This window comes from Streptomyces hawaiiensis (assembly GCF_004803895.1).
Classification (GTDB): domain Bacteria; phylum Actinomycetota; class Actinomycetes; order Streptomycetales; family Streptomycetaceae; genus Streptomyces; species Streptomyces hawaiiensis.
Genome location: NZ_CP021978.1, coordinates 8595163 through 8652504, shown reverse-complemented (window position 1 = coordinate 8652504; position 57342 = coordinate 8595163). Strand labels below are relative to the sequence as shown.

At 70.6% G+C, this 57342-nt stretch carries 47 protein-coding genes and 6 pseudogenes (2 of these 53 cut by a window edge); 25 read left to right on the top strand and 28 right to left on the bottom strand.

Annotated elements, in window-relative coordinates; genetic code table 11:
- From eno to CEB94_RS39195, 6 genes are all read left to right on the top strand, one after another.
- On the top strand, positions 1-942 hold the 3' portion of the coding sequence (gene eno, locus CEB94_RS39220) for a phosphopyruvate hydratase (RefSeq protein ID WP_175436671.1). The gene continues 369 nt to the left of window position 1, outside the view; 942 of the gene's 1311 nt are visible here — the last part of the coding sequence; the start codon falls outside the window, past its left edge; its stop codon occupies positions 940-942.
- Positions 943-1000: 58 nt separating this feature from the next.
- Entirely contained in the window at positions 1001-2005 is a 1005-nt protein-coding gene (locus CEB94_RS39215; RefSeq protein WP_175436670.1) for a VOC family protein, read from the top strand.
- 33 nt (positions 2006-2038) lie between these two features.
- Complete coding sequence (locus tag CEB94_RS39210; protein WP_175436669.1) at positions 2039-2590, top strand: carboxymuconolactone decarboxylase family protein; 552 nt, start codon at positions 2039-2041, stop codon at positions 2588-2590.
- Between the two features lie 48 nt (positions 2591-2638).
- Positions 2639-3739 (top strand): alcohol dehydrogenase catalytic domain-containing protein, encoded by a 1101-nt coding sequence (locus CEB94_RS39205; RefSeq protein WP_246112063.1) that lies wholly within the window; start codon positions 2639-2641, stop codon positions 3737-3739.
- Between the two features lie 96 nt (positions 3740-3835).
- Positions 3836-4738, top strand: coding sequence for a LysR substrate-binding domain-containing protein (locus CEB94_RS39200; RefSeq protein WP_175436667.1), 903 nt, complete (start codon positions 3836-3838; stop codon positions 4736-4738).
- 221 nt (positions 4739-4959) lie between these two features.
- Complete coding sequence (locus CEB94_RS39195; protein ID WP_175436666.1) at positions 4960-5826, top strand: 3-hydroxybutyryl-CoA dehydrogenase; 867 nt, start codon at positions 4960-4962, stop codon at positions 5824-5826.
- Positions 5827-5887: 61 nt separating this feature from the next.
- Here CEB94_RS39195 and CEB94_RS39190 read toward each other — a convergent pair whose 3' ends face one another.
- Entirely contained in the window at positions 5888-6838 is a 951-nt protein-coding gene (locus CEB94_RS39190) for an AraC-like ligand-binding domain-containing protein (protein WP_175436665.1), read from the bottom strand.
- A gap of 315 nt (positions 6839-7153) precedes the next feature.
- Here CEB94_RS39190 and CEB94_RS39185 point away from each other — a divergent pair, with 315 nt between their 5' ends.
- Positions 7154-8335 (top strand): acyl-CoA dehydrogenase family protein, encoded by a 1182-nt coding sequence (locus CEB94_RS39185; RefSeq protein WP_175436664.1) that lies wholly within the window; start codon positions 7154-7156, stop codon positions 8333-8335.
- Positions 8332-8826 (top strand): flavin reductase family protein, encoded by a 495-nt coding sequence (locus CEB94_RS39180; protein ID WP_175436663.1) that lies wholly within the window; start codon positions 8332-8334, stop codon positions 8824-8826. The genes CEB94_RS39185 and CEB94_RS39180 overlap by 4 nt, the downstream gene beginning before the upstream one ends.
- A gap of 112 nt (positions 8827-8938) precedes the next feature.
- Here CEB94_RS39180 and CEB94_RS39175 read toward each other — a convergent pair whose 3' ends face one another.
- From CEB94_RS39175 to CEB94_RS39150, 6 genes and pseudogenes are all read right to left on the bottom strand, one after another.
- Positions 8939-9904: an electron transfer flavoprotein subunit alpha/FixB family protein gene (locus CEB94_RS39175; RefSeq protein ID WP_175436662.1), complete on the bottom strand. Its 966-nt coding sequence runs from the start codon at positions 9902-9904 to the stop codon at positions 8939-8941.
- 28 nt (positions 9905-9932) lie between these two features.
- The gene (locus CEB94_RS39170; protein WP_175436661.1) at positions 9933-10715 is read right to left on the bottom strand and encodes an electron transfer flavoprotein subunit beta/FixA family protein; all 783 of its coding nucleotides are present in this window, start codon (positions 10713-10715) and stop codon (positions 9933-9935) included.
- Positions 10716-10741: 26 nt separating this feature from the next.
- Positions 10742-11917 (bottom strand): acyl-CoA dehydrogenase family protein, encoded by a 1176-nt coding sequence (locus CEB94_RS39165; protein WP_175436660.1) that lies wholly within the window; start codon positions 11915-11917, stop codon positions 10742-10744.
- A 31-nt stretch (positions 11918-11948) separates the two neighbouring features.
- Positions 11949-13139: a CaiB/BaiF CoA transferase family protein gene (locus CEB94_RS39160; protein ID WP_175436659.1), complete on the bottom strand. Its 1191-nt coding sequence runs from the start codon at positions 13137-13139 to the stop codon at positions 11949-11951.
- 35 nt (positions 13140-13174) lie between these two features.
- Entirely contained in the window at positions 13175-13609 is a 435-nt protein-coding gene (locus CEB94_RS39155; RefSeq protein ID WP_175436658.1) for a PhlB family protein, read from the bottom strand.
- Between the two features lie 167 nt (positions 13610-13776).
- Positions 13777-13962, bottom strand: a pseudogene (locus tag CEB94_RS39150) (TetR/AcrR family transcriptional regulator); the annotation flags it as partial.
- Between CEB94_RS39150 and CEB94_RS39145 the strand changes: the two are divergent.
- From CEB94_RS39145 to CEB94_RS39125, 5 genes and pseudogenes are all read left to right on the top strand, one after another.
- Positions 13962-14387, top strand: a pseudogene (locus CEB94_RS39145) (MMPL family transporter); the annotation flags it as partial. The pseudogenes CEB94_RS39150 and CEB94_RS39145 overlap by 1 nt on opposite strands.
- A 206-nt stretch (positions 14388-14593) precedes the next feature.
- The gene (locus CEB94_RS39140) at positions 14594-17305 is read left to right on the top strand and encodes a winged helix-turn-helix domain-containing protein (protein ID WP_175436657.1); all 2712 of its coding nucleotides are present in this window, start codon (positions 14594-14596) and stop codon (positions 17303-17305) included.
- A gap of 124 nt (positions 17306-17429) precedes the next feature.
- Positions 17430-18059: pseudogene (locus CEB94_RS39135) on the top strand (MFS transporter); the annotation flags it as partial.
- A gap of 17 nt (positions 18060-18076) precedes the next feature.
- Positions 18077-18607 carry a hypothetical protein gene (locus CEB94_RS39130; RefSeq protein WP_175436656.1) on the top strand — a complete coding sequence of 177 codons (531 nt, stop codon included), beginning with the start codon at positions 18077-18079 and terminating at the stop codon, positions 18605-18607.
- 121 nt (positions 18608-18728) lie between these two features.
- Complete coding sequence (locus tag CEB94_RS39125; protein ID WP_175437358.1) at positions 18729-18926, top strand: hypothetical protein; 198 nt, start codon at positions 18729-18731, stop codon at positions 18924-18926.
- Positions 18927-19503: 577 nt separating this feature from the next.
- Here CEB94_RS39125 and CEB94_RS39120 read toward each other — a convergent pair.
- On the bottom strand, positions 19504-20193 hold the full coding sequence (locus tag CEB94_RS39120) for an ANTAR domain-containing protein (RefSeq protein WP_175437357.1): 690 nt from the start codon (positions 20191-20193) through the stop codon (positions 19504-19506).
- A gap of 384 nt (positions 20194-20577) precedes the next feature.
- Between CEB94_RS39120 and CEB94_RS39115 the strand changes: the two genes are divergently transcribed.
- Together CEB94_RS39115 and CEB94_RS39110 are read left to right on the top strand one after the other, a co-directional pair.
- On the top strand, positions 20578-20766 hold the full coding sequence (locus CEB94_RS39115) for a hypothetical protein (RefSeq protein ID WP_175436655.1): 189 nt from the start codon (positions 20578-20580) through the stop codon (positions 20764-20766).
- 241 nt (positions 20767-21007) lie between these two features.
- Positions 21008-22251: pseudogene (locus CEB94_RS39110) on the top strand (PP2C family protein-serine/threonine phosphatase).
- A gap of 32 nt (positions 22252-22283) precedes the next feature.
- On the opposite strand, the gene CEB94_RS39105 reads toward CEB94_RS39110, so the two are convergent.
- The 6 genes from CEB94_RS39105 to CEB94_RS39080 form a co-directional block, all read right to left on the bottom strand.
- Positions 22284-22775 carry a hypothetical protein gene (locus CEB94_RS39105; protein WP_175436654.1) on the bottom strand — a complete coding sequence of 164 codons (492 nt, stop codon included), beginning with the start codon at positions 22773-22775 and terminating at the stop codon, positions 22284-22286.
- Positions 22772-25261: a molybdopterin oxidoreductase family protein gene (locus CEB94_RS39100; RefSeq protein WP_175436653.1), complete on the bottom strand. Its 2490-nt coding sequence runs from the start codon at positions 25259-25261 to the stop codon at positions 22772-22774. The genes CEB94_RS39105 and CEB94_RS39100 overlap by 4 nt, the downstream gene beginning before the upstream one ends.
- A 401-nt stretch (positions 25262-25662) precedes the next feature.
- The gene (locus CEB94_RS39095) at positions 25663-27192 is read right to left on the bottom strand and encodes a flotillin family protein (RefSeq protein ID WP_175436652.1); all 1530 of its coding nucleotides are present in this window, start codon (positions 27190-27192) and stop codon (positions 25663-25665) included.
- A 113-nt stretch (positions 27193-27305) separates the two neighbouring features.
- Positions 27306-27821: a hypothetical protein gene (locus CEB94_RS39090; protein WP_175436651.1), complete on the bottom strand. Its 516-nt coding sequence runs from the start codon at positions 27819-27821 to the stop codon at positions 27306-27308.
- 447 nt (positions 27822-28268) lie between these two features.
- Complete coding sequence (locus CEB94_RS39085) at positions 28269-29498, bottom strand: cytochrome P450 (protein ID WP_175436650.1); 1230 nt, start codon at positions 29496-29498, stop codon at positions 28269-28271.
- A 69-nt stretch (positions 29499-29567) separates the two neighbouring features.
- Positions 29568-30380 carry an SDR family NAD(P)-dependent oxidoreductase gene (locus tag CEB94_RS39080; protein ID WP_175436649.1) on the bottom strand — a complete coding sequence of 271 codons (813 nt, stop codon included), beginning with the start codon at positions 30378-30380 and terminating at the stop codon, positions 29568-29570.
- A gap of 246 nt (positions 30381-30626) precedes the next feature.
- Between CEB94_RS39080 and CEB94_RS39075 the strand changes: the two genes are divergently transcribed.
- Complete coding sequence (locus CEB94_RS39075; RefSeq protein WP_175436648.1) at positions 30627-32549, top strand: P-loop ATPase, Sll1717 family; 1923 nt, start codon at positions 30627-30629, stop codon at positions 32547-32549.
- A gap of 250 nt (positions 32550-32799) precedes the next feature.
- On the opposite strand, the gene CEB94_RS39070 is transcribed toward CEB94_RS39075, so the two are convergent.
- Positions 32800-36567, bottom strand: a complete 3768-nt coding sequence (locus CEB94_RS39070; RefSeq protein WP_175436647.1) for a WD40 repeat domain-containing serine/threonine protein kinase — start codon at positions 36565-36567, stop codon at positions 32800-32802.
- Positions 36568-36602: 35 nt separating this feature from the next.
- Positions 36603-36755: pseudogene (locus tag CEB94_RS41455) on the bottom strand (SDR family NAD(P)-dependent oxidoreductase); the annotation flags it as partial.
- 155 nt (positions 36756-36910) lie between these two features.
- Between CEB94_RS41455 and CEB94_RS39065 the strand changes: the two are divergent.
- Positions 36911-37672 (top strand): class I SAM-dependent methyltransferase, encoded by a 762-nt coding sequence (locus CEB94_RS39065; RefSeq protein WP_175436646.1) that lies wholly within the window; start codon positions 36911-36913, stop codon positions 37670-37672.
- Between the two features lie 28 nt (positions 37673-37700).
- Entirely contained in the window at positions 37701-37859 is a 159-nt protein-coding gene (locus CEB94_RS39060; protein ID WP_175436645.1) for a hypothetical protein, read from the top strand.
- Between the two features lie 206 nt (positions 37860-38065).
- Here CEB94_RS39060 and CEB94_RS39055 read toward each other — a convergent pair whose 3' ends face one another.
- The 3 genes from CEB94_RS39055 to CEB94_RS39045 form a co-directional block, all read right to left on the bottom strand.
- Positions 38066-39499: a serine/threonine protein kinase gene (locus CEB94_RS39055; RefSeq protein ID WP_246112061.1), complete on the bottom strand. Its 1434-nt coding sequence runs from the start codon at positions 39497-39499 to the stop codon at positions 38066-38068.
- A gap of 149 nt (positions 39500-39648) precedes the next feature.
- The gene (locus CEB94_RS39050; protein WP_175436644.1) at positions 39649-39852 is read right to left on the bottom strand and encodes a hypothetical protein; all 204 of its coding nucleotides are present in this window, start codon (positions 39850-39852) and stop codon (positions 39649-39651) included.
- 305 nt (positions 39853-40157) lie between these two features.
- Entirely contained in the window at positions 40158-40442 is a 285-nt protein-coding gene (locus tag CEB94_RS39045; RefSeq protein WP_175436643.1) for a hypothetical protein, read from the bottom strand.
- A 263-nt stretch (positions 40443-40705) separates the two neighbouring features.
- Here CEB94_RS39045 and CEB94_RS39040 point away from each other — a divergent pair, with 263 nt between their 5' ends.
- The 3 genes from CEB94_RS39040 (at position 40706) to CEB94_RS39030 (ending at position 42622) form a co-directional block, all read left to right on the top strand.
- Positions 40706-41512 carry a helix-turn-helix domain-containing protein gene (locus CEB94_RS39040; RefSeq protein ID WP_175436642.1) on the top strand — a complete coding sequence of 269 codons (807 nt, stop codon included), beginning with the start codon at positions 40706-40708 and terminating at the stop codon, positions 41510-41512.
- A 229-nt stretch (positions 41513-41741) separates the two neighbouring features.
- Positions 41742-42134: a metalloregulator ArsR/SmtB family transcription factor gene (locus tag CEB94_RS39035; protein WP_218945957.1), complete on the top strand. Its 393-nt coding sequence runs from the start codon at positions 41742-41744 to the stop codon at positions 42132-42134.
- The gene (locus tag CEB94_RS39030) at positions 42131-42622 is read left to right on the top strand and encodes an SRPBCC family protein (RefSeq protein ID WP_175436640.1); all 492 of its coding nucleotides are present in this window, start codon (positions 42131-42133) and stop codon (positions 42620-42622) included. Before CEB94_RS39035 ends, CEB94_RS39030 begins: the two co-directional genes overlap by 4 nt.
- 67 nt (positions 42623-42689) lie before the next feature.
- On the opposite strand, the gene CEB94_RS39025 is transcribed toward CEB94_RS39030, so the two are convergent.
- The 7 genes from CEB94_RS39025 to CEB94_RS38995 form a co-directional block, all read right to left on the bottom strand.
- Positions 42690-44222 (bottom strand): fused MFS/spermidine synthase, encoded by a 1533-nt coding sequence (locus tag CEB94_RS39025; protein ID WP_381106069.1) that lies wholly within the window; start codon positions 44220-44222, stop codon positions 42690-42692.
- 132 nt (positions 44223-44354) lie between these two features.
- Complete coding sequence (locus CEB94_RS39020; protein WP_175436638.1) at positions 44355-45230, bottom strand: geranyl diphosphate 2-C-methyltransferase; 876 nt, start codon at positions 45228-45230, stop codon at positions 44355-44357.
- A 16-nt stretch (positions 45231-45246) separates the two neighbouring features.
- Positions 45247-46575, bottom strand: coding sequence for a family 2 encapsulin nanocompartment cargo protein terpene cyclase (locus tag CEB94_RS39015; protein WP_175436637.1), 1329 nt, complete (start codon positions 46573-46575; stop codon positions 45247-45249).
- An 83-nt stretch (positions 46576-46658) separates the two neighbouring features.
- A complete protein-coding gene (locus CEB94_RS39010; RefSeq protein ID WP_175436636.1) occupies positions 46659-48074 on the bottom strand; it encodes a family 2B encapsulin nanocompartment shell protein in 1416 nt (471 codons plus the stop codon).
- 352 nt (positions 48075-48426) lie between these two features.
- Complete coding sequence (locus tag CEB94_RS39005) at positions 48427-49047, bottom strand: hypothetical protein (RefSeq protein ID WP_175436635.1); 621 nt, start codon at positions 49045-49047, stop codon at positions 48427-48429.
- A 110-nt stretch (positions 49048-49157) separates the two neighbouring features.
- Positions 49158-49556, bottom strand: a complete 399-nt coding sequence (locus CEB94_RS39000) for a hypothetical protein (RefSeq protein ID WP_175436634.1) — start codon at positions 49554-49556, stop codon at positions 49158-49160.
- 34 nt (positions 49557-49590) lie between these two features.
- Positions 49591-50241: an HAD family hydrolase gene (locus tag CEB94_RS38995; RefSeq protein ID WP_175436633.1), complete on the bottom strand. Its 651-nt coding sequence runs from the start codon at positions 50239-50241 to the stop codon at positions 49591-49593.
- A gap of 102 nt (positions 50242-50343) precedes the next feature.
- Between CEB94_RS38995 and CEB94_RS38990 the strand changes: the two genes are divergently transcribed.
- Positions 50344-50724 (top strand): hypothetical protein, encoded by a 381-nt coding sequence (locus tag CEB94_RS38990; RefSeq protein WP_175436632.1) that lies wholly within the window; start codon positions 50344-50346, stop codon positions 50722-50724.
- Positions 50725-50842: 118 nt separating this feature from the next.
- On the opposite strand, the gene tpg is transcribed toward CEB94_RS38990, so the two are convergent.
- Positions 50843-51400 carry a telomere-protecting terminal protein Tpg gene (tpg, locus tag CEB94_RS38985; RefSeq protein ID WP_175436631.1) on the bottom strand — a complete coding sequence of 186 codons (558 nt, stop codon included), beginning with the start codon at positions 51398-51400 and terminating at the stop codon, positions 50843-50845.
- Between the two features lie 10 nt (positions 51401-51410).
- Positions 51411-53639, bottom strand: coding sequence for a telomere-associated protein Tap (tap, locus tag CEB94_RS38980; protein WP_175436630.1), 2229 nt, complete (start codon positions 53637-53639; stop codon positions 51411-51413).
- Positions 53640-54112: 473 nt separating this feature from the next.
- On the opposite strand from tap, the gene CEB94_RS38975 reads away from it, so the two are divergent.
- From CEB94_RS38975 to CEB94_RS38965, 3 genes and pseudogenes are all read left to right on the top strand, one after another.
- On the top strand, positions 54113-54397 hold the full coding sequence (locus CEB94_RS38975) for a hypothetical protein (RefSeq protein WP_175436629.1): 285 nt from the start codon (positions 54113-54115) through the stop codon (positions 54395-54397).
- A 158-nt stretch (positions 54398-54555) separates the two neighbouring features.
- Positions 54556-55730: pseudogene (locus tag CEB94_RS38970) on the top strand (spore photoproduct lyase family protein).
- Between the two features lie 568 nt (positions 55731-56298).
- Positions 56299-57342: the 5' portion of a HEAT repeat domain-containing protein gene (locus CEB94_RS38965; protein ID WP_175436628.1), read on the top strand. It continues 219 nt past the right edge of the window; only the first 1044 of its 1263 coding nucleotides appear in the window; the start codon lies at positions 56299-56301; its stop codon lies off the right edge, out of view.

Here is a 57342-nt window from a genome sequence, read left to right as displayed (position 1 = left end):
GCGAAGTCGGCCGGCGTACCGCTGTGGCAGCACCTGTCGGGTGGGCGGCCGGTCCGTATCCCGCTACCGGAGATCCAGATCTTCGGCGGCGGCGCCCACGCGGACCGCCGTGTGGACGTGCAGGACTTCATGGTGGTCTGCCCCGCGGCCGGCAGTTTCTCGGAGGCCCTGGACTGGACAGCCGAGATCTACCTGGCCGCCGGCAGCCTCATGCGCCGGGCCGGCAAAGCGCAGGGCGTGGCCGACGAGGGCGGCTTCTGGCCGGCGTTCGACTCCAACGAGGAGGCCCTGGAGACGCTGACCCGGGCGATCGAGACCGCGGGATTCGCGCCCGCGGCCCAGGTCGGCATCTCGCTGGACGTCGCGGCCTCGCAGTTCGGCAGCGGCGGACGGTACACGCTGGCGCTGGACGACCGCACGCTGGACACGGCGGCGCTGGTCGACATGCTGGGCGGCTGGATCGAGCAGTACCCGATCCTGTCCGTCGAGGACCCGGTGGGTGAGGACGACCACGAGGGCATGGTGGAGTTCACCAGCCGCTACGGCCACCGCTGCCAGGTCATCGGCGACGACTACCTGGTCACCAACGCCAAGCGGGTGGAGGCGGCGGCCACCGACGGCGCGGCCAACGCCGTCCTCGTCAAGCCGAACCAGGCGGGCACGGTCACGGAGGCCTTCCAGGCCCTGCGCGCCGGAAAGGAAGCCGGCTTCGGCACCATCGTCTCGGCCCGGTCCGGCGAGAGCGAGGATGTCACCATCGCGCATCTGAGCGTCGGCTGGGACGCCGGCCAACTGAAGGTCGGCTCGTTCACACGCTCCGAGCGCATGGCCAAGTGGAACGAGGTCCTGCGCATCGAGGAGTCGCTCGGCGATTCCGCGGAATTCAGCGGCTGGTCCGCCTTCACATTCCCCGGATCCGGGCCGTCCGCGACATCTCGGTAAAAGGCATTCCCAGGATTAAAGTCATCGAAATAGAGCCGATCCGAGCACGGAGACCAGCATGCTGCCACCCGTCAATCTGCGCCCGAGTTTCAACATCACCCGCTCCAGTCATGTCCGGCTCACCGTGGCCGACCTCGCCGCGAGCCGCGACTTCTACGTGCGCGCGCTGGGACTCGTCGTCAGCGACGAGGACGACCGCACCTGCCATCTGCGCGGCCTGGCCGAGGCCTGCCACCACAGCCTCGTCCTGGAGCTGGACGAAGAGGGCGCGGGCGCATGCCGGAGGATCGGATTCCGCGTGTTCTTCGACGAGGACCTCGACCTCGCCTACGCCTGGTTCCGCGAGCGGGGGCTGCCCGCCGAATGGGTCGACGTCCCCCACCAGGGCCGTACGCTGCACGTCAGCGATCCCATCGGTACGCCGCTCGAACTGTGCGCGCACATGGAGACCCGGCCGCGGCTGCACATCGACTTCGAGCAGTACAGGGGCGCCCACGCGCAGCGACTGGACCATTTCCAGATCTTCGCCCCCGACACCTACGAGCTGTGCGCGTTCTACAGCGAACTCGGCTTCCGCAACTCGGAATACCTCGAGCACGGCGACAAGCTGCTGGGCGCGTTCATGTACCGCAAGGGCACCTGCCTGGACCTCGCGATCGTCGAGAACGCCGGCCCCGCCCTGCACCACTTCGCCTACACCGTCTCCGAGAGCCACGACATCTTCAGCGCCTGCGACTGGGCGGGGATCCTCGGCTACGGCGACGGTGTGGAGCGCGGTCCGGGACGGCACGGTCCGGGCGGGATGCTCTTCGCCTACCTCCGTGACCCCGACGGCCACCGGGTGGAGGTCTTCAACAGCCACTACCAGACCATCGACACCGAGATCGAGCCGGTGCGCTGGGACGCGGCCTCGCTGAGCACCAACGCCCGCTGGGGCCTGCCTGCCCTGAAGAAGTGGTACTTCGAGGCGTCGCCCTTCGTCGGCGTGCCGCAGATCCCCCCGGCTGAGCCGCCGAATCCGATGTCACTGGAGCGGTTCCTGCTCGAACAGCCCCTCCCCTGACCTTCCCCTCCACTCCGTCTTCAAGGAGACGTCATGGCACGAGTTCCCTACCTGCGCCGCGAAGACGCGGACGAGTCGCTGAAGCCGCTGTACGACCGGCTGGAGACCGAACGCAAGGTACCGACCGCGAACATCTTCCTCGCCCTCGCGGGCGCGCCCACCCAGCTGGACGCCTTCCTGACCTACGCCAACTCACTGCGGGCAGCGGACCTCAGTCCCCGCTTGCGGGAGCTCGCGATTCTGACCGTGGGTCACGCGACCCGGTCCGCCTACGAGGTCGCACACCACCAGTCCCACGGCCTCAAGGCCGGGCTCACCGAGAAACAGCTCGCCTCGGTCGCCGACTTCGAGTCGTCCGACCTGTTCGACGAAACGGAGAAGGCGGTCATGCGCCTCGCCCAGGAGTCCACGCTCCGGGTCGACGTCTCGGAGGAGACGTGGCGTGCCGCCGCCCAGCACCTGACGGATCAGCAGATGGTCGAACTGTCGTTGTCCATCGCCTGGTACAACTCCGGTGTCCGCATCATGGGACTTCTCGGCATCGACCTTGAGGACAATTACCAGACTCCTTTCCCGAATTCGTAGATCTCGGCACCGTACGGCCCACAATTCAGGAGTTTTTCAATGGCGAAAATGCTCGCTGCACGACTGCACGCGCTCGGTGAGCCGATGTCGGTGGACACGATCGACGTGCCCACGCCACGTCCGACCGACGTGCTGGTGCGAGTCAAGGCATGCGGAATCGTGCCGAACATGGCCAACGTGATCAACAACTGGCCAACCTGGTACCCGCACCAGCCCTTGCCCAAGCTGCCGGCGATCTTCGGCCTGGATCCCGCGGGCGTGGTCGAGGCGGTCGGCGAGGCGGTGCTCAACACCAAGCCGGGCGACCGCGTCTATGTCAGCCCCCTGCGGTCCTGCGGCAGCTGCCAGGTCTGCCGCGGCGGTGAGCTCAGCCGGTGCCGCTACTTCACCCTGAACGGCTACTTCAGCACCTCTCGCGACGGCCAGCGCATCTTCGACCTCTATCCCTACGGCGGCTTCTGCGAGTTCATGACCGCTCCGCAGTACTCGATCGTCAACATCCCCGACACCATGACGTTCGAGCAGGCCGGCAAACTCGGCTACATCGGCACCTCCTACGGTGCCCTCAAGCACGCCGCCGCCGGCCCCGGCCAGGTCGCGCTGATCGACGGGGTCACGGGCACGCTCGGCGTCGCCTCCACCCTCCTCGCCCTGGCCTCGGGTGTCTCCAAGGTGCTCGGGACCGGCCGCAACGAGGAACTCCTCAAGCGGGTCAAGGAGCTGGCGCCGGACCGGATCGAAGTCATGCGGCTGGGCGAGGGCTCCACCGGCGAGTGGGCCAAGTCCCGCACCGGCGGTGAGGGAGCGGACTTCGTCATCAGCGCACTCGGTGCCAAGGCCCCGGTGGAGACCATGCTCGACTCCATGCAGGGCGTCCGGCGGGGCGGCAAAGTCGTCAACGTCGGCGGCGTGGCCGACCGGCTGCCCGTGGACGTGAAGTGGCTCATGGACGAGCAGGTCCAGCTCATCGGCTCCAACTGGTTCACCACCGCGCAGGGCCAGGAGGTCGCCGACATGGTGGCGACCGGAGCCCTCGACCTGTCGTACCTGATCACCAAGCCGTTCCCGCTGGCGAAGGTCAACGAGGCGATCTCGGGGCGCGCGTCCGACCACGACGGCGGATTCGGCAACTACGTCGTGATCCCCTGAACCGCGGATCCCCATACTCACCCCGCGGCGGTCCTGTTCTGCCCTGACAGCGCCGCGGGGTGTCCATCCCAAAGGTCCGGCAGGACGGAGAAGCCGATGGAACTACGCTGGCTGGAGTCGTTCGTCATCGTCGCGGAGGAACTGCACTTCGCGCGGGCGGCGGATCGTCTGCACCTGGCCCCGTCTGCGCTCAGCGCCCAGGTCAGGGCCCTGGAGTCGCACCTGGGCGTGCGGCTCATCGACCGCGGACGGCGCACCCGTCCGGCCCTGACCAGCGCCGGACGGCTCTTCCTCGAAGAGGCACGGCTGACCCTCGCGCAAGCCGCCCGGGCCGAGGCGGTGGGCCGGCGTGCCGGACGCGGGGAGCTGGGGCATGCGCTGATCGCGTACGTCGCCTCGGCCGCGTTCTCCGGAGTGCTGACCGACGCCCTCACCCGCTGCGCGGCCCCCGGCACCGAACTGACGGTCCAGGTGCGCGAGTTGGAGACGCCCGCCCAGTTGGAGGCGTTGGCCTGCGGGGACATCGACGTCGGCTTCCTGCGCTGGCGGCCGGAGTACCCGCCCGAAGTGACGGCCACCTGCCTGCTCACCGAGGAAGTCGTCCTGGCACTGCCGGCCACCGCGCCGCTGGCGGCGTACGAGGCGATACCGGTCGCGAAGCTGCGCGACGAGAACTTCGTCGCGCCGCACTTCGACGAGGAGTACGGCTGCCGCGACCAGATCCTCGAAGTGGCGGACCGAGGGGGGTTCAGTCCGCGGTGCGCTCCCCCCGTGCGGGACTTCATCGCGGCTCTGACGCTGGTGGGCGGCGGTCTCGCGGTGGCCCTGGTCCCCGCTTCGCTGCGCCGGGTGCAGATTCCGGGCGTGGCGTACCGTCCGCTGGCCGACGTGGCGCTGACCACCCGGCTGGTCGGTGCCTACCGCAAGGGAGAGACCTCGCCCGCGGTGCGCGGCGTGATCCGTCGACTGCGGGAGGCCGCCGCCACGGCCACCGTCTGAAACACCGATCCGCGGCAGGCGTCCGGCATGAGCCCGACGCCTCGTCGCCATGGGGTCCGTCCAGGCTTCGACGACCATCGGACAGACGCACCTTTGTACGTGGATGACGCACTGTCCGAGCAGGTCAGAAGGGGTATGACCGGCCTACGCTCAACACGGCAGCACACACCGTGGCGGCGTCGGTCGACCGCCGCCCGACGGAGGAACAGGCGGAGCAGCACATGACAGCGATCAGGTACGTGGGTGTCGTCGGCGCTGGCCAGATGGGCCGGGGCATCACGGAGGTGTGCGCCCGGGCCGGACTGCACGTGACGTTGTGCGACGTGACCGAGGACCGGGCCCGGGCGGGACTGGCGGGCGTGGCGGACTCTCTGCTGAAAGCGGAGAAGCGCGGTGCCATCACAGCCGATGAACGTGCACATGCCCTGGCCGGCATCTCCGTCACGGACGACCTCTCCCGCCTGTCCGGGGCGGACCTGGTCATCGAGGCCGCCGTGGAGGACGAGCGGGCCAAGACGGCGCTGTTCCGGCAGTTGGCCGAGGTCGTGACCGACCCGGCGGCCGTACTGGCCAGCAACACCTCATCGATCCCCATCGCCCGGCTCGCCGCCGCGGCCGGACGTCCGGACACGGTGGTCGGCCTGCACTTCTTCAACCCGGTCCCGGTCATGCCGCTGGTCGAGATCATCCCCTCACTGCACACCTCGAAGACAACAGAGCTGCGCGTGCGGGCCTTCGCCGGTGAGATCCTGGGCAAGAAGACCATCGTCGCGCAGGACCGCGCCGGCTTCGTGGTGAACTCCCTGCTGATCCCCTACCTGTTGGCGGCCGTGCGCATGGTCGGCTCCGGCACGGCGACGGCGGAGGACATCGACACCGGGATGACCGCCGGGTGCGCGCACCCCATGGGGCCGCTGACCCTGGCCGACCTCATCGGACTGGACACGGTGGCGGCGATAGGCGAGGCGCTGTACGAGGAGTTTCGGGAACCGCTGTACGCCCCTCCCCCGCTGCTGCGCCGCATGGTCGAATCGGGCCTGCTGGGCCGCAAGTCGGGAGAGGGGTTCTTCCGCTACCGGTCCGCATGACGGCACGTCAGGAGCCGTCCCGCACTGGTTGCTTCACCACTGAAGCGCACACCGGCCGACGTCATCGGCGCGCCGTGCGCGCCTCCCGGGGACTCGTGCCGTACGCCGCCTTGAAGGCGTGGCTGAAGTGGGCCGGGTCGGCAAAGCCCCAGCGCCCGCCGACGGCACCGACCGGAAGGTGGTCCAGGGCCGGATCGGTGAGGTCGCGTCGGCAGCGGGCCAGACGCTGTTCCCGGATCCAACCCGAGACTGTGTACCCCCGCGCCGCCAGCAACTTGTACAGGTAGCGGCGGGAGATGTGGTGGGCGGCCGCGATACCCTCAGGGCTCAGTCCGGGGTCGGCGAGCCGCTGCTCCATGTAGAGCAGGACGCGCTCGGTGAGCAGGCCCGGGCCGGCCCCTTCGGTGGTCCGGTCCGCGTCGGCGTGCTCCGCGAGGAGGGTGCCGATCAGGTCGACCACGTTGTCGGCGAGCCGGGGCGTGCCGCTCAACTCCAGGTGCTCCATCTGCCGCGCCAGCCCGTGCAGGAGAGGCAGTACCACCTGACCGAGCCCGTCGTGACAGGGCACCGGAGTCGCCGTCACGCGCGCCAGATCGCGGTCCGCCAACGGCAGCATGGCCCGCGGGAACATCAGCACGAGACCGGTGTGGGACTGGTGGAGGTCGTAGGTGAAGGGGCGGCGAGTGTCGTAGATGACCAGTTCGCCCGGCTCCACCCGGGCCTGGCGGCCCTTCTGGGTCAGCACGCCCTGCCCGGTGAGCTGCACGGTGAGCTGGAAGAGGTCGGGTGCGTCGGAGGCGATGTGCCGGCGGGTGCGCGCGATGCTGTGCGGTGCGGCGGAGATGACCGACATCTGCACCTGGCCGACCTGTACCGCGTGCAGTGACGCGCTGAAATCGGCGCTGTCGCGCGGCAGGACCTCCAGGGGTACAAGGTTCCGGCTGACGGCGTCCCGCCAGCATTCCAGTCTGTCGGTGGCCGTGCCGTCGTTCGGCGTCGTGATCCGGGGCATGCGGCTCTCCTCCCGGCGCGTCCGGCCCTGAGGGACGGGCTCGGACGGCACTCCTGGCGAGGAATGGTAAGTCTCGCCGGTCGATCTGCGACCGGCTCCGGGCATGTGTTCTCAGCCACGCAACTTACCGGTGCTCCCGGACACAAGCAGGACCTGCGCCCGGCCCCCCATCATGCGAGCAGTGACCGGGCGCCTCGGGTCGACGATCCGTCGTCCTCGGGCGGGAAGAGCCGTTCTCCGTAAGCCGTTCAGGCGCCCGCATCAGCCCCACGCGGTTCTGATACGCCAGGACGCACGCATTCACAAGGATCGATCATGACGACATTGCTCGAGTCCACCTCATCCCACGGCCAAGAGACCGACCAGGGCGTGCTCGGCCGCGTCCGGGCCCACCTGCCAAAGATCGCGGCCTGTTCAGCCGAGGCCGAGGCCGCCCGGGCCGTTCCGGCGGAGATCATCACCGCTCTGCGCGAGGCCGGTGTCTTCCGGATGAGCCTGCCCAAGGCATGGGGCGGCCATCAGCTCGACCTGGTGGAGAGCGCTCGGGTGGTCCGGGAGCTCTCGCGGGCCGACGGCTCGACCGGCTGGACCGTTCAGGCGGCCTCGATGGCCTGGTTCTTCGTACGGTCCCTGCCCCGGGAGACGCTCGAGAAGGAGGTGTTCGGCGACGGCGCCGACCTGTTGCTCCGTGGGGCGATAGCCCCGAAGGGCAAGGCGACCGCGGTGCGGGGCGGCTACCGCGTCAGTGGGCGCTGGCCGCTGGCCAGTGGCTCGTTCACCCCGGACTGGATGCTCGCGGGCTTCGTGGTCGAGGGCGCACCCACCCTTCCGGATGGTCGCCCGGAGATGTGGGTCGCGCTGGTCCGCCCGGAGCAGGCCACGTTCCTCGACACCTGGGACGCGGTGGGCCTGCGTGCCACGCAGAGTACGAACTTCACGATGGACGACGTCTTCGTGCCCGAGCGCTTCACGGGGCCGCTGGTGGGCGACAACAACATCCCCGCTCCCTTCTACGGCCTGCCGTACACCGCCACCGGTGCCTCGCACGACGCCGTCATCATCGGCTGCCTGGAGGGTGCGCTCGGCGACCTCGCGGAACTCGCCGCCACCAAGCGGCCGGCGTTCAACCCCGGGGCGGTCATCGGCGCGGACCCGGTGTTCCAGGAGAAGTTCGCCGAGCTGCACCTGCGCACGGGGGCACTGAACGCCCTGGTGGAGCAGACCGGCCGCGTCGTCATGGACCGGGCACTCGCGGGTGAGGAGCCCACCCCGACGGAGTGGTTCGGCTACACCGGTGGCCACCAGCACATCCACCACGAGGGCACCCGCATCCTCAACGAGATCATGACGCTGTCGGGCAGCTCGGGACTCTACAGCTCCAACCCGATGCAGCGCCGCTGGCGCGACGTCCGCTGCGTCTCCCAGCACGTGGCGGGCAACAACGGCTCGCTGCGGCGGCTGGGCGCCGTGCTTTCCGGTCAGGAGGACGTCCGATGAGCCCGCTCGTCGCGACACCGACGGATCCCGCCGTGCTGCGCCAGGCGTTCGGCTGCTTCCCGTCCGGGGTGACAGCCCTGTGCGCACTTCGTTCGGGTACGCCGGTGGGCATGGCCGCAAGCACGTTCACCCCGGTCTCTCTTGAACCGCCTCTGGTGTCGGTCTGTGTCCAGGACACTTCGTCGACCTGGCCCAAGCTGCGCGGGCAGGGCCGCCTGGGCCTGAGCGTCCTGACCGAGGGACAGGACCTGGTCTGTCGTTCGCTGGCAGCCAAGAGCGGCGACCGGTTCGCGGACGTCGACTGGCAAGCCGGCGAGGACGACAGCGTGTACATCCATGGTGCCAACCTCTGGCTGGACTGCTCGATCCACTCCGAGCTCCCGGGCGGCGACCACACCATCGTGCTGCTGGAGATCCACGGTCTGAAGGCCGAACCCGACCGGGCGCCGCTGGTGTTCCACGGCAGCCGGTTCCGGCGCCTGGCCGGGTGATGAGCAGGTAGCGGCTGCGGAGGGTCCCCGCTCAGCGGGGTCGCCGTCGCCTTACGCCCCGCCGCGTCGGCCGCGAGCGTGCCGGGGGTCGACGTAGGGCCGAGAAGCCGGGTCAGCTGCCCAGGCGGCGGGCGGTCACTTCCTCGGCCAGCTGGGGAGCCACGGCGAACAGGTCGCCCACCACGCCGTAGTCGGCAAGGGCGAGGATCGGCGCCTCGGGGTCCTTGTTGACCGCGACGATCGTCTTGGAGGTCTGCATCCCGGCCAGGTGCTGGATGGCCCCGGAGATGCCCAGAGCGATGTACAACTGGGGAGAGACTGACGCGCCGGTCTGTCCCACCTGGAATCGGTGCGGGTAGTAGCCGGCGTCCACCGCGGCGCGTGAGGCGCCCACCGCACCGCCCAGGGCGTCGGCCAGTTCCTCGACCACCTTGAAGCCGTCCGCTCCTGCGACACCGCGTCCGCCGGACACGACGACGCTCGCCTCGGTGAGCTCGGGACGGTCACCCGCGAGCGCGAGGCGACGGGCCGTGATGCGGGCGGATGCCGCAGGGTCGACCGGCGGCAGGGCGAGTTCCCGCTCCGCCGCTTCCACAGGATGCTCCTCCGGCTCGACGGAGCCCGGCCGCACGGCGATCACCGGGAAGCCGTGTGTGACCTGTGAGCGCACGGTGCAGGAGCCGCCGAAGACGATCTGGGTGACCTCTCCGGAGGAGTCGAGGTCGACCGCGTCGATCAGCAGCCCGGCGTCCAGCCGCGCGGCGAGACGCCCGGCCACCTCCTTGCCGTCCGTCGTCGCGGAGACCAGGACGGCGGCAGGGGACGCTTCCCGGACCGCCAGCTCCAGGGCGTCGACGGCCGGTGTGACGAGGAACTCGTCCGCTTCGGCGGATTCGGCCGAGTAGACGCAGGTGGCGCCGTGGCGGGCGAGGGGGTCCTTGAGGCGAGCCGCCGTGCCGGGGCTCCCCACCACGACGGCGGCCGGATCACCCAACCATCGTGCGACAGCGAGGAGTTCGTAGGTGGACTTGTGGACGTGTTCCCCGTCGTGGTCGACGAGAACGAGGACGTCGGGCATGGGTGCCTGCTTCTTTGGTCGGGGCGGTTCAGAGAAGCCTTTGGGCGATCAGGTAGTCGACGAGCTGGCGTCCGGCCGAGCCGTCGTCCGTGACGCGGATTCCGGCTGCCCGCGCCGGACGCGGCACGGCCTCCACGACGCGGGTGCGGGTCACGAGGAAATCGGCGTCGTCCGCGTCCGGGAACAGGTCGTCGAGGTCGACCGTCTCGACCGGCTTCTTCTTGGCGGCCATGATCCCCTTGAAGGAGGGATAGCGCGGTTCGTTGATCTTCTCGGTGACGCTGACCAGCGCGGGCAGCGGCGCGTCGAGCGTCACCTCGCCGTTCTCGGTCTCGCGCTCCGCGCGCACCCGCCCCGCGTCCACGGTCAGCTCCCGAATGTGCGTCAGTTGCGGCACGCCGAGCAGGTCCGCGACGACGGCGGGGACCACGCCGGCCTGTCCGTCGGTCGTCGCGTTGCCTGCGAGGACCAGGTCGACGTCCGCTACCGTCCGCACGGCGGCTGCCAGCACCCTCGCGGTGGTCACGGCGTCGGAGCCCTGGAGCCTGTCGTCGCAGATGTGGATGCCGCGGTCGGCACCCATCGCCAGGACCTTGCGGATGGCGTCGAGCGCGGAGTCGGGCCCCATGGACACGACGGAGATCTCGGCACCCAGCGTCGCCTTGAGGACCAGGGCCTCCTCCGCGGCGCGCTCGTTGATCTCGTCAAGGACGAGATCGGCGCCCTCGCGGTCAAGGGTGTGATCGGCCTCGGACAGGGTGCGTTCGGCAGCGGTGTCCGGGACCTGCTTGACGAGTACGACGATGTTCACGGTCGTCTTCCTTCAGCCTTGGGTGGTCAGCGAAACGCCGGGTAGCCGGTGATCGCCTGACCGACGACCAGCGTGTGCATCTCGCCGGTGCCCTCGTAAGTGAGCACCGATTCCAGGTTGTTGGCGTGTCGCAGCGGTGAGTACTCCAGGGAGATGCCATTGGCCCCGAGGATGGTGCGGCACTCCCGCGCGATCGCGATCGCCTCCCGGACGTTGTTCAGCTTGCCGACACTGATCTGCTCGGGCCGGATGCGGTGCTGGTCCTTCAGCCGGCCCAGGTGCAGGGCGAGCAGCGCGGCACCGCCCAGGGACACGGTCATGTCGGCGAGCTTCTTCTGCGTGAGCTGGAAGGCACTGATCGGCTTGCCGAACTGCACCCGCGAGTCGGCGTAGCCGAGGGCCGCCTGCAGGCTGTCGCGGGCCGCGCCGACGGCGCCGAACAGGATGCCGAAGCGGGCCTCGTTCAGGCAGGACAGCGGTCCGCGCAGGCCCTGCGCGTGCGGCAGCCGTGCCGAGTCGGGCAGCCGTACGTCGTCGAAGTACAGCTCCGAGGTGATGGACGCGCGCAGCGACATCTTCTGCTTGATGTCCTGAGTGGTGAAGCCGGGGGTGCCGCGCGGCACGAGGAAGCCGCGGATGCCGTCCTCGGCCTGCGCCCACACGGTGGCCACATCGGCGATGCCGCCGTTGGTGATCCACATCTTGGAGCCGTTCAGGATCCAGTCGCCGCCGTCGCGCACGGCCCGGGTGCGCATTCCGGCGGGGTCGCTGCCGAAGTCGGGCTCGGTCAGGCCGAAGCAGCCGATCGCCTCACCGGCGGCGAGCCGGGGCAGCCACTCCTGCTTCTGCTCCTCCGAGCCCCACTTCCAGATGGAGAACATCGACAGCGAGCCCTGCACGGAGACGAAGCTGCGGAAGCCGGAGTCCGCCGCCTCCAGCTCCAGGCAGGCCAGCCCATAGGACACGGCATTGGTGCCGGCGCAGCCGTAGCCTTCGAGGTGCATGCCGAGTACGCCCAACTTGCCGAGTTCCGGGGCGAGTTCGCGAGCGAAGTGGGCGTTCTCGAACCACTCGCCGACGTGCGGGCGCACTCGGTCGTCGAGGAACTTGGCGACGGTGGCCTGGATCTCGCGTTCCTCGTCAGTGAGGACGGAAGCGATGTCGAGCAGGTCGAGGGGGTCCTTCAGCGGCTTGCCGCTCATGTCGGGCTCCTTGTTCGTCGGGGTCGGGAAATCAGGTGGTTGGTTCGGTCCCGGCCGGGGGGAGGATCTGCGTGCTGTGCCGGCCCAGGCCGGGCGGGGGCAGGCGGTACTGCGCGGGTGTGCGGCTCAGCGCGATCGGGTGCGCGACCTGGCGGGAGGGCCGGCCTTCCTCCCCGTCGGCGGGTGCGGCGGGGATGTCGACGATGCCGGGAAGGCCGAGCTTCTGCGCGTAGGCGAATGCCTCGTCGAGGGTGTTGACCGGTCCGGCGGGCACACCGGCGGCCAGCAGGACCGTCGACCAGTGGTCGGCGCCTTCGGCACTGAGCCGTTCGGTCAGGAGGTCCCGCAGTTCGGCACGGTGGGCGACCCGGTCGGCGTTGGTACGGAAGCGGTCGTCAAGCGCGAGCGCGGGATCACCCACGGCCTCGGCGAGCGCCGCGAACTGCCGGTCGTTGCCCACGGCGAGGGCGAGCGGACGGTCGGCGGTGGGGAGAGTCTCGTACGGGGCGATGCTCGGATGCGCGTTGCCCATGCGGCCCGGCACCACCCCCGCCACGGCGAACGCCGACGCCTGGTTGACCATCGCGGACAGCAGCGAGCCAAGCAGGTTCACCTCCACCCGCTGGCCCTCTCCGGTGGCATCGCGGTGCCGCAGGGCGGCGAGGATGCCGAGCGAGGCATGCAGGCCGGTGATCACATCCACCAGGGCCACGCCCGCCTTCACCGGCTCCCCGTCAGCGGTCCCGGTCACGCTCATCAGACCGCCGACGGCCTGCACCAGCAGGTCGTATCCGGGGATCGCAGCTCCCGCGCCGCTACCGAACCCGCTGATCGAGCAGTAGATCAACTCCGGGTGCCGGGCACGGAGTTGCTCGTGTCCCAGGCCCAGCCGCGCCATCGTGCCGGGGCGGAAGTTCTCCACCACCACGTCGCACTCGGCGACCAGTGCGCGGGCCTGCTCGCGGCCGGCTTCCGTGGTCAGGTCCAGGACGACCGACCTCTTGTTCCGGTTGACGCTCAGGAAGTAGGTCGACGTGCCGTCGTGATCCGCGGGAGGGTGCCAGGCCCGGGTCTCGTCCCCGATGCCCGGCCGCTCGACCTTGACGACGTCGGCGCCGAGATCGCCGAGGAGCATGGTGGCGTAGGGCCCGGCGAGGACGCGGGAGAAGTCGGCGATGCGCAGGCCGTCCAGCGCGCCTCGCCCTTTGTGTGGGGTGCTCACGCACCCTCCTCTCTGATCGTCCCGCCCGGATCCCGTCACCACCAGCGCTCCAACGCCGTTGCCAGGTAGGTGAGTTCGACGACGGGAAGGCCCTCGCCGAGGGGGTCGACCCCTCGTACGAGGGTCACCCGGGCACCCACCGCCACCACGACCGGCGCCGTCCCTGTGATCTGGCAGAGCAGGTTGAAGCCCTCGTCCATCGCGACGAACCACGTGTTGTGCTGAGCGTGGCCGTTGCGGCGTACGACGACTCCGGCACCCGCGCCGCGTTCCCGGCTGAAGGCCCTGGACCCGCAGGCACGGCAGCACGAGCGCCGGTAGGCCGGAGTGCCGCACCAGAGACAGCGCTGGAAGAAGAGTTCACGGCAGACCGCCGGCAGGCTCGGCGTGCCCGTCGGTGTCACGCCGGCGAGCACCGCTTCGGGGTCTTCCCCGAGCTCGGTGCGTTGGCAGGTTTCTGTCTGGAGCATCGCGGCCTCCTGCACGCAGCTCGGTGACCGGAAACAGGTGATCGGAATCCGATGTCCCCCTCACCTTGGCTCTGCCGCAGACCGCCGGTCAACGACCAGCTGACGCATCTTTGTGCGCGGAAAACGCTCCGTCCGCCGAGGTCGGAGCAGGTGCCCCGGCGCTACGCTCAGGGCGCGGCCGGTGTCTCCGTGGGCTGCGCGGGGATCCGGCGATGAATGTCCTCGAACAGGTCCCGCATCGCCATGTGGAAAATCTCGGCCTGGTGTTCGCCGACAAAGGAGGTGTGCCCGAAGGCTTCCAGGACGACCAGGCCGTGCAAGTGCCCCCACGCTCCGAGGAGGAGAGCGGTCGCTCTTCCTCTTCACCGGCAGTGTCGTGCAGCCGCTGCGCGCGCTGGCCCTCAACTGATCAGCCTGGCAGCCACCCTCGGCGTCATGACCTGGATCTTCACGGACGGCAACCTCTCCCTCCTCCTTCCTCGGCTTCACCGCGCAGCCGATGGAGATGACCATGGCCGTGCTGATGTTCTGCATCGCCTTCGAAGCTGAGCTTGGCGGTGCCGGGCGAAGAAGCTCACCGCGAGCAGGACGGCAGCCGCGCTGACGATGCGCTCGGTTGCAGATGTTCGGCCTCGGCAGCGGACTGGCCATCCTCATCGACGCCATCGCGGTAGGCGGCGTCCTCGTCCCCGCCGCGATGCGCCTGCTCGGTCGCTCGGCCTGGTACGCGCCCGGCTTCCTGCGTCGTGGCCGGCAAGGTCGTCCCCTCGGTGGCTGAATACCTGCAGATCCGTCGGCTCACCTTGGGCGACTACGCGCTGAGCCTGGTCCGGCTCGGCGCCTCACTCGAACTGCCCGAATTCGACCTGCCCCCCGAGTGCAGGTCAACGGGCGCGGGCTCGGTCTGCCGTGCACCTGCGCAGGAAGGCTGGGATGCTGGGCGTGGAAGCGCTGCCCGTGACGTGGCCCTGACCGACAGGGGTGATGAGCGCCGTGGCGGAAATCGATGAGGATGGTCATGGATCGGCGGTCCCCGTCGTTGCGGCACTGCCGCACACCGATCCGCTGGGCGATCCGTTTCTGCGCGCCCGGTTCGCCCTCCCCGCCAGGCCCCGCACCTACCTGCGGAGGCAGCGGCTCATCGACCACCTCGACCAGGCCCTCACGACACCGCTGACACTGCTCAACGGCCCGGCCGGAGCCGGCAAAACCCTGCTGGCCGCCGAGTGGGCCTGCGGGCTGAGCCCGCCGGTCGCCTGGCTCTCCTTCAACAGCGGAGACCGCCGCCCCGGCGTGTTCTGGGCCTACGTCCTGCAGGCCCTGCGCGCCTGTGGTGCCCCGGCATCCGAAGCCGTCGGGACACCTGCCAACGCCTCCCGGGTGGGCCGCAGGCTCCTGTCCACACTCGCCGCCGAGCTGAACGACCGCGACCGGCCGGTGGTCCTCGTACTCGACGAGTACGACCGAGTGACGGATACGAAAGTCGCGGAGCAGCTGGAGTTCGTCCTGCACCACGCCGGCCATGGACTGCACCTCGTCCTGGTCACCCGCACCGAACCACTGCTCCCGTTGCACCGCTACCGGGCAGTCGGCGAACTGACGGAGATCCGCTCAGCCGAACTGGCCTTCACCCCCGAAGAGGCCGCCGCACTGCTGGAACTGCACGGCGTGAACGTTCCCCTCCAGGCGGCGCGGAATCTGGTCGACCGCACCCGGGGCTGGGCCGCAGGTCTGGGCCTGTCCGCCCTGGCCGCCAGGGAGAGTTCCGACCCCGAGCTGTATCTGAAGGAGTTCGAAGCGGACCGCAGCACGGTCGCGGACTTCCTGCTGGCCGAGGTCCTCAAGGGGCAGACGCGGGAGACACAGGACCTCCTGCTGCGCGTGAGCGTCCTGGAGCGCTTCTGTCCCGATCTGGCCAATGCGCTGACCCACCGCATCGACGCCGAACCCATCCTCGCCGGCCTGCACCGCGAGAACGCGTTCGTCGAACGCCTCGGGCACTCGTGGTACCAGCTCCACCCGCTGTTCAGGGAGATACTGCGGGCACATCTGCGCGTTCGCCTGCCCGGGCTGGAGCCGGAACTGCACAGACGGGCCGCGCAGTGGCTGCGTCCTCACGGCTATCTGCCGGAGACACTCGCCCACAGCGCCGCCGCGGACGACTGGGATCTCGCCGCCGGTGCCCTCGTGGACGACCTCGCGATCGGACGGCTCTTCACCGGCCCCGACGCGCACGACCTGGCGCGGTTGTTCTCCCGCATGGCACCCGAAGCGACAAGCCCGGCAACCGACCTCGTGCGCGCCGCCCACGACCTGTCCCGCCACGACCTCGACCATGGCCTGGCAAGCCTGCGCCACGCCGAGGAGCAGCTTGCCGACGACGCCCGCGACCTGGCGGCCGCCCGGCTGAGCTGTGCGCTGCTGGAGGCCCTGGCCGCCCGGCTGGCCGGGTCTCCCCCACAGGTGGAGAGGGCAGCCGCATCGGCCGCCGAACTACGGCGGGACGTACCGGCTCACCTCCTGGACAAGCATCCCGAACTCACCGCCCTCCTGCTGACCCATGTGGGCTCGACACTCCTTTGGGCCGGGCGTTTCGAGGACGCGCGTGCCGTCCTGAGCACCGTGGCCGGCGCTCCCGGCGGGGCGTCCACCGAGGTGCCCCGGGAGGAGGCGATGGGACACCTGGCCCTGCTCGACTACCTCAACGGCTGGCCCGGCCGGGCGGAGCGTAAGGCGCTGGCGTCGGTGTCCGAGGCGGATCGGCCCGGCGATCGGGCCGAGCGCCCGCCCCAGCCGTCCGGCTCCGGAATCGGACGGCTGGTCCTGGCCGCCGTTGCGGTCGACCGCAACGAACTGGACCGGGCCCAGGCCCTCATCGACGAAACGGCCGATCTCCCCTTCAGAACGCGTGATCCGGTGATGGCGGCGGGGCGGGCCTTCGCCGCGGCTCGCCTCCTGATGGCCAGGGGGAAGATGCGAGCCGCAGTCGAGGCGGCGGATCCGGCCGTCCTCGCCGCCGTGGCCTCCCCGTGGGCGACAAGCCAGGAAGCGCTCGTCACCTCGGCCGCGCACCTGGCCCAGGGACGGCCGGACAGAGCAGCCGAGGTACTCCAGGCGGTCTCCGGCGACCAGCCCGTGTGCGCCGTGGAGGCCGCGTCGATCCAGCTCGCCGCACGACGTCCCGCGGCGGCCTTCGAGCTGCTCGACAGCATCCACGCCGGGGAACGGACCGGCCCTGCGGTGACAGTGCGGGCAGCCCTGGTGAGGGCTCGGGCCGCCGACGCGGCGGGAGACACGGCAACCGCCCGCAAGCTCTTGGCGCAGGCGCTCCTCGACGCCCGGCGTGAGCGGCTGCGGCGTCCGTTCCTGGACGCCGGAGCGTGGATCCGGCCCCTCATGGCCACGGCTGCGCTGCACGATCTGGCGGCAGGCTGGCTCACGTACGCTGTGCCGCTCCAGGGCGAGCGGCCCGCACCACAGTCGCCGCCCGCGCCGCTCGTCGCGGTGGATCTGAGCGTACGTGAGCACGACATCCTGGAGCGCGTGGCCCGGATGATGTCGACGGAGGAGATCGCCGCCGATCTCTGCCTGTCGGTGAACACGGTGAAGACGCACCTCAAAAGCGTCTACCGGAAGCTGGCAGTGAACCGGCGAGGCGAAGCGGTGCGCCGCGCACGCGGTCTTCGGATGCTGTGACCACGCGCCGGTGCGAGCGGCCGGCGCGCGCCCTGACCGCCGTGGGCGGGACATCACCGGGCACGGCCCACTCCCCGTGGCCTCGAGGGCGCCGCTCCTCCCCCGTCGTGGGTGAGGCGCGCGGCGCGAGGCGGGGCCGCGCCGGATGGTCCCCGGCTGGCCCTGACAACGCTGGTGGCGGCCACCGTATGGCTACTGGCCACCATCGACCCGGTCATCGACGACGCGCAGTTCGCCGGGGCCATGGCCCTGCTGGGCGTGGGGATCGGCCTGCTCGCCTCACAGCTGGGCAATGTCGTGCAGTCCGGCGTCGGCGAGGCGGAACGCAGTGAGGCGGGAGGCCTTCAGTTCACGGCCCAGAATCTGGGCTCCGCGCTGGGCACCGCGCTCATCGGATCTGCTCATCGGCGCGCTGGCCCACGCCTTCACCACACGAGTGGAGGACAACCCGCAGCTGTCCGAAGCGACCCGCGAGCAGGTCGGTATCGCCCTCCAGGCCGGTCTCACCTTCATCCCGACCGATGAGGTGCGCTCGGCGACCCAGCGCGCCGGGCTGCCGCCGTCCGAGGTGGACGCCGTCACGGACTCCTACGCCTCCGCGCAGCTGCAAGGCCTCAAGGCGGCGATCCTGGCCACCGGAGGCATCGCTCTGGCCGGTTTCCTGGTCACACCGCACCTGCCGACCGCCCGGCAGAGCCGGCCGCGGGAGCAGGGCACCGATGCTCCGGCCGGAGCGACCGGATCGACACGCTGAGTCGGCAGGGGGCATCCATGTCCAGTCGCAGGGCCACACCCGCCCCGGCCACCCGCGGCAAACGCCGGGCCGAGTGCCGGGGCAGCGCGGACTACACGGGCGGCGTCTACGGTTCCATGCTCGCGGCCTCCGTGGTGATCGGCGCCGGCTCCCTCGGTTCGTTCCCCCGGACCGAGCTGGTTGTGCTGCTGCTCCTCACCGGAGTGGTGTTCTGGATCGCACACGTGCACGCCCAGCTGTTCGGGGCACGCCTGGCACAACAAGCTCCGGACCGGCACCTCGTCATGCGCGTGTGCCGTGGCGAGTGGCCTGTCGTCAAGGCCGCCGTCCCACCGGCCGCCGCGGTGGCGGTCAGCCCGCTCCTGGGGCTGGACGCCCGAGGGGCCGGTTGGCTGGCTCTCTGTGTCGCCGTGGCCGGCCAGGTCGGCTGGTCCGTGGCTGCGGCCCGGCGCGCCGGTGCATCACCGCGGCTCATGGCCGTCACCGCGTCGGTCAACCTGTTGCTCGGCCTGCTCATCATCGCCTTCAAGATCGTGCTGAAGCACTGATGCCGGCGGCCGTCACCTGGCGGGTCACCTGCTCCGGGTGAGGTGCGAACCGGTACGGAGGCGGAGCATGACGGAAAGGGCGCCGTCCGCCTGTCCCGGGAAGCCGTGGGAGGACAAGTTCGTGCGCTACGAGATCCGCGTCGAGGGACACCTGTCGGAGACACTGGCCAAGGCGTTTCCGGAGCTGGGCCATGTGGTGATGGCCGGCCAGACGGTCCTGTTCGGCCCCGTCGTGGACGAAGCGCACCTGTACGGGCTGCTGGCACGCTGCCAGTCACTGGGACTGCGCGTCGTGGAGATGCGGCCGGTACCGGAGTGACGCGACCCCGGCCCGCACGACTAACGGCATTGGCCCAGCAGCGTCGACGAACTCGCCAGGCTGTCGGACATCCGTGACCGGGGCGCCATGCTCGTCAGCAACAACCCCTACGGACGGGCCGTCGACGCTGCTCACCCCGGGCGCAGGTGGCGGCTGGACTCGGGGCTCCTCGGCGTGGTGTGCGTGCGAGTGGACAACGCCGCTCAGGCGGCACGCATCGTGCGCGGTCCGCGCTCAGGTGGGCTGATCAGGCTGAGCGCCGCGGCCGTCGTCGTCGAAGCCGACACGGACGCCCTCCCGGTCGGTATCGACGGAGAGCACGTCGTTCTGCCGTCACCCGTGGTGTGTCGCAGCGCGCCCGGCGCACTCCGGGTCCGCGTGCCGCGCCGTCGCCCCCACCCGTCGCGGGTCTCCGGCGGGGCGGCCGGCTGGCCGGGCGTGGTGCGACTGGCGCTGGGCCTTGGACAGGCGAAGAGTCCTCGGCGTGCAGAGGGGGTCCAGCTCTACGCGGCCGGAGTCTCGGCCTGTTGGGCCTCGACAGCGATCGACCACGTTGGTGAGTGCGTTGGCGACCGTGTCATTGGCGGGGTCCCCAAGCAGGGGTGGTGGGGGGCCGGCCGGTGAGGTTGGTGATCAGTTCGGTGCACAGGTCGCGCAGTTTGATGTTGCGGTGCTGGGAGGCGGAGCGCAGGATGCCGAAGGCCTCGTCGGCGGTGCAGCCACGCTGTCCCATGACCACCCCGAGAGCCTGGTCGATGACGCCGCGCGACTGCATCGCCGTCTGCATCTGCTCGGCGAACGCCTGCGCGTCGGCGATGCGCTGAGCCAGAGCGATGGCGCCGGTGGCCTGCGCGGCCAGCGAGCGCAGGGCGCTGCGATCGGCGGCCTCGAACGCCTGGGGTGGGCCCGCGTAGAGGTTCAGGGCACCGGTGGTGTGGGTGCGGGCGGCGATCGGCAGGGAGAGGGAGGAGCGGATCCCGCAAGCCACCGCGTAGGCCGGGTAGTCGCCCCAGCGGGTCTCCCTGAGCATGTCCTCGACGGCGACCTCTTCACCGGTGCGGGCGGCCTGCAGACACGGACCGTCGTCCTGGCCGTACTGCTTCTCGTCCAGCTTCAGCGCCGCCGGGCCCGAGCTGGCCACGGTCAGAGGCCGCCGCTCTCGTTCGATCGTCACGCCGGCACCCTCGGCTTCGGTCAGAGCCAGCGCCGCGTCGGCCAGAGACTGCAAGAAATCCTCCAGCGACTGAGTTTCCAGCAGCCACTGCATGACCGAAGCACCGTCGTAGGCCTGTTCGGAAGTCACCGCGTCGTTCCTTCATGAGGCCGGTCGGCCCCGTCGTGGGCGTCGTACCGTGCCACCGGGGCGTCGGAGCCCATCCTCCGAAGTAAATCTCCAGCGCGGCCACCACCTCGACACCGGCACCTCAGTCGGCGTGGCATGGCCTCTGTCATCCACATTACAGACAGCGCACTGTGTGAGCCGAACACATGCACCTCTGTCAGAGCGCGTGCTGCGACCACCGGCCCGAACGGGCCCCGACGACCGCGACGCGTCGCGGCACTCCTGGAACACGACGATCCCATGCTTCGGGTGGGCCCTCACGGGAACTCGTCGACGCGAACGGCCTCTGACACGAGCGAGGTACCCGACATGTCCAACCCCCAGGAACCAGAACAGCGACGTAGCCAAAAGGGCGGCGGCACGCCACAGCAAAGCGGTGAGATCAAGGCCCGGGAGACCGAGGCGAAAGGCCGCGGTGACCACGGCACGGACAAGGGCGGCAAAGGTGGAGGGGAAGGCGGAGGGGTGCCGCCGGACCAGCAGCCCGAGCACCCGTGATCCGTTCTGACGGCCCCGTCGCTGCGTGAGCTCGTGATCCGAAGTCGGCATCCCGGAGGCAGGGAGAACGCCCTGGGCCGCTGACGCGAGGGAACGCAGCCAAGACCAACATCATCCCGGCGGTCTCCGGGTCCGGCGGTACATCCGCCATCGGCCCGGAGCCGTCACATGAGCACTGCGGGCCCGTACGCCGACCGTGGGGAGGTGTCTCGTGACACAGCGGGACAGCGCGGTCCGGCGCATGCTGACGGGGCTGCTGGGTGAGAGCCATCTGATGTCGTTCGAGCGCCTGCCGTCGCGGGTGGCCGAGTACGCCGCGGCGGTGGGCTTCTCCGACGCGCTCATCTACCTCGGAGATCTGCAACGCGACGCTCTGCGGCTGCTCACCGGCCGGGGGCTGGACGCCGCCGAGGGCGCCCCGGAAGGCAGGGCGCAGCTGTCGGTCGAGGGGACGGTCGCCGGTCGTGCCTACCAGTACGGGCTCATCGTGCCCGTCGCCGACGCGGAGGACGGGCTGCGGGGATGGTGGGTCCCACTCCTGGACGGCACCGAGCGCCTCGGGGTGATGTACCTGGCCTCCCCGACGAGGACGGGGAGGACGTCCGCCAGGACATGATGGCGCTCTCCTCCCTGGTGGCGATGCTGGTGGTCGGAAGCCGGGACACCAGTGACTCCTACGCCCGCCTGACCCGCCTGCAGCCCATGAACGTCGCCGCGGAGATGCAGTGGACGCTGATGCCGCCCCGTACCTACGCCGACCACCGGGTGATCATCGGCGCGGTGATGGAGCCCGCGTACGAGGTCAGCGGGGACGCGTACGACTACGCCACCGCCGCTGACGTGGTCCATCTGTCGATCTTCGACGCCATGGGGCACGACACCTCGGCCGGCCTCACCGCCAACCTCGCCATGGGCGCCTGCCGCAACCACCGCAGGCAGGGAACGGGCCTCGGCGATCTCGGCGACGCCATCGAGCGGGTGGTGCTCGAACAGTTCGGCCCGACCCGCTACGTCACCGGCATCCTCGCCGACCTCGACACCTCCACCGGCGTGCTGACCTGGGTCAACCGCGGCCACCATCCCCCCGTCGTGATCCGTGACGGCCGCTGGACCACCCTCCTGCACTGTCGGCCCGCACACCCCATGGGCACCGACCTGCATCTGCCCACAACGCTCTGCCGCGAGCAACTCCAGCCCGGTGACCGCCTGGTCCTCTACACCGACGGCATCACCGAAGCCCGTACCCCCGAAGGTGAGGAGTTCGGACTCACCCGCTTCATCGACTTCCTGGTCCGCCACCACAGCGACGGCCTCACCGTGCCCGAGACCCTCCGCCGCCTCATCCGCGCCCATCTCCGCCACCACGACAACCGGCTGCAGGACGACGCCACCATCCTGCTGTGCGAATGGCTCGGGCCCCGGGCCGGTCCGACCACGGGCGTGGCATCCCTCGCCGGAGTACCGCACCCCGCGGTCACCGGCTGACACGGCGCCCCGTGGTCAGTGGAGGCTCCGCGTCACAGGCTCGACAGGACCTGGGGCGAAAGGTTCTTGATCATGGTGTTGGTCCAGCGCATCTGCCGCAGCGTCTGCGGATGGCACGCGGAGACCAGAGCCAGGAGGTCGTCGTCCCTGGTGGCCTGCGCGGCTTGCGCGAGCATCTCCCAGTACAGGGAGTTCTGCGCGGCTGCCAGATGGAGATCCCGCAGATCGCGCAGGAGGAGCAGGGCGGGTTCCGGTCGGTGTCCCAGCGCCTGCGCTGCCTTCTCCCTCATCGCCGACAGCAGGCCCGGGGAGTGGTCCGTGGGTGGATTGCCGAGGTGCGGACCCCGGTCCTGGCCGGTGTCGGCCAGGCGCTGGGCGTGTTCGCGGGACCAGTGGGCGAGGTCGGTGGCGACGTGGTGGACCTCGTGGTCGGTGCGGTGACGTTCGGCCACCGTCGTCAGCTCCTTGGCCAGGTGCTGCTCGCCGTGGTGCAGGGCGCGGAGGACGAGGTCGACGCCGTTCACGCGGTGCCCTCCTTGCGGTGGTCCCGGCCGGCGTCGGCCGACTGCGCGGCGAGGGCGGACGGGCCGCCGGTCGTGGCGGGTACGGCATCGGTGCGGTTCGGAGCGGAGGCGGTGGTGGTGGGGGCCGGGGCGGTGTTGCCGTCGGCGTGCTCCACGCGGCGCAGCGCGGCCGCGGCGGTCTTGAACAGTGGTTGCTTGGAGACGGGATCCCAGTCGGTGACGGTCGTCTCGTTCGCGGCGCGGGCGGGCGTGTCGCCGTCCGGGGCGTGTCCGGCCTTGGTGTCCCAGTAGCCGTAGTGGAAGGGGACGAACAGCAGGCCCGGGCGGATGTCGGTGACGCGCAGCCGTCCTCGTACGGCACCGCGCGGCGTGGTCACCTCCACCAGGTCTCCCTCCTTCAGCCCGAGCCCGGCCGCGTCGGAACCGGCCGCCTCCACCCATACGTCGGGGGCCGCCGCGTTCAGTTGCGGCGCACGTCCGGTTTTCGTCCGGGTGTGGAAGTGGTAGAGGGTGCGGCCCGTGGTCAGCTGGAACGGGTACTCGTCGTCGGGTGCCTCGTGGGGCGGCAGGTACCCGGCCGCCTTGATCATGGCCTTGCCGTCGGGGTTGAGGGAGCGGTACTCGACGACCTCTTGTGTGGCGCCCGTGACCAGGTCCTTGCCGTAGCTCTCGCAGACGTCCGGGTGGGCCCGGTCGATGCCGTCGGTGTAGAGGCGTCCCGTGCCGTCCGGGGCCTCGGCGTTGCACGGCCACTGGATCCCGGTCCCACCGCGCAGCCTGTCGTAGGTGAGGCCGGTGTAGTCGCACGGCCGGCCGGCGCTGCACCGTTTCCACGCCTCGAACGCGGACTGGGGGTCGCGCCAGGTGATCAGCGGGCCGCCGTCCTTGTCGCGGAAGTCCATGCGGGCGGCGTAGTCGAGGAAGATGTCCAGGTCCGGCCTGGCCTCGCCGGGCGGGTCGACGGCCTTGTCGGACAGGTGGACCGTGCGGTCGGCGTTGGTGAACGTGCCTGTCTTCTCCCCCCACGTGGCGGCGGGCAGGACCACGTCGGCGAGCTGCGCGGTCTCGGTGAGGAACAGGTCCTGCACCACGACGAAGAGCCGCTCCTGGGAGAGGATCGAGCGGATGCGGGACAGCTCCGGCAGCGACACCGCGGGGTTGGTTCCGCTGATCCACAGCATGCGGATCGAGCCCTGTTCGGCGTAGCGGAACATCTGCATGGCGTGGGTGGGCGGGGCGTAGTGCGGGATCGTCTCGGGTTCGACGTTCCACACCTTGGCCAGGTCGGCGACGTGGCTGTCGTTCTGCCAGTTGCGGAACCCGGGCAGGTCGCCGTTGGCGCCGCATTCGCGGGTGTTCTGGGCGGTGGGCTGACCGTTCATCTGCAGGATGCCGGCGCCCGGCCGCCCGAGCATGCCGCGGATCAGGTGCAGGTTGTTGATCTGTACGGCGGCGGCGGTGGCCTGGTGGGACTGGTAGACCCCTTGCAGCACCGTGGACAGCAGCCGGTCGGCCGTGCCGAGGATCTCGGCGGCCTCGCCGATCCGGGCGGCCGGCACGTCGCAGATGCCGGCCGCCCAGTCGGGGGTGCAGTCCTTCACCCGGGACGCCAGTTCGTCGAAGCCGACCGTGTGGGCCTCGATGTAGTGATGGTCGACGCGATCGGTGCGGATGATCTCGTGGAGGAGCGCGTTGAGCAGGGCGACGTTCGTACCCACGCGCGGAGCCAGGTGCACGGCCGCCCTGCGGGCCACCTGGGTGGGACGCGGGTCGACGCACACCAGGCGGGGCGGGTCGGCGCCCTCCAGCCGGTCGAGGATCCGCATCCACTGCACGGGCTGGGTCTCGGCGATGTTGTGCCCGAACAGCGCGATCACGTCGGCGTGGTCGATGTCGTCGTAACTGCCCGGCTGACCGTCACAGCCGAAGGACTCCTTCAGCGCCTCGGCGGCGGTGGACGTGCACAGCCGAGTGTTGCCGTCCAGGTGGTTGGTGCCGATGCCCGCCCGGGCCAGCACCGCGAGCGTGTAGTACTCCTCCAGATACAGCTGCCCGGTGGTGTAGAAGCCGATCGATCCCGGACCGCGTTCATCCAGCAGCTCCCTCGAACGGCCGGTGATCCGCTCCATCGCGGTGTCCCAGTCGCACTCCACCAGCCGACCGTCCCGCCGGACCAGCGGCCTGGTCAACCGGTCCGCCGAGGCGTTCGCCTGCCAGCCGAAGAGATCCTTGGGCCCGAGCCGGCCATGGTTGACCCGGTCCAGCGCACGGCCCCGGACACCCACCATGCGCCCGTCCATCACCGCGATGTCCATCGCGTCCCCGTCCGAGTGCAGGATCGACGCGGCCTGCACCCATCGCTGCACGGCACGCTGATCGACGCCCTCCTCCAGGAAGGTGTCCACCCTGGTGGGCCACGGTTCGTGACGGCCATAGGGAGTGCGGCTGCCCCAAGGGCGCGCGATCCGGTCCACCGAAGCGTCCATGTCTGCCTCCTGACGCCCCCGAACGACACCTGACGCGCCGCGTGTCATCGGTACCCCCTGTCACCGTCGCCTAACGCCCCCCTGCCCCACCGGGTGGGGCACCCTCCTGCCGCACGGCCAGGACCACGGCGCGTCCGCTGCGGGCGAAGCCAGGGCTGTGGCCCGCCCGATGTCCCCCGGAGGCCCGGGTGATCACGACCACGGCGTCACACATCCGCGCGGACAGTTTCCCCTCGGCACTCAGCTGTGATCCCCACCCTCCCCCGGGACACGCGCGCCGACTGCCTCGCCGTACTCGCCGCCGCCACCGGGCCTGAGCCCGATGAGATCACGCTCGTCGACGACCGGTTCAGGGGCCCGGCGGCTCGACGCCGCGGGCCCCTGAACCGCTCCTCCCCGCCTCAGCCGATCTGGATCTTGCCGTTCGCCTCGGCAGCCGGCGTGGCCGTGGGCTGCGCCGCGCCGCGGCCTTGTGTGATGCCCTTCAGCAGCTCGGCAAGGTCGACTCCCGTGGTGGAGCTGAGGAGTTCGACGCCCTGCGCCACATTGTCGGCGACCGTGCGCGAGAGCTGGCTCGCGCCGTCCGTGGAGATGACGGTCATCTTGTCCACGGCGCTCAGCGGCTCGGACGCCTTGGCCACCACCTGCGGCAGCACCTCCACCAGCATGTGCAGCACGGCGGCGTCGCCGTACTGGGCGAAGGCGTCGGCCTTCTTCCGCATCGCCTCGGCCTCGGCCGCACCCTTGGCGCCGATCGCCGTCGCTTCCGCCTCGCCCTCCAGCCGGACCGCTTCCGCGATGGCCGCGCGCCGGGCCTTCTCGGCCTCGCCCTCCTTGAGCCCTTCGATGGCCTGGGCGTCGGCCAGCGCACTACGACGCTGCTTCTCGCCCTCACCGGTCAGCCGGGCCCGCTCGGCCTCCGCCTGGGCGTCCGCAATGCCCGCGGACTTCTCCGCCTCGGCCTGCTTGACCCGCGCCACCCGCTTGGCCTCGGCCTCCTGTTCGGCGGCGTAGCGCTGGGCATCGGCGGGCTTGCGGACCTGGGTGTCGAGCTGACGGTCGGTCAGCGCGGCCTGCCGTTCGGCGACCTTCTCCTGCTGGGTGAGGATCTCCTGCTCCCGGGCCGCCTCCGCGAGCGGGCCGGCGGCGGCCGCACGGGCGGCGGCCTCGTCGGTCTCGGCCTTGATCTCGGCCTGCTTGAGGTAGAAGGTCCGCTGGGCGATCGCGATTTCCTCTTCGGCCTTCAGCCGGGCCTGCTCGGCGGCGCGCCGGGCGACCGCCTCGGCGATGTCGGCCTCCTGCTTGGCGCGGGCGGCTTCCGGTCGGCCGAGGTCCTCCAGGTAGGAGCCCTCGGTGGTGATGTCCTGGATCTGGAAGGCGTCCAGCACCAGGCCCTGCCCGGACAGGCTCGCCTCGGCCTCCTCAGCGACCTGCCCGGCGAAGGCGGCACGGTCGCGGATGATGTCCTCCACCGACATCCGGCCGACGATCGCGCGCAGTGCGCCCGACAGCACCTCCTGTGTGAAACCTACGATGCCGTCCTGCTGCATCAGAAATCGCTGTGCGGCGGCCCGGATGGCGTCCTCACTGCCGCCGACCTTCACGATCGCGACACCCTCCAGGTTGGCCTTCACTCCGCGCAGCGTGACCGCGCCGCGCACGGCGACGGGAATGTGCCGGGAGGACAGGTCGAGGGTGAACTTCTGCTGCACGAACGGCACGACGAAGACCCCGCCGCCGACCACGACCTTCTGACCGCTGTTGTCGGTGAAGACCCGTCCGGTCTCCGGATCGGTGGCCTTCTTGCCGCGCCGCCCGGTGACGATGAACGCCTCACTCGGACCGGCGACCTTGTACCGGCTGACGACGACCAGCGCGATCAGCACGAGGAGTACGACGACTCCTCCGACCGCGACAATGACAGAACTCATGGTGTTGTCCCCTCAGCCCTCCCTCAGGACGGCGTTCGGTAAGGGTGTGTGAATGTGAGCGGCGCGATGGCACAGCCGGTGCGCTGCCGGAAGGAGTGAGGGGCTTCGCCGGGTCAGCGCTCGACCGGGCGGACGGTGACCGCCGACTGCGACAGTGTCCGCTCGACCCAGACCTCGGCTCCCCGCGCCACGGCGACCGGGCTCTTCGCCGAGAGTTTCACCAGCTGCCCGGCACGGTGCACCAGCACCTCGCCGTAGCCACCGGCGGGGATCGCGGTCACCACCGAGCCGGGCACACCGACCAGATCGTCGTCACGCGGAGCATCTCCGGAGGACTCGTCCATCAGTGCCCTGCTCAGGCGGTAGGCGAACCAGCCGGTGAGGACACCGGCCGGTACCCCGATCAGCGTGGCCCCGACCGCGCCCAGCCCGGTGGTCTCCAGGACGATCGCCCCGGAGAAGCCGAGCATGGACACGAACCCGGCGATCACGGGCAGCGAGAGCAGCCCGTCGACGATGCCCTCCAGCACCGCGACCCCGTCGAACAGCCCCTCGATCACGCCGTCGAAGACGAATGACAGGGCAAGGAGGACGACCCCCGCAATGCCGAGCCCCAGAAACCAGGCCACCCGCGCACACCGCCTCTCCTTGCCCTCCCCCGTTGTCGCGGGCATCGTCACACGCGGACGCCGACGGGAGCATTGCCTGGTTCCGGCAATCTTTACGCGGTTTTGATGCCGTGCCCTGAACAGTCGGGCGGTCAGCCATCCTGGGCTCCACCGACGCTCCATGACGCCCTGTCAGGAAGTCTGGTCGGCGATCGTCACGGGAGCAGGCGCGGCAGGTCTGGGCGCGTCACCCCGGCTCGGCCACGGAGGCAGGCGTACGCGAGGCCGCCGCGATGACGCTGGTCCATGACGACGAGACCAACATCCGCGTAGCGCCGGCCGCCCCCCGCATCAACCCCCGGTTGCGCCTGGTCGTCGGGCTGTACAAGCGTCTCCCGCATCGCCGCCCCGTGCCAAGGAACCAGCAGCTCGCTACCGCTGGCGCCGTGCGTGCGGCCGTGACCTGTGCTAGGCGAGCACTCGGATGATCATTCCGCCGCGTGGCCGGGTGGGGATGCGGTTCAGGGGGATGGTCAGGTCCTGCGGCGGAGCCTCGTAGCTCAGGTCGGCCAGGCGCTGGGAGAGCGTCTCCAGGATGCCCACGGCCATGGCCTCGCCGGGGCAGCGGTGTCCGGTTCGTGGGTCCGCGCCGCCCTGGGGGATCAGTTCGTCCCGGCCGGGCGGGTGGTCGAGGAAGCGTTCGGGGCGGAAGGTGTACGGGTCCTTCCACAGGCGTTCGTCGTGGTTCTGGCCGTAGACGTCCAGCAGGACGAGGCCGCCGGCCGGGACGTGGCGGCTGTGCCAGGTCAGGTCGGTGACGGCCTGACCGCCCAGGAACGGGGCGAAGGGGTAGAACCGGCGGACCTCATGGGCGAACGCCGTGGCGAACCCCGCCTCCCCCGACCGGAGCCGCTCCTTGTGTTCGGGCCAACGGTGCAGGGCGTGCGCCGCGAAGGCCACGAACCAGCTCAGTGCCGTGGTGGGGCGGATGACGTTGAGCAGCTCCACCGCCGCGATGCGGGGTGTCAAGGCGGCGCCGGAGGCGTCGCGGTGGTGGCAGACGCGGTCCAGCACGGAATCCGCCGGGGCCTGGACCGTCCCGGACCTCACGTCGGTGACGAGGTCGGCGAACCGCCGTTCCTGGCGGGTGCGGGCCCGCCTGGCCCGCCAGTGCCGGGGGCCCGCGGTGGCGAAACCGTCCACCATGGCCAGCAGGTCCCGCGCCAGCGGTTCCTCCTCGTCCTCGGTCAGAGGGACGCCGGCCCAGCGGCAGACCCCGCGCGTGATCACGCGTGCGGTGGCGTCGAAGAGCACCACGTCCGGCTGCGCCCGCCAGCTCGGTACGGCCTCGTCCCAGGCGGCGGTGATGTGCTCGGCCGAGCCCGTCACCGCGTCGGTCTCCAGCAGCGGCAGGAAGAAGGACTTGCGATGCCGGTGGGCGTCGCCGTCGAGGGTGTGGACCGCGCCGTGGCCGAAGAGGGTACTCAGGACCGGGCCGGGGAGCGCACCGTGGCGCCGGACGTGATCCTCGTCGTAGAAGAAGCGGACCGCCTCGGGGCCCCGCAGCACGAGTGCCCGCCGACCGACGACGCGGAGGCTCAGCGAAGTGTCGCCCTCGGCGCGCATCAGGTCGGGGAGCCAGGCGTAGCCCTCGGTCAGCAGGGCCAGGGACTCGGGAACCAGTCGGTGGGGACTCATGCGCCTGGAGTGCCCAGGACGGCCTGCGCGACACCGGCACGCTTCAGCGGCCGGAAGGCCGTCACGGCGTCACTCCTGCCGCCCGGAGTCCTCACCGGCCCCGGAGCCCGGTTCGGCCATCCGCCGGTGGGCCGCCGCCTTGACCCCGTCGGGCAACACCTTCCCGGCCAATCCCTGTGCCTTGGCCTTCAGCGATCCGGTCACGGCCTTCTTCTCGCCCTTCACGATCGCCTTGAACGCCTGCTCGGCCACCTGCACGGGGTCGTCCTTCTCCATGGCGCCGATCCGGGTGTCGTCCGCCATGCCCGCTCGGTGGAAGAAGTCCGTGTCCGTCGGGCCCGGCATGAACGAGGTAACCGTGACGCCGCTGTCCTTCTCCTCTTCCGCCAGCGCCTGGGCGAAGGACTGCACGAACGCCTTGGACGCGTTGTAGACGGGCTGGAAGGAACCGGGCATCGTCGAGGCGACGGACGAGGTGAAAGCGATCCGGCCCGCACCGCGCGCCACCATGGCCCGCAGCAGTGGCTTGGCCAGCCGCACGGTCGCGGTGACGTTGAGATCGATGACCTCCTGATCATCGGCGAGGTCGGTGTCGACGAAGGCGCCGCCCCGGCCCACTCCCGCGTTGAGGGCGGCGACGTCGACCGTCAGACCGTCGAGCGCGTCCAGCAGCCGGTACCGTCCCTCGGGGGTCCGGAGATCGGCGCGCACCGCGCGGACCTCCGCGCCCGTCTCCCGCAAGGCCCGCGCGGCTGACTCCAGCCGTTCGTCCTCGGCGTTCACCACGAGGTCGTAACCGTGCAGCGCGAACTGCCGGGCCAGCTCGTGGCCGATTCCGCTTGACGCGCCGGTGACCAAGGCGAGTGGGCGTGTGTCCTTCATAGCGGCCGAGTAACCGCCGAGCCCCGCGCCAACCCCCGACGGGAGGCCACCGTAGCTGTCACTCGCACCGTCGCCTCCACGGCTCGGGCAGGACCTGCCGGCGGCGTCTGGCCGCCTGGAACGAGACCGACGTCTGTGACGGGCAGGACATCCCGCTCGCGGTGTCGCCGACCGGCGGGAACCGGCGGCCCCAAGCTGGCATCATGCGCACCGAGGACCAAGCGGAGCACGGGAGTTGGGGGATCCATGACGGGGCCGTCGGGTGTGGTCGAGCGTCTCTACTTCGGGCGGGAGGATGCCGAGCGGGACATGTCCGACGGCCTGCTGCGCGAGGGATTCCTGCGGACCGCGGCCTACGACGCGGCCGTGTCCGGCCGCAAGATGCTCATCATCGGCCGTAAGGGCTCCGGCAAGAGCGCCATCTGCATGCATCTGACCGCCGACGGTGTCCACCCCGGCGGCACCGCCCTGATCACCCCCGACGACGCGGCGGGCGACGAGATCCGCCGATTCGAGCTGCAGGGGCTCACCCATGACACGGCCAAGTCGCTGATCTGGCGTTACGTCTTCGCCGTCCAGGCCGCGCGGCACATCGTCGCCCACGCCAAGCAGGTTCACGGGCTGCGGCGACTGCCCCGCCCGGTCAAGGCACTGCGGCGATTCCTCCGCGCGAACGGCGAGTCCGCGGACGAGCCCGGCCTCTACGACCGGCTGCTCCACGGCGTGACCGGACTGCAGACGTCTCTGTCCCTGGAAGCCTTCGGCGTCAAGGCCGCGGTGGATGTGGGCGGTGGCCCGCCGGTCTCCGAAGGTGCCCGCGCCGCACGTCAGCTGGAGGTCGTCGAGCGGGGCGTGGCGGAGGCCTTCACCCATCTCGACTGCGCCGGCTCGCACGCCCCGCTCCTGCTGCTCGTGGACCAGCTGGAGCAGATCTGGTCGAGCGACGCGGAGAGCAACGCCATGGTCATCGGGCTGCTGCTGGCGGCGAAGCACGTCTCGGGCGCGTACGGCAAGGCGCTGCGCTGTCTGCTCTTCCTGCGCTCGGACATATACGACACCCTCAGCTTCAGCGAGGGCGACAAGTTCCACAGCGAGGAGCTGCGCATCCAGTGGACCACCACCGGCCTGCGCGACCTCGCTCTGGCCCGGGCCCGCGCGTCGGCCGGCGCCGAGGTGACCGGCGACCGGCTGTGGCGGGAGGTCTTCCCGCCGGCCGTGGGTGGCGAGGACACCGCTGAATTCCTCTTCGGCCGCGCCCTGCCCCGCCCGCGCGACGCGATCCAGTACCTCAACGTGTGCCGGGACACCGCCGTCGAGCGGGGGCACGAGAGCATCCACGAGAGCGATGTCCTGCTCGCCACCCGGCAGTTCTCGGAGTGGAAGCTGCAGGACCTGGCCAAGGAGTACCTGGTCACCCATCCCTTCCTGGCCCACCTGTTCGTGATGTTCCAGAACACCGGCTACGTGGTGATGCGCGGTGCGCTGGAGGCCCGCTTCGACGCCGTCGCCGAGACGCTCCACCGCCAGTATCCGGCGTACGCCGAGGGCCTCACCGCGCCCGGCGTGGTCGACACGCTGTACGGGGTGGGCCTCCTGGGGGTGCGGCGCGGCAACGACGTGGTCTACACGGGCGGGGCCCATGTGCCCGTGCAGCCGCACGAGACGGAGTTCCACATCCATCCGTGCTTCCGGCCCGCGCTGGGTGCCACCCACGCCATCGACCTGCACCGGTACGAGCCGCGGGCCCTCACCGACCTGCTGCTCCGGAGCAGCTCGAACGCGTCGGCGGGGGTCGGCCCTCCGGTGCGCCGTGACTTCACGCTGCTGGAAGAGCTGGAGCGGTCCTGCGGCAGCATCCAGCGGCAGGTGGGGCGGGCGGTGGGGCTGCCCGCCGAGACCCGCGCGCAGCTCTCGCAGCAGGTCGTCCGGGTGATGAGCGACGCTTCCCAGGCGCTGTTGCGGCTGCGGGAGGGCGAGGCCGTCGATGCCCATGGGCATGTGCTGGCCGCCGCGCAGTACTTCACCACGGTCGCCGCGCAGTTGCTGGCCAGCGGGGTGGACGACGGCAGCGGCGGCAGCGTGGTGCGCAGGATCGAGGACGAGGCCCGGCGGCTGACCCGTACGGCAGGCGGCAGTCACACGGGAGGCGGGGGTTCCTCCAACTCCTGATTCTCGCCTACTTGTTGCCGGGCCCTGCCACCCGTCTCCCCGCGCTGCTACGGTCCGTTCATGGCCGTCATGATGTGTTCCCGGAGGGGCTGTGATCGCCTGCTGTCGGTGTCGCGCGTTCCGGGGGGCAACCCGGTCGCCAGGAGCGACCCGGAGCACTGGGCCGTGGTCTTCTGGCACTGTGCGGACTGCCGCGCCTACTTCTGCGACCGGTGCGTGACCCGGCGTGCGCTGCCCAGGCCGGTCTGCGTCAGCTGCGCGGGCGTCCTCGCCAAGCCCGATATCGACGACTTGCTGAACTGAGCACCCGCGCCGGCCCCCGCCGCGGTGCGGGCAGCGGACGCGGACCCTGCCACGCCGCGGCCGTCCGCGCCAGCTCCGCCCGAACGCCGTCCGCCCGCAGCCACCCGTATCCGGCACGGGCGAGGTGACGCAGCAGCGCGTCGGAGTCGGCCTGGGACCACACCGGCTTTCCGTGCCGGGCCAGCCGGGGGTCGTACGACACCACCTGGAGGCCGGGCGGCACGGGCCGCCCGAACGGCGTGTGCGCGGCGAGGAACGCCTCCAGGTGCGGGCGGGCGCCCTCGTCCCAGCCCGCCGGCTCCCTGGCCTCCAGCTCCCAGTCGAGCTCCCACCGGCGCAGGGTCCGGTCCGTCCCGGTGGAGACCGCGTAACGCCCGTCGGCACTCAGGTGGACCGACAGCACCCAGCGCCGGTGCCCGCCCAGGGTGCGCAGGCAGCGTCCGGCCCGCAGATCCAGCAGCCTCACGGTCGTGTCCCAGTTGGCGGCCAGCGCGAAGCGGCCGTCCGCGCTCAGGGACACCGACGTCATCGGCTCAGCGTGCCCGTCGCTCCCGACGTACTCGTCGAAGACGTGCAGACGCCGCCCGCCCGCCACGTCCCACAGCACCACCCGCCCGTCGCCGTTGGCGGTCACCGCGTGCCGTCCGTCCGTGGTGAGCTGGGCCGAGTACAGGATGCCCGGGGGCGGCGGCTCGATGTCGGCCTTGCGGGCCAAATCCACGAAGGTCCGCGCGCGGTGGCCGGAGTCGAGCTCCCACATCCGCGCCCTGCCGCCCTTGCCGGAGGAGAGAACGAACCGCCCGTCGGCGCTGGGGCACACGGAGTACACCCCTTGCCCCGCGTAGTCGTAGGCCCACAGCATCCGTCCGGTCTCCCGCTCCCACCAGCGCACGGACCCGTCCTCCCCGCCGGAGAAGGCGAAGCGCCCGTCGCCGCTGAAGCTCACCGAGCGGACCTTCGCGCCGTGCCCTTCGAGGACTCTCAGGCAGCGCCCGGTGCGAACTTCCCAGACGCGGACCGTCCCATCCCGCCCGCCCGACAGGGCGTAGCGTTCGTCGGCGCTGAGGGAGACGGCCTCGACCGCTCCGTCGTGCCCGTCGAAGGTACGCACGCACCGGCCGCCGTCCTCGAAGTCCCACAGCCGCAGGGTGTCGAGGTCCGCGCACAGGGCGCGCCGGCCGTCGGCGGTGGCGTGGGCCTGCCGACCGGACGTGGGCAGCTCGACGGTCCCGGCGGGCCAGGCGCCCCGCACCCCCGTCCGCACGGTGACCAGCGAGAGCCGGTGCCAGGCCGCCAGGGCACGGGTGTCCCGCTCGTGCCCCGGCAGGGCGCGTGCCTCGGCCACCAGGGCGAGCGCGTCCGCGTACCGCTGCCGGCCCGCGGCCGACTCGGCTTCGTCCAGCAGCGCGGCGACCCGGTCGTCGTGGCGGGTGAGTTCGGTGTGAGAGCGGGGGCGGCAGATCTGGAAGGGTGCGGTGTACGCGTCAGGGGTGGGCAGTTGCCACAGCCGTACCCTCTCGTCGCCCCCGGTCAGCACTCGCCGCCCGTCCGCGCTCAGGCTCACCGAGGTCACCTGGGCGAAGTGCGCGTCGTAGGTGCGCAGACAGCGCCCGGTGGTGGGCTCCCACCAGCGCAGCGTGCCGCCGATGGCCCCTGACACCGCGAATCGCCCGTCAATGCTCAGCTCGGCCGTGCAGGGAGGCCGGGCGTCCGCCTGCAAGATGCGCAGGGACCGGCCGGTCGCCAGGTCCCACCACACCAGGGCCCGGTCGCCCCCGCCGGTCAGCGCGCGCCGCCGGTCGTGACTCAGTGCGGCCGGCCAGATCGTGTCACCGTCCAGGGTTTGCACGCGGCGGTCGTTCGCCAGGTCCCAGAGCACGGTCTGACCGCCCACGAACAGGGCGAGCCGCCCGTCGGCGCTCAGGCAGGCGGCGTTGACCCCGCGGCCCCCACCCGGACCTTCCGGGGAGTGGACGACGCGCAGGCAGCGGCCGGTGGCCACCTCCCACCAGCGCAGGGTGCCATCCCAGCCGCCGGTCAGGGCGGTACTCCCGTCGGAGGCGAGGCAGACGGCGCGGACCGAGCCGGTGTGCCCGGAGAGCCTGTGCAGGCAGCGGCCGGTTCCGGTGTCCCACAGTCGTACGTCGCCGTCATACCCGCCCGTCAGGGCGAGACGGCCGTCCGGGCTCAGACACACCGCGTGCACGGCGGCCCGATGTCCCTTGAGAGCGCGCGGGCGGCCGGAGGCCGTGTCCCACAGCCGTACGTTCCCGGCGTCGTCCCCGGACAGCGCGCGGCTGCCGTCCTCGCTGAGACTCACCGCGTGCACGAAGGCCCGATGCCCGGTGAAGGTGGCGAGCAGGCGCCCTCCGACGGCGTGTTCGCGCTCCAGGTGCGCGAGTGCGTCGCGCAGGGCCGTGCCGGCGTCCGCGTCCGCGGTCGCCTCCGCGGTCGCGGCCGCCGCGCGCAGGAGAGGCAGGGCGGACTCGTGATCGCCGCGTTCGAGGTGCACGTGGGCGAGGAGGTGGTCGGCGGGCGAGGGTCCTCCCGCGCTCGCCCTGGCCGACTCCAGCTGGTCCACCAGCGCGTCGTCCGCGAGTCCGCCGGACCGCCACCTCATCAGCCCGAGGTTGTACGTGGCCTGCGGGTGCTGCGGGTCGGCGGCGTGCGCCTCGGCGAGAGCGGCTTCCGCCTCCCGCGTCCGGCCGAGGTCGAGCAGCGACATCGCCCGGTTGTTCAGCCCGTCGGCCCGGTGCTCGGCGGCGTTCTCCGCCCGGCGTGGATACGGCCGGGCGACCTCCCCCGCGTACACCTCGGCCAACTCCCCTGCCACCGCCGCCAGGTCACCGGGCCGCTCCTCGGCCCGCTCGCGCAGACAGCGTTCCAGCAGGTCCGCGAGCGCGGCCGGCATCGAGGCCACCGGGGCGTCGGGCGGCGGGCCCAGCCGGTACGCGGCGAGCGCCGCCCCCGCGGCGGACCCCACTCCCCACGTCACCGCCCCGGTGAACATCTCCAGCACGCTGACCGCGAAGCTCCACACATCGGTGCGACGGCTCAGGGACACGCCCCGCACCTGCTCGGGTGAGGCGTACGCGGGCGTCAACCCGCCGTGCGTGACCAGCAGCGTGGCCTCGGCGGCCGCCCGGCCGGAGGACGGCGGCCGGATACCGAAGAGCCGGGCCCGTGCGAGCCCGAAGTCGGTGATCTTGGCGGTGCCCTGCCGGTCGAGCAGCACGTTGCCCGGCTTGACATCCTGGTGCACCACCCCGCTGAGGTGGGCGTGCGCCAGCCCGCGCGCCATCTGGATCGCGATGTCCAGGATCCGGCCCAGCACCTCGTCGCGTGCGCCCCGGTAGAGCCGGCCCTCGTCGATCGACTCGCGCAGGCTTCCGCCGTTCACGTACTCGGCGAAGACCCGCGGCACCCCGTCAATCGTGCGCACATAGTGACATCCGCACAGGTGCGGATGGAGTTCCAGCCCCACCCACGTCTCCGCCTCACGGACGAACCGTTGCCTGTCCGCCTCGTCCCGGAAGAGCTCCGGACGTGGGCTCTTGACGGCGAGATCGGTGTCCCACCCCAGGTGCCGCACCCGGTGAACGAGCCCCATGCCTCCCTGGCCGAGGGCACCGGTCACCTCGTACACCCCGAGGACCCGGTCACCGACCCGCCAGTCCCGCCACTCCCCCGCCTCTGCCGCCGCCCCCTGCCGCATGAACTCAGGGTAATGCGCGCGGCACGGCTCTGCGCCTACCGGAGGCCGAAGTGCGGGTCGGTGCGGGTCAGTTGACTGCTGGCTGCCCAGAGGCGGGCGGCGACGGCCCGGTCGGCCATGTGAGAGGGAACGGGCTCACGCCGTGGTGTGCCACGCAGGCCGAAGACCCTCGGCCCCCGCAGCTGCCCTCAGCCATCGACATACCGCCGACAGATCACGGTCACCGCCGACAGCCTTCCGACACGGCAAGTACCTGGCCGTCGTGCCGGCCGCGCGTCTCGCGGGAGTCTGGAGCCGTGGAAATTCCGTTGCCGGAATGCGGCATCTTCGATCGAATGCCTCCATGACCCATGACGGCCCGGCGGACCATGTGGAGCAGAACCGACGCTTTTGGGACGACGAGGCGGCCGCGTGGCACGGGCCGCTCGCCCGTGATCACTGGGCGCAGGTGGAACCGTCCTGGGGCTTGTGGGCCACCCCTGAATCGCAGGTCTCTGTCCTTCCCGACGGCATCGACGGGATGCGCGCCATCGAACTGGGCTGCGGTACTGCCTACGTTTCCGCTTGGCTGGCCGGAGCAGGTGCCCACCCGGTCGGGATCGACCTGTCGGAGAAGCAGCTCGCCACTGCTCGCGCGATGCAGGCGGAGTTCGGCATCGACTTCCCTCTTGTCCTGGGCAATGCCGAGAAGGTGCCCTACGAGGACAACACGTTCGACCTGGCGATCAGCGAATACGGCGCCTCGCTGTGGTGCGACCCCTACCAGTGGGTCCCGGAGGCAGCCCGGCTTCTCGTTCCCGGAGGCCACCTGGTGTTCTCGCGCTACTCACCGCTGTTCGCGCTGTGCGTACCGTCCGAGGGTCCGGTGTCCACCACCCTGTCCCGTGGGCAATTCGGTCTGACTCGGCTGCACTGGGGGAATCACGTGCAGTTCATCCTGCCGCACGGTGAGATGCTCCGTTTGCTGCGGGCCTGCGGCTTCGTCGTCGAAGACCTGATCGAGATTCAGGCACCCCAGCATGCGCGGGACTACGAAGAAGTCTCCGCCGACTGGGCCCAGCAATGGCCCAGCGATGAGATCTGGAAAGCTCGGCTGGCAGGCTGACAGCTCCGCAGGCGCTGAGTATGTGCGGTTGACCAGGTGCTCCGCCCACTGCACCACCGCCGAGGGACTGGCGCGCCCTGCGCTGCTGGCGATGGTCGCCCTCCTGACCGCCGGCAGCCTCGCCTACGTGCTGCCGCTGCGCCTGCGGCGTCGTGCCGATGAGCGCGCCCGCACGCGCGACGCGTAGGGCACGGGGCCAGACCGCAGCGCAGAGCACCGTTGCGGCGGTACCGACACAGGCCACCCGGTCCAGCCGCCCACGTTGATCAGCAGATTCTTCGGCATGACCGCTGGGCTGGGCAGGCCGAGGACGCTCAGTGGACCGGCAGCTCGACCGGGGACTCCCATGTCCTCAGCCTCAGCCTGGAATCCGGTTCCCTGCCCCCTTACTTGTTACTTGGCACGTGCTGGTTTCTTGCCTTTCTGGTTCTTTCGGGCATGACCCGGCGGTTGGTCAGGGGCCTTTGCTCTGTCTTTCGCGGCTGCGTCGGCCGCGGCCTGCTCGGACGTGTGGGGAGTGGACGCGGTGTGGGTGGTGGGCCTTGAGCTGCCAGAGGGCGGATGAACGTTGCGCATCGGGACGGCATGACTCGGCGGCTGAGCGGAGACAGAGGGGCTGCGCGAAGGCGGCGTCGCCGACGCGGAAGGCGTGTCATCGTTGTGAGCGGCCGATTCGGGAGGCATGGAGGGGGCGACCGGATCAGGGGCGGACGGGGCCGCTTCGTCTGCGCCGTCATGGTGTGAAAAGCCGTCGGTGACCACCAGGCCGGCGGCGAGAAGGGCGGCCAGCGCGGCCGCGGCCCCACGCGTTCGGAAGCGGCCGGGCGTGGAAGCGGAGGGAGACCCTCCCTCGGGGAGACCTGTTGAGGCGCTCGAGCTTCCGGGCGTTTTGGCGGTGGGCGACGAGCTCCTGTGTGTGCGGTCGGCGTGATCCGCGGCTGTGGGAGGTATGGCGCTGAGCACTGGCCGGGTGACGGATGCGGCAGGGTTTGCCGTGCTCGTTCCGGAGAGACGGCTCAGGGCGTGGGCGCAGTCGCACGCCCTGGGGCGAGCTTCTTCTTCCAGGCTGGTCATGTCCCGAAGGAGGGTGGCGAAGCCGTCGGGCAGGAAGTCCGGAAGAGCGGGCCGGCGGTGTAGGCGTGCTATGGCGGACTCCAGAGGGCCGCCGTCGTATTCGAGTCGACCGGTGAGGCTTTCGAGGAGGACCAAGCCGAGGGCATAGATGTCGGCGGGCCGGCCGACGGGCCGGCCCAGCACCTGTTCGGGGGAGAGATAGGCCGCCGTGCCGGTCAGGGTGCCGGTAGCGGTGCGGGTGGTCGCATCCAGCAGCCGGGAGATGCCGAAGTCCGTCAGATGGGGGTGGTCGGAGGAGTCCAGGATGATATTGGACGGTTTGACATCCCGATGGACGATCCCCTCCTCATGGGCGTGAGACAGAGCCTCGGCCAATGCCGCGCCGAGCGCAGCCGCAACCTCGCACGACAGGGGACCCTGGGCGATGCGAGATTTGAGGGTACGCCCGTCGATGAGCTGCATGACCAGGAAGGCATCGCCGTCATGGTGTCCGGCGTCGAAGGCGGTCACCAGCCCCGGATGCTGCAACCGGGCCAGGATCACAGCCTCGCTCCGGAATGCCTCTTCCGTGTCGAAGCCGGTACCGGCGCGGAAGACCTTCACAGCAACCGGCCGCCGCAGCCGCAGATCGAACCCGCGGTACACGTCAGCCGAGCCACCCGAACCGATCAGCGCATCCAGACGGTAGCGGCCCCCCAGAATCTCGGCACAGCCCCGAAAAGCCCGGGCGCTCCGCACCTGGCGCAATCCCACCTCGATCTCCCCACTCCACACACTCGCACCGCTCGGACGGCCGTCGTAGACGGGCCGCCGAACGCAGGTACCCACCCATCCGCCGCTTGCACAACGGTGGGTGAACGGCACCGAACCGTTCAGGGCAGCAGCATCACTGGCCAGGTGTGTCAGTTTCCGTACCGGAGGGGGCGGTAGGCCTTGTACTCGCTGCCCGCGGACAGCCCGTAGGTGAGCGAGCGGTGGCTGGTGCCGTGCACGCTGCGCTGCTCATAGGCCGTGTAGGAACGGTGGGAGGAGTCGTTCCACCGTTCGAAGATGACGACGTGGCGGGTGTTGTTGTTGCCGATGGCGTCGACGGGCAGCGGACGCACGACTGGCCTGGTGGCCGGGCCCGGTGGCCGGCTGATGTGCTCTGGCACCTTCGCCTCTGGGACGGCCGGGTGGCGTGCAGGAGCGTGTCCTGGACGCGGTGCGGCTGCCACCGTCACCGGGTGGGAGCCGGAGGCGCAGCCGGCTCGGGCGTGCGGTGCTGCCAGGAGGCCGGCGGTTCAGGGAAGGGTCACCTGCCGGCGGCCTGGGAGAAGCGACGGACGGAGTGGCGGACGGCTTGGGCGGCTTGGGCCTTCGGTGGCCTCCTCCGGCGTGAATGGAGGAGGCCACCGGCAGCGTCACGTGGTCAGCGGTTGGTCCACAGGTTCCACTTCCAGGGCCACATGTTGCCCTCGGCGCACTGGTAGCGGTCCCAGTGACCGCGGTCGATGCCCTGCTGGCCGGCGGTCTGGCAGCCGCCCAGGGTCATGTACTTGCCGCGGTGGATGTCGAGGCCGTCGGCCGCCTGGACGGCGGACACCCGGTGGGATGCCGCGGCGGGTGCGGCGACAGCCGGTACTGCCGCGCCCAGGCTGCCCAGTCCGACCACGGTGATGGCTGCGAAGGCGGACAGTGCGGTGCGTACACGCATGGTGAAGATCCTTCCGTAGGGGTTCGGGGTGGTCCGTGCGAGATCCGTCAGCACGGCCACGAGTGCCGGCACGCTCACCCAGGGGGGTGATCCGCTCAGCCGGTATGCCGAGTTTGCGCAGGAAACGGCAGCCCTACAACCAGATCCCGGTTGCTTCACCGATGTCGGGATAAATACAGTCCTGACCTGCTGGGACATGCCCGTCCCGGGACATGGGACAGCCGGCGGGACACCGCTGACCCCTGGCGGAAAGGCTTTGATCGATGACCGGCCGACCATCGGAGTCCCGCGCACCGGCACGGAAGCTGGGAGACGCCCTGCGCGGCCTGCAGCAGCAATCCGGGCGCCCACTGCGCAGCCTGGAGGCTGAGGTCCGGATCAGCGACTCCTCCCTCTCCCGCTACTTCCGCGGCGAAACGGTGCCGACCTGGCCCGTGGTGCGGGACCTGTGCCGGGCGTTGGGCGCAGACCCTTCCGAGTACCGGGCCCTGTGGGAAGCAGCCAACCCCACCGGCCAGGAGACGTCAGCCGCCACCGGCAGCGTCGAAGCCGCCGGCCCCTCGCCCCTCCCCCGCTTCGCCATCTGGCGTCGGCTGCGCGGACCGTGGCCCCGGCGTCGGGTCGTCACAGCGGCCCTCACCGCTGTCGCCACGGGCGCGCTCGTGGCAGCCCTGCTGTTTCTGCTCCCCACGCGGAACGGTCCCGGCGCCACGCCCGCCCAGGGCGCCGCGGCCGGCGCAAGCTCAAGCGGCAGCGCCGGCGTCATCGTCCACAACGTCGAGAAGGCATGCCAGGAGCCCCGCACGCACACGTGCGCCCTGTCCCTGGCCTACAACCCCTACCGCCCCTACACGACGACCAACTCCGCCGGCCGCGTCTGGCACCGCGACCTCCTCCAAGCTCGCTGCACCATCGCCAACGGCGTCACCGTCACCGACGAGAACCACAAGCACACCAGCATCTGGATCCAGGTCACACATCACGGGCAGCTCCTCTGGCTGCCCGGAATCCGCGTCCGCCCCGACCATCTGACCCAGCTCACCACCGTCCTGCCCACCTGCGTCCCTTAGGCCTGGTCAGTCGCGAACTCGTACCACGAACCCGCGACCGCCTCGCCCCGCCCCGCCCCCCTCAGCGCCGACCGCCCCCCGCGTCACGACGACGGCCCCGGTGGCGAGCCCCGCGGCTGCCACCAGTGCTTTCCCTGGGGTCATGGGCGATCACGTCCTTCGGGCAGCAGCAGCGGACCCGGGCGGCAGCACGGTTTGAAACGCGTAACCTATGGGTTACGCTTCTGGTGTGGATGAACTGAGCGAGGTGGCCGACGCCATCGCCGATCCGGTGCGCCGGGAGATCCTGATGATGTTGCGCTTTGCCCCGCTCACGGCAGGCGACATCGCTGCCCGGTTCGCCATCAGCCGGCCCGCGGTCAGCCGCCATCTGCGCGTGCTGCGGGAGAGCGGCCTGGTCCGGGACCAGCAGATCGGACGCCATAGGCGCTACTCGCTCGTCCGCTCCCGGCTGGGTGATCTCGCCGCCTGGCTCATCCAGTTCGACACCCAGCGTGGCAGCTGGTCACAGCATCTGGCGGCGTTGGAGACCGAGGTCTACCGCACCCGACGGGACCGCAGTCGGGCTGAACCCGCCAACGATCGGCACACCGCGCGCCATCCCAAGGAGGACATGGCATGACGCTTGAGCCCACCGGACAACTCATCCCCACGCCAACGGGGTACGACCTTGTCCTCACCCGCATCTACCGCGCCCCCGCCGACGACGTCTGGGCGAGTGTCACCGAGCCGGAGCGCACCGCCCGCTGGTTCGGCCCGTGGCGCGGCCAGGCGGCGCCCGGCAGCACCGTCGAAGTGCAATTGGTGTTCGAGGAGTCGGCGCCCTGGTGCCCCCTCCGGATCGAAGCCTGCGAACCTCCGCGCCGACTCGCCGTCTCGATGGAGGACGAGGCCGGATCCTGGTCGATGGAGCTGCTGCTGGCCGAGACCGACGGCACCACCGAACTCCGGCTGGTCCAGCACCTTGCCTCCCCAGACCACCTCGGCGAGACCGGCCCGGGCTGGGAGTACTACCTGGACATGCTCACCGCCGCACGCACGGGCGGACCGCGGCCCGACTTCGAGGACTACTACCCCGCGCAGAAGGCGTACTTCGAGTCCCTGGCCTGAGCTTGGCATGTCCCCTCTGACCTCGAACGTACCTCTACGGCTTGTACACCCTGTGGACCCCGCACACTCACTGGCCGCTCTGCGGACTGTAGGGCTGCAGGAGTTGGTCCACCGGTGCGTGATCGTCGGTGAGGAGTTGGGCAGCGCCGGTCCAGGACATGAGGTCCTCGCCGGTGGTGATCTTCCAGCCGGTTCGCCGGGCGTCGAGCGCTCTTTGGATCGCGCGGAGGTCGACCGGCTGGTCGGAGGCGAGCACCACCAGATTGCCGCCGTCGGACGCGGCGGTCGGGCCCAGGCCGATGTCGGCGGGTTCACCGAGGAGGGCGACGTGCTCGAAGGTCTCGCCGAGGGTGGCCACTTCGGCGCGTGCGAAGTCCATACCACCGTGATCGATGAGGTTGGCAACGTACAGGCCCTCTTCGTTGAGCACCCGCCGAACATCCGTCATCGCTTCCACGGTGGTGAGGTGCCACGGCACGCTGACGCCCCCGAAGGCGTCCCCGACGACGAGGTCACGGCTGTCGCTGTCGAGTTGCCGCAGGCCGAGCCTGCCGTCCTCGACGCGTACGTCGATACCGGCTTCCGGGCGCAGACCGAGTTGGTCGTGGTTGATGCGCACGACCCCGCGATCGATCTCGGAGACGAGGCTTCGCGTTCCAGGTCGCGTGGCCGCAAGGTAACGGGGAAGGGTGAGTCCGCCGCCGCCCAGGTGGTGGGCGACAAGTGGTTCACGTTGCGGAAAGGCGGCATCGACCACCGACGCGATGGCGCGCACGTACTCGAACTTCAGATGCGTCGGTTCGTCGATGTCGACGTAGGAGTGCCGCAGGCCGTCCAGAACGAGGGTGCGCCCGTCGCCCCCGTCCGGGTCCGCAACGACCCGTGCGCAGTGGTACTTGGTCTCCACGTCGCAGCCGCCGGGCGCGACCGTGGCGGCGAGGCCGCCGGCCGCGACCACGAGTGTCAGGGCAGGGGTGCCGCGCCACCCGCGCGTTCGCCACTCGACCCACGCCGAGCCGACCACCAGCAGTGCTCCCAGGCCGAGCAGTATGCCGCTGACCGACAACCGCGATACAAGGACGAAGCCGGTGAGGACGGTGCCGACGATGGCGCCGACGGTGCCGATGCCTGAAAGCCGGCCGACCACCGTGCCGGTCTCCGCCAGGCTGGTGAGACGCAGCTTCGTCACGAACGGCGTCACCGCGGAGAGCAGCGCACCCGGCACCAGGATGGTCAGCGACGCGATGACCAAGAGCACCGCCGGTGCCCACTCCGCGGTGGTGCGCAACACGGCGGGGGTGAGCGCCACCACCGCTCCGGACACTCCCAGCGAAGGGCCGATGAGCCGCCGTGGATCGACCTGGTCCGCGATGTGCCCGCCCAGCCAGGAGCCGAAGGCGATCGCGGTGAGCGCGATGCCGATCACCATGGTGCTGGTCTCAAGGGTCAGGCCCAGGTAGGGAGCGAGCAGCCGCAAGGCGACGATCTCGACGACCAGAACCGCTGCTGAGGACCCGAACACCAGTATCGCGGCGGCACGTGGGCCCAGACCGTCACGGGGCGTGGTCTCAACGACAGGCGACGAAGGCAATCCGGTCACGGGCGACATTCTCGCATGCGGCTCATCGACCGAGCGGCTCCGTGTGAATCCCCCAACTCGCGAACGGGGGGCGGCTCGACGTGGCCGCAGGCCGGGGCGCCGGTGAGGGCCCCGGCTGTTACCGGGCCGGGCTCAGACGCGGTCGGCCGCGATCAGGACGTACTGGAAGGAGCCGTCCCGGTAGGACTCGATGAACGCCTTCTCGATCCCGGTGACCAGCGAGGACGTGGCCCTCAGCTCCCAGTAGGGCAGGGTGTCCGGGGTGAGGTCGACGATGGTCTGCGGCACGAGCCGGTTGTCGGCCATGGCGCGCAGATACTCGCGGCGGGAGTGGATGTTGCACTCGAAGTGGGCGTTGATCTGGGAGACCCACTTCGACGGCTGGCCGTAACGGGGGTTCCAGCAGCCGGTGATCGTCACGTACCGGCCGCCCACCCTCAGGAAGCGGGAGTGCTCGGCGAACAGGTCGTCGAGGTCGACGTACATGCTCGACTCGTTGTTCCACGAGGCGGCGACACTGCCCTTGTCGAAGGGCGTGTCGAGCATGTTGCACACGCGGGAGCGGACGTGGTCCTCGATACGCAGCTCTCGCGCGCGCTTGTTGCCGAAGTCGGCCTGGGCGGCGGACAGGGTGACGCCCTCGACGTTGCAGCCGAAGCGGCGGTGGGCCATGACCATGGACCCGCCGCGCCCGCAGCCGGCGTCGACGAGGGTGTCGTCGGGCCCGATGGGGCCGAGGTGGTCCAGAAGAACCTCCGCCTGTGCCGACTCCAGCCGGTGCAGCTCCGCGATGAGCTTCTTCTCGTACTCGCTGTGCGCCGGGTCGCCGAGCGCGGTGTGGTCCACGGCGCCGATGCCGTAGTGGTGGTGGTAGAGGCCGTCCACGTCACCGAGGCGGAGGTTGACCGGCCGTGCCTCGTTGTTCCAGTAGCGGGCGATGTCCCCCTGGTACGGCGTCGCCGGGGCCGGGATCTTCGCGGTGGCGGTGGAGGTCGTTTCAGTGGTCACAGAAGGGTCCGTTTCCTTACCAGAAGTCGGGCAGGCTGTAGCGGTAGGTGTTGGTGCGGTGCCAGTCGTGGTTTCCGTCGACCCAGACGGCCACGCCCCTGAGGAAGCGCAGCACGGTGGGCAGGGGGCAGGCCTCCGCGAGGTCGGCCGCGGCGGCCTCGAAGGCGTGCATGAGTTCGTTGTGGACCTCGACGGCCTTCAGATAGGCGTCGCGCTCGGGAAGCTGCTCGCGTTCCGCGATCACCACCGGCAGGTTCAGGTGGCGGCCCGGGCTGTTGAGTTCCTTGGTGTACGAGTAGAGGTCGTTGACGATGGTGGTCGCGTTGCCGGCGAGGGCGATGACCCGCTGCATGTCCGGCCGGGCGTGCAGGTCCGCGGGCAGTTCGTAGCCGCCGACGGTGTCGGTGATCGTGGGACAGGGGCGGAAGTTGTTGAACTGGCGCATCGCCAGGTACTCCCACACCTCCGGGACGTGACCGGTCTGTGCCCAGGCGGCCTCGGCGAGGTAGCCCAGGTGCAGCCGGGCCATGTCGTGCCGGTAGCGGTCGGTCTGGGAGGGCGTGGCCACGCCGACGAAGTAGTCCATCGCGCTGCGGTACGCCCGGCGCGGGGCGTCCGAACCGAGCGACTCCTGCCATGCCGGCGCGTACTCCGCGGTGGTGTGGAGAGGGTCGATCGCGGTGTGCGCGAGGAGGAGGCGCCCGCCGAGGCCGACGGGCGACCCGCCGTGGTCCTCGCAGTAGCAGTCGTCCACCGCGTTCTCCGCGACCATCAGCCGCGTGGCGAGCATCAGGTGGTCGATCGTCGGGGCGTCGGGGTGACAGGCCACCATGTAACGGCCGACGGAGAACCCGTCGAACTCCCCCTCCCAGTCCTCGGGATAGAGCTGGACCTCGTCCTCGGCCCAGCGCTTGATCCGGCGGCTCACCTCCTCGACGCGTACGGGGTCGGGCTCCGGGACGGGGTGGTGGTAGAGGCCGGGGACGGCTCGCCCGGCGGCGGGCGGCGGGACGGGGGCCGGTGGCCCCGGGTCCGGGAGCAGGGGTTCGTGCCGGCGGGCCAAGGAGAGCGAGGTCGTGCCCAGTCCGGTCGGTCCGCGCAGGATCCGCTGGAGGGCGGAGCCGGCCTCGGTGACGTCGGGCGTGTCCCGTCCTGCGGAGTCGGCCGCCGGGGGCCGCGGCGGGTCGGGGATCCTGACCGGCGGATGCAGTGCCGCCAGAAATTCGGAGGCCGTCGGCGTGACCGGAAGGTCGGGGATCAGCGGCGTGGGGGCGTCCGGTGCGGCTGTCGGCGGCGTCGGCCGCTGCCCGGGGTGGGATGTTCCGAGGGGCCCGGAGTCGGGCATCGGCGGCTCCTTGCTGCGGTGGGGTGGGCGCTCCGTCGTGCGCGGGGGTGGCAGGGCGTGGGCCTGCCGCGCGGATCAGGGCTTCAGCGCGGCCTGGGGGCGATCTGCACGTTCTCCATCACGCCGAGGGCGTCGGGCAGGAGCACCGCGGCGGAGTAGTAGGTGCTGACGAGGTAGGAGATGATCGCCTGTTCGTTGATGCCCGTGAACCGAACCGAGAGCCCCGGTTCGTACTCGTCCGGCAGCCCGGTCTGCCGCAGGCCGATGACGCCCTGGTTCTCCTCGCCGGTGCGCATCGCGATGATGGAGCTGGTCTGCTCCTTGCTGATCGGGATCTTGTTGCAGGGCAGGATGGGGACCCCGCGCCAGGCGGGCACGGATTGTCCACCGAGGTCGACATGGTCGGGGTAGAGACCGCAGGCGTTGAATCCGCGTCCGATGGCGGCGATGGTCCTGGGGTGGGCGAGGAACAGTTTGGTGCCGCGCCGACGGCAGAGCAGGTCGTCCATGTCGTCCGGGGTCGGTGGGCCGGAGCGGGGCTGGATGCGCTGCTTGAAGTCGGCGTTGTGCAGCAGCCCGAACTCACGGTTGTTGATCAGCTCGTGTTCCTGACGCTCCCGCAGGGCCTCGACGGTGAGCCTGAGTTGCTCCTCCGTCTGGTTCATCGGACCGTTGTAGAGGTCGGCGACCCGGGTGTGGATCCTCAGAGCGGTCTGTGCGACGGAGAGTTCGTACTCGCGCGGATTCTGTTCGTAGTCGACGAAGGTGCCTGGCAGTTCCGCCTCGCCGACGTGGCCGGCCGACAGGGCGATCTCGGCCTCGCCGTGCTTGTTCTGCCGCTGCCGCGTGCGGGAGCTGAACTTGTCGACGTGTGCCTGAAGGCTGGGCGCGGAGGCCTGGACGGCGGCGAAGTCGGCGCGGGAGAGGGTGAGGAGGGTGCCGGAGGTCTCGGCGGTGACCGTGCAGTCGTGGCGGGCGTCGGAGTCCAGCAGGGCGTGCTCACCGAAGTGGTCACCGTCCGCGAGTACCGCGATGGCGATCTCTCCGCCGTACTTGCCTTCCGCGGTCTGGCCGACCCGGCCGTGGGCGATCAGGTGGATCCGGTCCGCGGGGCTGCCGCGCTCGACGAGGACTTCGCCCGCCGCGAAGTCGCGCTGCGTGCAGCGGCCGGCCAGGGCGGTGAGGACGTCCACATCCTCGAATCCGCGCAGAAGTGCCAGCTCACCGAGTTCCCGGGGGATCACCCGGACCGTGGCGCCCTCCTGGACGAACTCGATGCGCCCGTCGCCGACGGTATGGCGCAGCCGCCGGTTGACCCGGTAGGCGCCGCCCTTGGCCTCGACCCAGGGCAGCATCCGCAGCAGCCAGCGGGAGGTGATCTCCTGCATCTGCGGGGCGGACTTGGTGGTGGTGGCGAGGTTGCGGGCGGCGGTTGTACTCAGGGACTGCTGCGCCGCGACGGGTGTGGTCTGAGCTTCCGGGATGCTGTCGACGGTCATCGGGGGGAGTTTCTCCTTGCACGACGGGACGTCCGGCGCACACGGGTGCGCCGACCGGGAGACAGGGAGGAGCGGGCAACGAGCGGGAGGGACCACAGGGATCCGATCCGTTCACCTGCAGAAAGCTAACCGCTGAGCGTGCCGCATCCACCGGGGAGACGAGATGCTTACCTCGAAGCAGTGACAATCAGTTGAATGCGGTTTATCGGCCAACGGGGTGAGATCGCCCCGTGCCGACCGTCACCAGGAACAGGGCTGCCCCCGGGGGGCGGAACCCCGCGGGGGCAGCGAACCGGCTTCCTCCGCCGTCAACCTGCCCGACCACGCAGCCGCCGGCCGGTCTGCCGGGACGTCAGGGATTCGCAGGCGTTTTCCGGAGCGTCGCATCGTGGCCGCCGCCGGAGGTCGCCACGGTCAGCAGAGCGAAGCCCAGGGCGAAACCGAGCATGGTGAACACGCCTCGGGGCCAGAAGATGTGACTGTCCCAGAACGACCAGCAGGCGGCCAGCAGAATCGCTCCACCCGGCAGCACCCGTATGCCGTGGCGGCGCCCGAGCAGCGCGCACGTGGCGAGTACGGCCACGGCCAGCCCGCATACACCCGCCCGGCCCAGTTCGTCACCGGTCGCGAACAGCCCCCCGGCCGCCCCGTGGACACCGTGGCCGACCACCACGCCGGCCGAGATCCCGGCCACGGCGTCGAGTCCGGCGTAGTACGCGGCGTAACAGAGTGAGCCGGCCCATGCGAGCACGGTCAGAGCGCCCTCGATGTCGCGGCGCGGCCTCCCCCACAGCGGGAGGACCAAGCCGAGTGCCAGGAAGGGAAAGACGGGCAACAGGGCGATGTGCAGTACGGCCCAGTGGTCCGCCGCAGCCGCGGTGAGGTGTCTCGGGTGCATCACACCCGCGGCGGCCAGCAGCAGGGGCGCGACGGTCACCAGTGCCATGGTGCGCAGGGCAGGGAGGGATGTCATCCGGTCACCGTAGGAGGCCTCCCGATGCCGGGAGGGCGCTGCCCAGGGGACGTAAGACACCCGTAAGACGGCAGGCCGTGGTCAGGGTCGCGCCTACCGGGTGGAGTCCTTCAGCGGCAGGGAAGCCGTGCGGTCAGCGCGGCGGTCGCGCGCCCCACAGGCGTGGCCATGATCCTGGCGACGCTGGTGCGGCCGGCGATACAGGAGTCGAGATGGTGCCACGCCGGTGGCAGGCGGGTGAGGGCTGTGTGGGCGAGGCCGGGGTTGCGGGTGAAGAGCTTCACCAGTGAGCGGCTGGCGCTCATTTCAACGCCGAGGACGCTGTCGATGTGCCGTTCGTACTGGTCGGCGGCGCGTGCCTTCGTCTCGTCGGCTGCGGTGACCAGGCGTGCGGCGGCATGCCCTGCGATGTCTCCGGAGCGCAGGGCGTAGGAGATGCCCTCGCGTGACCAGTGGTCGACGAGAGTCGCGGACATCGCCGCCAGACCCAACTGGATGGCGAAGATCACCGGCTGTACCGGGTCGAACCCGGTTGGTCGTGCCCTATCTCGGCGCACTGATGACGTAGTCGATCGCGGAGGCGACGTCCTCGGCCAAATGAGTGGGTCGGTAGGCGTTCTGGATCCACCGCTGCCCGTTCGACACCCACACGCTTCGAAGCCCGAGTGCGTTCGCGCCGCCGATGTCGGCATGAGCGGAATCGCCGATGACCCAGGCGCCGGTGAGTGGCACTCCGACGGCATCCGCCGCAGCGTAAAAGATCTCCGGCTCGGGCTTCTTGTGGCCGACCGTCTCGGAGATCACCCAGCCCTGGACGAGTTGATCTAGTCCGGTGTGGCGGATCTTGGCTTCCTGCTGGGCGGTGCGGCCGTTCGTGACGATCACGCAGGTCCAGCCGTCGGCCCGGGCCTTGTCCAGGGCCTCACGGGAGGGGGTCGTCAGCACGACGCGATGGGCGGCGCCATGGTCGAGCAGGGCGTGGACGGCCGTGGCGGACACCATGTCCCGGTATCGGTCGGTCATAGCCGCGGCGACATCGTGGCGGGCGGTGTAGCCGCCGGCGTCGATGGTCATCACCCACGTGAGGTCGGTGCCGGGCAGGCGGTGCTCGGCGAGGAATGTGGTGACAGCGTCGCGGAAGGCGGCGTCGCGGTCGACCAGGGTGTTGTCGAGGTCCAGCATCAGCAACGGCACGAGCGGCAGTGGATCACAGGCGGTGTTCTCGGGGCAGATTTTTCAGTTGCCGAGACTCCCGCCCCTGACTGATCCTGGGCTCCGGGTGAACAAGGGGACGAGATGGGACTGATGCTTTCCCCAGGAGACGATGACGGGGCGAGCCCGGACATCTCCTGGTCCTACTTCGGCTTCAGCTTGTTCCGGCAGTGGCTGGCCGAGGTCGAGGGATTCACGCTCGCCGAGATGGACGGCTTCGGCGGAGACCGGCCGTGGTGCAGCGTCTCGACCACGCTGACACCGTTGCTCGACCATCCAGACGACGAAGGTGACCTCACGCCCGCTCAATGCGTGGCCATGCTGCCTCGGCTGGAAGCAATTCTTGACCAGCAGCGACGCGATGACAGTGATCCCGTGCTCCTACGGCGCCTCGATGACCTCAGCCAACTGGTCACCGTCATGAGGTTCTGCTCGGGCAAGGACGTCGGGCTCATCTTCGGCTGACCACGGGACCGCAGTGGGCCTGCCGCCCGGGGTGACCAGCAGTTACGGGACAGCCCGCCGCCGGCGCCGGTACGCGGTAGTCATGCGGCCTGCCCCGGGGTTCTCGGGCGACGCTGGGTCATAGGTCGAACTCGAGGTGCTCGATGTCGGTGAAGCGGACCTCTTCCAGGTCGCCGGCGCGGCGGCCGCCGTCCTGGAAGTACACCTCTTTGAGTGCTTCGGCGGCGATCTGCTGGAGCTGCTGTTCGGTGGCTCCTTGCTCCTGGGCGTTGAAGAGGCGGGCGGCGTGGTGGGGCGGCAGCGCTACCGTCAGGTGCCGGAGCCGGTCCTCGTCCGTCGTGCCGATCGGGGCGGTGTAGCCGATCCGGGCGCGGGTGTCGATGATGATGCCGCTGGTGGTGGCTGCCTGCTGCCGTGCCTTGGCGCGGATCTGCGGCTGCCACCGCTTCTTCACCTCGGCCTCCAGGCGGGCGGCGAGATCGGGGCGGGGCTTTCTGATCTGGTTCTTTACGTAGCGCTCGACGGTGCGCTGGGAGATGCGCAGCATCTGGGCAACCGCCTTGGTGCCTTTGAGCTGCCTGACCAGGTAACGCATCTGCGCGGGCGCGCTCTTGGGCGCGGGGCGGGTGAATGCCTTGTGCACCGCGGCCTCCAGGCCGTTGCCGAACAGGCTCATCGCGCTCTACCTACTCTCCGGTGTCCTGGTCGGTGACGGTGCCGTCCTTGATGTACCGGGCGAGGTTGAGTTCGGGGGCGTTGAACTGTTCGCGTACGCCCTCGCCCCACAGCACGCTCTGGGTGCCCTCGTGCTTGACCAGCCCGGGGTTCACTCCGAGCTTGAAGCCGCCCGGCAGCGGCTTGCCGTCCCGGTAGGGCAGGAAGTCCAGTGGCGACGGCCCGTCGGATGCGTAGACGGCGCAGTCCGAGAGGACGGCCACCGGGTACTGCCCGGTGAAGGCGGCGTGCTTGACGATCTTGCGGTGCATGTTGACCCGGGTCCGGGAGATGACAGCGGCACGGATGTCCGGGCGCCAGGTGGGCCGAGCCAGGGCCCGCCACGGCTGCCCGGGCTTCCAGCCCTCGCCGCGCGGGCGCTCGCGCAGCTTGCCGATGCCGCCTTTCACGGTCGCCTTGATCGCGGACACCACGATCGCCAGCTGAGGGTCACGCTGCCGGTAGCCCTCCATCGCCGCGAGGAATTCGGCCGGCGGCAGGTCCGCGCCCACTCCGAGGTCGGCCATCGTGGCGAGGTAGGCGTCGCGCAGCCGGTTGTACCAGGCGTCCAGGTAGCGGCCGTTGTCGTGGCGGACGTATGCCTCGAGCGGGCGTACGTCGTAGCCGAGCTCCACCGCGTACGCCACGGTCGGCGTGGCGTACCAGGCGGGCCCTGTCGGGCGTTCGCCTTTCGGCGTGAACGGGCTGGGCAGCAGATCGCCGTCCAAGTCCGTCCATTCCTTTGCGAGCTTCACGCGGGAGAGGTCGACGTGGCTCAGGTCGACCAGCCAGGAGCCGGGCAATTTCGCATCGAAGACGGGGTTCTTGACGTGGGTCGGTGCGCCCAGACCGACGGTGAGGCCGTTGGCGCCGGCGGCGAAGGCCATGTTCACGTCGATGCCCACCAGGTGGCGGCGAAGGCATTCGGCGTCGGTGAGCGGGCGCGCCCAGTCGTACGCCTCTTCCACCAGGACCTCAGCCGGGGTGCGGTGGTGGAAGCGAGGCAGGTCCTTCAGGAGCGGGTGCCCGTCGGGGGCTTCGCACGGCGCGCAGTCCACCGGTTCCTTTCCCAGCGAGCCGGGGTTGTGCTCGGAGTGCCGTCGGCCGTCGGCATCGGGCTCGGAGGCGCGGGTCGGCGGGTGCAGTGCGGTCATCAGTTCCAGGCCGGTCACGGCGGTCGATCCGCGCGGCGTCATCACCCGGGCCGCGTAGGTGCCCAGCAGCCGGGCGAGGTCTGCCGGCGGCAGCTGCCCGGCGTTGGCCCAGTGCCGGGTGTCGAGCGCGTCCCACGACGGGATGCACAACTGCACGCAGGATCGCTCCGCGCCCTGCGCGGGGCGGTAGATCCGTGCCCATGGCCCGAGACCGCGCTTGGTCAGCTGCCAGTTGGCGCGGGTCAGCTGCTTGATGACCTTGTGGCCTTCCGGCAGCCGCCCGGCCAGGCGCTCCTGCTGGGTGAGCGTGACGGGCAGGCCGTAGCGCTCACACGCGACCCCGGTCAGCACGATCAGTGGGTCGGCGTCCTTGCCCGGCCCCGACAGCTTCGGCTGACCGAGCCTCCCCTGGTCAAGCGTCCACTCCACCAGCGCGGGAAGTGACTTGGCGGGCACGTCCAGGACCAGGCCGCCGACGCAGTACGCCAGCACCTGACCATCTGCGTCGACGTCGACGACCGCGAGCGGGCCGTGGTCGAACCGGGGATCGGCGCCGTCCGCGGTGGTGCCTGCGGGGGCGGCCTTGCGCGCGGTCGGGCGCCGCGACGTCGGCCCGACCGTGGCCGCCGCACGCGGTACAGCCCTAGGGCCGGCGGGGCGGCGTGCAGTGTTTCCGGGAGCATGGTCCGTGGCCGGGCCTGTGGGTGCGGTGCGGGTATCGGCCGGTTCCGGCAGCGATGGCACAGGAGCGGCCGGAACGGCAGGTGTCTCGGGGACCGCCGTTTCCTCAGCGGGTACCGGAGCGTTGGCGGGGTAGAGCTGGGCGAGCTGCTTGAGCAGACGGGCGTATGCGTCGCGCTCCGGCGGCCGCGGCTCGGTCTTGCCGGCCTCCCAGCCGCTGACCGTCGCGCGCCGCACCTGCAGTGCGGCGGCCACCTCGTCCAGCGTCAGGCCGTGCGCCTGGCGCAGCCGCTTGCGTTCCGCCGGGGGCGGCAGCGGGGAGCGGGACGCGATGAGCGCGTCGACCGCGTCGAACAGCTCGGACATGCAGCACCTCCTGCCTCGCAACCCTAACGTGGAGCGCACGTTTCGCGTACCAAGCGCGTACGGATGCCGTAAAGTCGGGGGCGGGCACGGCTCCTGCCGATCGGAAGGTCAGGACGAGACCGGTTTCCGGCGCGACGGCACCTCGCCTGCTTCGAGTACGGACGCCGCCGCAGCGATCAGTCTCCTGTTCGACGGGCCTTGGCCTGAGGAAGGCGGCGGGAGCTAGTCCCCACCTCGAGGATGTTGCCGCCGAAAGTGCACGTGGCGGGCCCGGAAGCCGCCATGGCGGCCTCTGTACCCCGCGCGATCATCAAGTGGGACATGCCGGTGCCGGAACCCGGCCGAGTGTCCCGTATGCATCCACCTAGGGGACTTTTCCGGTGATCTTCGCCCGCCTGCTGCACGCCTCACGTCCCGCACCGGGTACCTCGTCTGCGCACAAGACGGTGTCGTGAGGCAGGAGAAGCCAGGCCATGTACGCAGTGATTCGCCGGTACGAAGGGGTGACCGATCCGGCCGAGGCCGGGCGGCGGGTGAACGAGGAGTTCATTCCTCTGCTTCGCCAGGTCCAGGGATTCGTGGCCTACTACTGGGTCGACGCCGGGGGCGGGGTGATGGTGTCGACGGGTGTCTTCCAGGACCGGTACGGCGCCGAGGAGTCGACCGACAGGGCGAGGGACTTCGTACGAGACCGCCTCGCCGCTCTGCTCCCCCAGCCGCCCCAGGTCACGGCCGGCCAAATCGTGGCCGCGTCGTAGCGGACACGGCTCCGGCATCGCTGCTCGACCACATCACGATCGATTTCACGCCGCCTGGTCGATCTTCGTGCGCGCAAGACGCGGCGGCGATGTGTGCCCCGTACAGTTAAGTGAGGGGGCCCTCTCGTCCCCTCGCATCAATCCGTACGGGAGCACTCATGCACCACCCGTCCGGCAGCCCGGACGAGGACTCCGACGCACTGTTCGGGCTCGACGCCCTCGCCCCTCGAGCCGCCACTACCGACCGGCGCGCCTCCTTCCGCACCTCCGCCGCCGCCCGCCGGCTGCTGCCCGTGCGGGAGATCTACGCCGAGCCCGCCGCTGCCGCGTCCCCGCGCGGGAAGCAGATCAGCGCCCGGTTCCCCGACGCGCGGGTGACCATGGTGGAGTCCCACTGGCGCATCCCCGGGCTGCACGGCAACGAGGGCAATATCGAGCGCTGGGTGCGCATCAAGGGCGAGACACTGGTCCTCGGTGAGAAGAAGACCCTCACCACACGCCCCAACGGCCGGTCGGCGGACTGGATCGCCCCCGGCCCCTCCAACGGCTGCGCCATGGCCTGCGCCTACTGCTACGTGCCCCGGCGCAAGGGGTACGCCACCCCATCACCGTCTTCACCAACATCGACCGGATCATCGCCCACCTCGCCCGGCACGTGGCGCGGCAGGGCCGCAAGCCCGAGCCGAACCAGTGCGATGCACAGGCGTGGGTGTACGACATCGGGGAGAACGGCGACTGTTCGGTGGACGCACTGATCTGCGACAACACCGCGGATCTGGTGCACGCCTTCCGGCAGTGGCCCACCGCCAAGGCGTCCTTCGCCACCAAGTTCGTCAACCCCGACCTGCTGGCCCTCGACCCGCGTGGTCGCACCCGCATCCGGTTCTCGCTGATGCCGCCGGACGACGCCCGGCTGCTCGATGTGCGCACCTCGCCCGTCGCCGAGCGTATCGGCGCCGCGGCGGACTTTCTGGATGCGGGGTACGAGGTGCACTTCAACCTCTCGCCCGTGGTCGTCCGGCCCGGCTGGCAGGACGCCTGGGCCGAGCTGCTCATCCACCTCGACGACGTCCTGCCCTGGCGGGTGAAACAGCAGGCGGCGGCGGAGGTCATCATGCTCACCCACAACCGGGAGCTGCATGAGGTCAACCTCGGCTGGCATCCCCGTGCCGAGGAGACCATGTGGCGACCGGAACTCCAACAGGCCAAGCGCTCCGAGAACGGCGCCCTCAACCTCCGCTACCGCAACACGGTCAAGGGGGAGGCGGTGCAGACCCTGCGCGCCCTGATCGAGCGCCACGCGCCGTGGCTGCGCGTGCGCTATGCGTTCTGATTCGGTGGTGGAGGGCGGTCAGGGACCGTAGACCGCTCTCCACCATCCTCCGGGCAGCGCAAGGGCCGGTGAGGCACCACGCCCGCACCGGCCCGAGACCCGTACGGAAACCGCGCTCAGGTACGGGATCGAGGGTTGCGAGGGTCGGTTGGCCGGATCGGTGCGCGGCGGCGCACCGCTGGTTGGCTGCGCCAGGCGCGGTGGGCCGCGACGAGCGGGGCACGCTCGTCCGGCGCCGTGTCCCGCAGGATCATGCGCAGTGTGATCAGGTCACGGACGGTACGCACGAGGTCGGCCGGCGCGTGGCGGGGTCGTCGGACGAGGCGGATCAGAAGCCCCGCCACCAGGGTGATAACCGCCCGTCGAGTGTGCCCTCGGCCGACACCCTGGACCGGCTCGCAGCCGCCCTGCACATCTCCGGTGACGCGCTGGCCGTCCTCCCAGGCTGCGCCAGCAGGCCGATCGGCGCAGCCGCCACCTGGACGACTATTTGAACGCGGCCGTCGAGCCGCCCGGGAGCACCCCTACCCCCGGGGTCCTGTCGGCAATGATGCCTCCGCTGGCCTCCGTGTACCTGCGGCAGTGGGTCGACGCGAGAAGAGACCAGGCCGAAGGCCCGTCCCGTCTGCTGCCCGCGGACCGGGTGCTGATGGACTGCCAGATGTGCGTTGTGCTGGCCGGGCCCGGCGGAGGCAAGTCCAGTCTGCTGCGCACCCGTCTGGCCACGGGCGTCCAGCACTGTGCCACGCGCACGCCCGAAGCGGCCTCGCGTTCCCTGCGGAACCTCTTGCGTCCACGGCGGGGACTTCTGCCGGGATGGGCCACTCGCTACCGGGTTCCGCGCCAAGTCGACGTTTCCTACGCCGGGTTCCTCCTGGAGGTCGCACCGGCGGCAGACTCCGGAGCCATCGCCTCGATCCTTGCCCGGCTGGCCTCCCGCTCCAGTATGGACGGCTGCGCCCTCATCGCGGATCTCGCCTTGCTCAGCACCTCGCTTCCCGGGCATGCGGTCGCCATCGCCACCCAGCGGTTCCGGTCAGTGGCCGACGACCCTGCCGCGCCCCCGTCCCGTCGCGTCACATCGGCCGAAGCGCTCATCAGCCTCGTCGGCCCCCAAGGCACCGACCTGCTCCACAAGCTCGCGAGCGACTCAGCGCTCCAGAGCGGCGCGCGCACCTACGCGGCACAAGCACTCGTCGACCGCACTGACGACCGTTGTCCGCGCTGCTGGAAGCACTGGGTGCCGACCGCTCCCTCGATCCGCAGGCCCGCGTCTGGGCCGCGGAGAAACTCCTGGCCGCTGACAGAACTCGTGGAACCGCACTGCTGGATCACCTCGGCCGGGACACCCACCTCCCCGGAAAGACCCGCACGTGGGCGGCCGAGAAACTACGCGCACACGACGAGTCCGGCGGCATCGGCTTGCTGCGGCTCCTCGCCCTTGCCCCCGCCCTTGATTCAGACGCACCGCCTCCAGGCCGCGACGGTCCTGCTCGAAACAACCGGTCCCGACGCTGCCGACCCGCTCGAAACGCTCGCCCGTGATCCCCGACTCGACCCCGCTCACCGCGTCCGCGCGGCCCACGCCTATGTCCGCGTGCTGGGCTCCGGC

Bases quoted from the DNA above. Each gene is read 5' to 3' on its own strand.
- CEB94_RS39215 (WP_175436670.1), top strand. From the start codon at position 1,001: ATGCTGCCACCCGTCAATCTGCGCCCGAGTTTCAACATCACCCGCTCC.
- CEB94_RS39210 (WP_175436669.1), top strand. From the start codon at position 2,039: ATGGCACGAGTTCCCTACCTGCGCCGCGAAGACGCGGACGAGTCGCTG.
- CEB94_RS39205 (WP_246112063.1), top strand. From the start codon at position 2,639: ATGCTCGCTGCACGACTGCACGCGCTCGGTGAGCCGATGTCGGTGGAC.
- CEB94_RS39200 (WP_175436667.1), top strand. From the start codon at position 3,836: ATGGAACTACGCTGGCTGGAGTCGTTCGTCATCGTCGCGGAGGAACTG.
- CEB94_RS39195 (WP_175436666.1), top strand. From the start codon at position 4,960: ATGACAGCGATCAGGTACGTGGGTGTCGTCGGCGCTGGCCAGATGGGC.
- CEB94_RS39190 (WP_175436665.1), bottom strand. From the start codon at position 6,838: ATGCCCCGGATCACGACGCCGAACGACGGCACGGCCACCGACAGACTG.
- CEB94_RS39185 (WP_175436664.1), top strand. From the start codon at position 7,154: ATGACGACATTGCTCGAGTCCACCTCATCCCACGGCCAAGAGACCGAC.
- CEB94_RS39180 (WP_175436663.1), top strand. From the start codon at position 8,332: ATGAGCCCGCTCGTCGCGACACCGACGGATCCCGCCGTGCTGCGCCAG.
- CEB94_RS39175 (WP_175436662.1), bottom strand. From the start codon at position 9,904: ATGCCCGACGTCCTCGTTCTCGTCGACCACGACGGGGAACACGTCCAC.
- CEB94_RS39165 (WP_175436660.1), bottom strand. From the start codon at position 11,917: ATGAGCGGCAAGCCGCTGAAGGACCCCCTCGACCTGCTCGACATCGCT.
- CEB94_RS39155 (WP_175436658.1), bottom strand. From the start codon at position 13,609: ATGCTCCAGACAGAAACCTGCCAACGCACCGAGCTCGGGGAAGACCCC.
- CEB94_RS39140 (WP_175436657.1), top strand. From the start codon at position 14,594: ATGAGCGCCGTGGCGGAAATCGATGAGGATGGTCATGGATCGGCGGTC.
- CEB94_RS39130 (WP_175436656.1), top strand. From the start codon at position 18,077: ATGTCCAGTCGCAGGGCCACACCCGCCCCGGCCACCCGCGGCAAACGC.
- CEB94_RS39120 (WP_175437357.1), bottom strand. From the start codon at position 20,193: ATGCAGTGGCTGCTGGAAACTCAGTCGCTGGAGGATTTCTTGCAGTCT.
- CEB94_RS39115 (WP_175436655.1), top strand. From the start codon at position 20,578: ATGTCCAACCCCCAGGAACCAGAACAGCGACGTAGCCAAAAGGGCGGC.
- CEB94_RS39100 (WP_175436653.1), bottom strand. From the start codon at position 25,261: ATGGACGCTTCGGTGGACCGGATCGCGCGCCCTTGGGGCAGCCGCACT.
- CEB94_RS39095 (WP_175436652.1), bottom strand. From the start codon at position 27,192: ATGAGTTCTGTCATTGTCGCGGTCGGAGGAGTCGTCGTACTCCTCGTG.
- CEB94_RS39085 (WP_175436650.1), bottom strand. From the start codon at position 29,498: ATGAGTCCCCACCGACTGGTTCCCGAGTCCCTGGCCCTGCTGACCGAG.
- CEB94_RS39080 (WP_175436649.1), bottom strand. From the start codon at position 30,380: ATGAAGGACACACGCCCACTCGCCTTGGTCACCGGCGCGTCAAGCGGA.
- CEB94_RS39075 (WP_175436648.1), top strand. From the start codon at position 30,627: ATGACGGGGCCGTCGGGTGTGGTCGAGCGTCTCTACTTCGGGCGGGAG.
- CEB94_RS39070 (WP_175436647.1), bottom strand. From the start codon at position 36,567: ATGCGGCAGGGGGCGGCGGCAGAGGCGGGGGAGTGGCGGGACTGGCGG.
- CEB94_RS39065 (WP_175436646.1), top strand. From the start codon at position 36,911: ATGACCCATGACGGCCCGGCGGACCATGTGGAGCAGAACCGACGCTTT.
- CEB94_RS39045 (WP_175436643.1), bottom strand. From the start codon at position 40,442: ATGCGTGTACGCACCGCACTGTCCGCCTTCGCAGCCATCACCGTGGTC.
- CEB94_RS39040 (WP_175436642.1), top strand. From the start codon at position 40,706: ATGACCGGCCGACCATCGGAGTCCCGCGCACCGGCACGGAAGCTGGGA.
- CEB94_RS39030 (WP_175436640.1), top strand. From the start codon at position 42,131: ATGACGCTTGAGCCCACCGGACAACTCATCCCCACGCCAACGGGGTAC.
- CEB94_RS39015 (WP_175436637.1), bottom strand. From the start codon at position 46,575: ATGCCCGACTCCGGGCCCCTCGGAACATCCCACCCCGGGCAGCGGCCG.
- CEB94_RS39010 (WP_175436636.1), bottom strand. From the start codon at position 48,074: ATGACCGTCGACAGCATCCCGGAAGCTCAGACCACACCCGTCGCGGCG.
- CEB94_RS39005 (WP_175436635.1), bottom strand. From the start codon at position 49,047: ATGACATCCCTCCCTGCCCTGCGCACCATGGCACTGGTGACCGTCGCG.
- CEB94_RS38990 (WP_175436632.1), top strand. From the start codon at position 50,344: ATGGGACTGATGCTTTCCCCAGGAGACGATGACGGGGCGAGCCCGGAC.
- tpg (WP_175436631.1), bottom strand. From the start codon at position 51,400: ATGAGCCTGTTCGGCAACGGCCTGGAGGCCGCGGTGCACAAGGCATTC.
- tap (WP_175436630.1), bottom strand. From the start codon at position 53,639: ATGTCCGAGCTGTTCGACGCGGTCGACGCGCTCATCGCGTCCCGCTCC.
- CEB94_RS38975 (WP_175436629.1), top strand. From the start codon at position 54,113: ATGTACGCAGTGATTCGCCGGTACGAAGGGGTGACCGATCCGGCCGAG.